This window comes from Pseudomonas sp. G34 (assembly GCF_031119625.1).
In the GTDB taxonomy this organism is placed as follows: Bacteria; Pseudomonadota; Gammaproteobacteria; order Pseudomonadales; family Pseudomonadaceae; genus Aquipseudomonas.
Genome location: NZ_JAVHZV010000018.1, coordinates 110,500 through 167,931, shown reverse-complemented (window position 1 = coordinate 167,931; position 57,432 = coordinate 110,500). Strand labels below are relative to the sequence as shown.

General features: G+C 63.8%; 48 protein-coding genes and 1 pseudogene (2 of these 49 cut by a window edge). 27 read left to right on the top strand and 22 right to left on the bottom strand.

Annotated elements, in window-relative coordinates; translation table 11 throughout:
- The 3 genes from QYS36_RS13310 to QYS36_RS13300 form a co-directional block, all read left to right on the top strand.
- Positions 1–501, top strand: the final stretch of a protein-coding gene (locus QYS36_RS13310) for an NADPH-dependent 2,4-dienoyl-CoA reductase (protein WP_308839928.1). 1,530 nt of this gene lie to the left of the window's left edge; the window shows 501 of its 2,031 coding nt (coding positions 1,531–2,031); the start codon falls outside the window, past its left edge; it ends in the stop codon at positions 499–501.
- A 412-nt stretch (positions 502–913) separates the two neighbouring features.
- Complete coding sequence (locus QYS36_RS13305; protein ID WP_308839927.1) at positions 914–2,200, top strand: chromosome partitioning protein ParA; 1,287 nt, start codon at positions 914–916, stop codon at positions 2,198–2,200.
- A 35-nt stretch (positions 2,201–2,235) separates the two neighbouring features.
- Positions 2,236–3,171, top strand: a complete 936-nt coding sequence (locus tag QYS36_RS13300) for a pyridoxal-phosphate dependent enzyme (RefSeq protein WP_308839926.1) — start codon at positions 2,236–2,238, stop codon at positions 3,169–3,171.
- Here QYS36_RS13300 and QYS36_RS13295 read toward each other — a convergent pair.
- A complete protein-coding gene (locus QYS36_RS13295) occupies positions 3,160–4,230 on the bottom strand; it encodes a DUF1853 family protein (protein WP_308839925.1) in 1,071 nt (356 codons plus the stop codon). The genes QYS36_RS13300 and QYS36_RS13295 overlap by 12 nt on opposite strands.
- Between QYS36_RS13295 and QYS36_RS13290 the strand changes: the two genes are divergently transcribed.
- From QYS36_RS13290 to QYS36_RS13235, 12 genes are all read left to right on the top strand, one after another.
- Positions 4,229–5,116 carry an NAD(+) kinase gene (locus QYS36_RS13290; protein ID WP_073268818.1) on the top strand — a complete coding sequence of 296 codons (888 nt, stop codon included), beginning with the start codon at positions 4,229–4,231 and terminating at the stop codon, positions 5,114–5,116. The genes QYS36_RS13295 and QYS36_RS13290 overlap by 2 nt on opposite strands.
- On the top strand, positions 5,116–6,090 hold the full coding sequence (locus QYS36_RS13285; RefSeq protein WP_308839924.1) for a metallophosphoesterase: 975 nt from the start codon (positions 5,116–5,118) through the stop codon (positions 6,088–6,090). Before QYS36_RS13290 ends, QYS36_RS13285 begins: the two co-directional genes overlap by 1 nt.
- Complete coding sequence (locus tag QYS36_RS13280) at positions 6,087–6,956, top strand: rhomboid family intramembrane serine protease (RefSeq protein WP_308839923.1); 870 nt, start codon at positions 6,087–6,089, stop codon at positions 6,954–6,956. Before QYS36_RS13285 ends, QYS36_RS13280 begins: the two co-directional genes overlap by 4 nt.
- 62 nt (positions 6,957–7,018) lie before the next feature.
- Positions 7,019–7,282 carry a YeaC family protein gene (locus QYS36_RS13275; RefSeq protein WP_070886441.1) on the top strand — a complete coding sequence of 88 codons (264 nt, stop codon included), beginning with the start codon at positions 7,019–7,021 and terminating at the stop codon, positions 7,280–7,282.
- Complete coding sequence (locus QYS36_RS13270) at positions 7,282–8,115, top strand: DUF2797 domain-containing protein (protein ID WP_308839922.1); 834 nt, start codon at positions 7,282–7,284, stop codon at positions 8,113–8,115. Before QYS36_RS13275 ends, QYS36_RS13270 begins: the two co-directional genes overlap by 1 nt.
- Positions 8,116–8,184: 69 nt before the next feature.
- Positions 8,185–10,848, top strand: coding sequence for an aminopeptidase N (gene pepN / locus QYS36_RS13265; protein ID WP_308839921.1), 2,664 nt, complete (start codon positions 8,185–8,187; stop codon positions 10,846–10,848).
- A gap of 514 nt (positions 10,849–11,362) precedes the next feature.
- Positions 11,363–13,327 (top strand): DUF1302 domain-containing protein, encoded by a 1,965-nt coding sequence (locus QYS36_RS13260; RefSeq protein WP_308839920.1) that lies wholly within the window; start codon positions 11,363–11,365, stop codon positions 13,325–13,327.
- Between the two features lie 15 nt (positions 13,328–13,342).
- On the top strand, positions 13,343–14,704 hold the full coding sequence (locus tag QYS36_RS13255) for a DUF1329 domain-containing protein (RefSeq protein ID WP_308839919.1): 1,362 nt from the start codon (positions 13,343–13,345) through the stop codon (positions 14,702–14,704).
- A gap of 162 nt (positions 14,705–14,866) precedes the next feature.
- Positions 14,867–15,910, top strand: coding sequence for a YCF48-related protein (locus tag QYS36_RS13250; RefSeq protein ID WP_308839918.1), 1,044 nt, complete (start codon positions 14,867–14,869; stop codon positions 15,908–15,910).
- 19 nt (positions 15,911–15,929) lie between these two features.
- Positions 15,930–18,308 carry an RND family transporter gene (locus QYS36_RS13245; protein ID WP_308839917.1) on the top strand — a complete coding sequence of 793 codons (2,379 nt, stop codon included), beginning with the start codon at positions 15,930–15,932 and terminating at the stop codon, positions 18,306–18,308.
- A gap of 285 nt (positions 18,309–18,593) precedes the next feature.
- Positions 18,594–19,550 carry a restriction endonuclease gene (locus QYS36_RS13240; RefSeq protein ID WP_308839916.1) on the top strand — a complete coding sequence of 319 codons (957 nt, stop codon included), beginning with the start codon at positions 18,594–18,596 and terminating at the stop codon, positions 19,548–19,550.
- Between the two features lie 82 nt (positions 19,551–19,632).
- Positions 19,633–19,833, top strand: coding sequence for a KTSC domain-containing protein (locus QYS36_RS13235; RefSeq protein WP_308839915.1), 201 nt, complete (start codon positions 19,633–19,635; stop codon positions 19,831–19,833).
- Between the two features lie 285 nt (positions 19,834–20,118).
- On the opposite strand, the pseudogene QYS36_RS13230 reads toward QYS36_RS13235, so the two are convergent.
- Positions 20,119–20,896, bottom strand: a pseudogene (locus tag QYS36_RS13230) (IS110 family transposase).
- A gap of 146 nt (positions 20,897–21,042) precedes the next feature.
- Between QYS36_RS13230 and QYS36_RS13225 the strand changes: the two are divergent.
- The 3 genes from QYS36_RS13225 to QYS36_RS13215 all read left to right on the top strand — a co-directional run bounded on the left by QYS36_RS13225 (position 21,043) and on the right by QYS36_RS13215 (position 23,055).
- Entirely contained in the window at positions 21,043–21,594 is a 552-nt protein-coding gene (locus tag QYS36_RS13225; RefSeq protein ID WP_308839914.1) for a hypothetical protein, read from the top strand.
- 137 nt (positions 21,595–21,731) lie between these two features.
- Positions 21,732–22,181: a hypothetical protein gene (locus QYS36_RS13220; RefSeq protein WP_308839913.1), complete on the top strand. Its 450-nt coding sequence runs from the start codon at positions 21,732–21,734 to the stop codon at positions 22,179–22,181.
- A gap of 286 nt (positions 22,182–22,467) precedes the next feature.
- Complete coding sequence (locus QYS36_RS13215; RefSeq protein ID WP_308839969.1) at positions 22,468–23,055, top strand: LysE family translocator; 588 nt, start codon at positions 22,468–22,470, stop codon at positions 23,053–23,055.
- A 478-nt stretch (positions 23,056–23,533) separates the two neighbouring features.
- Here the strand turns inward: QYS36_RS13215 and QYS36_RS13210 are convergent, their stop codons facing one another.
- From QYS36_RS13210 to QYS36_RS13175, 8 genes are all read right to left on the bottom strand, one after another.
- Positions 23,534–24,352, bottom strand: a complete 819-nt coding sequence (locus QYS36_RS13210; protein ID WP_308839912.1) for an AraC family transcriptional regulator — start codon at positions 24,350–24,352, stop codon at positions 23,534–23,536.
- 13 nt (positions 24,353–24,365) lie between these two features.
- Positions 24,366–26,009, bottom strand: a complete 1,644-nt coding sequence (locus tag QYS36_RS13205) for a BatD family protein (protein WP_308839911.1) — start codon at positions 26,007–26,009, stop codon at positions 24,366–24,368.
- Entirely contained in the window at positions 26,006–27,760 is a 1,755-nt protein-coding gene (locus tag QYS36_RS13200) for a VWA domain-containing protein (protein ID WP_308839910.1), read from the bottom strand. Before QYS36_RS13200 ends, QYS36_RS13205 begins: the two co-directional genes overlap by 4 nt.
- The gene (locus QYS36_RS13195) at positions 27,757–28,788 is read right to left on the bottom strand and encodes a VWA domain-containing protein (RefSeq protein WP_308839909.1); all 1,032 of its coding nucleotides are present in this window, start codon (positions 28,786–28,788) and stop codon (positions 27,757–27,759) included. Before QYS36_RS13195 ends, QYS36_RS13200 begins: the two co-directional genes overlap by 4 nt.
- On the bottom strand, positions 28,781–29,275 hold the full coding sequence (locus tag QYS36_RS13190) for a DUF4381 domain-containing protein (RefSeq protein ID WP_308839908.1): 495 nt from the start codon (positions 29,273–29,275) through the stop codon (positions 28,781–28,783). The genes QYS36_RS13195 and QYS36_RS13190 overlap by 8 nt, the downstream gene beginning before the upstream one ends.
- Positions 29,272–30,225, bottom strand: a complete 954-nt coding sequence (locus tag QYS36_RS13185; RefSeq protein WP_308839907.1) for a DUF58 domain-containing protein — start codon at positions 30,223–30,225, stop codon at positions 29,272–29,274. The genes QYS36_RS13190 and QYS36_RS13185 overlap by 4 nt, the downstream gene beginning before the upstream one ends.
- Positions 30,225–31,184 carry a MoxR family ATPase gene (locus QYS36_RS13180; protein WP_013790950.1) on the bottom strand — a complete coding sequence of 320 codons (960 nt, stop codon included), beginning with the start codon at positions 31,182–31,184 and terminating at the stop codon, positions 30,225–30,227. Before QYS36_RS13180 ends, QYS36_RS13185 begins: the two co-directional genes overlap by 1 nt.
- A gap of 151 nt (positions 31,185–31,335) precedes the next feature.
- Positions 31,336–33,219, bottom strand: a complete 1,884-nt coding sequence (locus QYS36_RS13175; protein ID WP_308839906.1) for a methyl-accepting chemotaxis protein — start codon at positions 33,217–33,219, stop codon at positions 31,336–31,338.
- Positions 33,220–33,498: 279 nt separating this feature from the next.
- Here QYS36_RS13175 and QYS36_RS13170 point away from each other — a divergent pair, with 279 nt between their 5' ends.
- Positions 33,499–38,367, top strand: coding sequence for an NAD-glutamate dehydrogenase (locus QYS36_RS13170; protein WP_308839905.1), 4,869 nt, complete (start codon positions 33,499–33,501; stop codon positions 38,365–38,367).
- 157 nt (positions 38,368–38,524) lie between these two features.
- Here QYS36_RS13170 and QYS36_RS13165 read toward each other — a convergent pair whose 3' ends face one another.
- The gene (locus QYS36_RS13165; RefSeq protein ID WP_308839904.1) at positions 38,525–39,532 is read right to left on the bottom strand and encodes an alpha/beta hydrolase; all 1,008 of its coding nucleotides are present in this window, start codon (positions 39,530–39,532) and stop codon (positions 38,525–38,527) included.
- Between the two features lie 85 nt (positions 39,533–39,617).
- Positions 39,618–40,481: a DUF6685 family protein gene (locus QYS36_RS13160; RefSeq protein WP_308839903.1), complete on the bottom strand. Its 864-nt coding sequence runs from the start codon at positions 40,479–40,481 to the stop codon at positions 39,618–39,620.
- Between the two features lie 155 nt (positions 40,482–40,636).
- On the opposite strand from QYS36_RS13160, the gene QYS36_RS13155 reads away from it, so the two are divergent.
- Positions 40,637–40,858: a DUF2835 domain-containing protein gene (locus QYS36_RS13155; RefSeq protein ID WP_308839902.1), complete on the top strand. Its 222-nt coding sequence runs from the start codon at positions 40,637–40,639 to the stop codon at positions 40,856–40,858.
- A 350-nt stretch (positions 40,859–41,208) separates the two neighbouring features.
- Complete coding sequence (locus QYS36_RS13150; protein ID WP_308839901.1) at positions 41,209–42,231, top strand: quinone-dependent dihydroorotate dehydrogenase; 1,023 nt, start codon at positions 41,209–41,211, stop codon at positions 42,229–42,231.
- Between the two features lie 95 nt (positions 42,232–42,326).
- Here the strand turns inward: QYS36_RS13150 and rmf are convergent, their stop codons facing one another.
- Complete coding sequence (rmf, locus tag QYS36_RS13145) at positions 42,327–42,542, bottom strand: ribosome modulation factor (RefSeq protein ID WP_073268316.1); 216 nt, start codon at positions 42,540–42,542, stop codon at positions 42,327–42,329.
- Positions 42,543–42,965: 423 nt separating this feature from the next.
- Here rmf and rlmKL point away from each other — a divergent pair, with 423 nt between their 5' ends.
- Positions 42,966–45,212 (top strand): bifunctional 23S rRNA (guanine(2069)-N(7))-methyltransferase RlmK/23S rRNA (guanine(2445)-N(2))-methyltransferase RlmL, encoded by a 2,247-nt coding sequence (gene rlmKL, locus QYS36_RS13140; RefSeq protein ID WP_308839900.1) that lies wholly within the window; start codon positions 42,966–42,968, stop codon positions 45,210–45,212.
- Positions 45,213–45,310: 98 nt separating this feature from the next.
- Here the strand turns inward: rlmKL and dacB are convergent, their stop codons facing one another.
- Positions 45,311–46,789, bottom strand: a complete 1,479-nt coding sequence (dacB, locus tag QYS36_RS13135) for a D-alanyl-D-alanine carboxypeptidase/D-alanyl-D-alanine-endopeptidase (protein WP_308839899.1) — start codon at positions 46,787–46,789, stop codon at positions 45,311–45,313.
- Between the two features lie 209 nt (positions 46,790–46,998).
- Between dacB and QYS36_RS13130 the strand changes: the two genes are divergently transcribed.
- Positions 46,999–47,343: a YggL family protein gene (locus QYS36_RS13130; RefSeq protein WP_308839898.1), complete on the top strand. Its 345-nt coding sequence runs from the start codon at positions 46,999–47,001 to the stop codon at positions 47,341–47,343.
- A 52-nt stretch (positions 47,344–47,395) separates the two neighbouring features.
- Here the strand turns inward: QYS36_RS13130 and QYS36_RS13125 are convergent, their stop codons facing one another.
- The 6 genes from QYS36_RS13125 to QYS36_RS13100 form a co-directional block, all read right to left on the bottom strand.
- The gene (locus tag QYS36_RS13125) at positions 47,396–48,508 is read right to left on the bottom strand and encodes an FUSC family protein (protein WP_308839897.1); all 1,113 of its coding nucleotides are present in this window, start codon (positions 48,506–48,508) and stop codon (positions 47,396–47,398) included.
- Positions 48,509–48,510: 2 nt separating this feature from the next.
- Positions 48,511–49,842, bottom strand: coding sequence for a deoxyguanosinetriphosphate triphosphohydrolase (locus tag QYS36_RS13120; RefSeq protein ID WP_308839896.1), 1,332 nt, complete (start codon positions 49,840–49,842; stop codon positions 48,511–48,513).
- Positions 49,843–49,959: 117 nt separating this feature from the next.
- A complete protein-coding gene (locus QYS36_RS13115) occupies positions 49,960–51,114 on the bottom strand; it encodes an EAL domain-containing protein (protein WP_308839895.1) in 1,155 nt (384 codons plus the stop codon).
- 83 nt (positions 51,115–51,197) lie between these two features.
- On the bottom strand, positions 51,198–51,527 hold the full coding sequence (locus tag QYS36_RS13110) for a hypothetical protein (RefSeq protein WP_308839894.1): 330 nt from the start codon (positions 51,525–51,527) through the stop codon (positions 51,198–51,200).
- Positions 51,524–51,910, bottom strand: coding sequence for a phage holin family protein (locus tag QYS36_RS13105; RefSeq protein WP_308839893.1), 387 nt, complete (start codon positions 51,908–51,910; stop codon positions 51,524–51,526). Before QYS36_RS13105 ends, QYS36_RS13110 begins: the two co-directional genes overlap by 4 nt.
- A 12-nt stretch (positions 51,911–51,922) precedes the next feature.
- Positions 51,923–52,252 (bottom strand): YqjD family protein, encoded by a 330-nt coding sequence (locus tag QYS36_RS13100; RefSeq protein ID WP_013790966.1) that lies wholly within the window; start codon positions 52,250–52,252, stop codon positions 51,923–51,925.
- A gap of 369 nt (positions 52,253–52,621) precedes the next feature.
- Here QYS36_RS13100 and QYS36_RS13095 point away from each other — a divergent pair, with 369 nt between their 5' ends.
- From QYS36_RS13095 to QYS36_RS13080, 4 genes are all read left to right on the top strand, one after another.
- Positions 52,622–53,830 (top strand): ammonium transporter, encoded by a 1,209-nt coding sequence (locus QYS36_RS13095; RefSeq protein WP_308839892.1) that lies wholly within the window; start codon positions 52,622–52,624, stop codon positions 53,828–53,830.
- 80 nt (positions 53,831–53,910) lie between these two features.
- Positions 53,911–55,035 carry a DUF5610 domain-containing protein gene (locus QYS36_RS13090; protein WP_308839891.1) on the top strand — a complete coding sequence of 375 codons (1,125 nt, stop codon included), beginning with the start codon at positions 53,911–53,913 and terminating at the stop codon, positions 55,033–55,035.
- A 57-nt stretch (positions 55,036–55,092) separates the two neighbouring features.
- Positions 55,093–55,329, top strand: a complete 237-nt coding sequence (locus QYS36_RS13085) for a glutaredoxin family protein (RefSeq protein ID WP_308839890.1) — start codon at positions 55,093–55,095, stop codon at positions 55,327–55,329.
- 80 nt (positions 55,330–55,409) lie between these two features.
- A complete protein-coding gene (locus QYS36_RS13080; RefSeq protein ID WP_308839889.1) occupies positions 55,410–56,297 on the top strand; it encodes a chemotaxis protein in 888 nt (295 codons plus the stop codon).
- 63 nt (positions 56,298–56,360) lie between these two features.
- On the opposite strand, the gene QYS36_RS13075 is transcribed toward QYS36_RS13080, so the two are convergent.
- Together QYS36_RS13075 and QYS36_RS13070 are read right to left on the bottom strand one after the other, a co-directional pair.
- Positions 56,361–56,855 (bottom strand): SprT family zinc-dependent metalloprotease, encoded by a 495-nt coding sequence (locus tag QYS36_RS13075; RefSeq protein WP_308839888.1) that lies wholly within the window; start codon positions 56,853–56,855, stop codon positions 56,361–56,363.
- A 70-nt stretch (positions 56,856–56,925) separates the two neighbouring features.
- On the bottom strand, positions 56,926–57,432 hold the 3' portion of the coding sequence (locus tag QYS36_RS13070; RefSeq protein WP_308839887.1) for a DNA-J related domain-containing protein. The gene runs 72 nt beyond the window's last position; 507 of the gene's 579 nt are visible here — the last part of the coding sequence; its start codon lies beyond the right edge, outside the window; its stop codon occupies positions 56,926–56,928.

The following is a 57,432-nucleotide window of genomic DNA, read 5'->3' as shown; positions in this document are numbered from 1 at the left end:
TTCGACGTCAGCGAGTTCATCACCCACGCCGGCCCGGCCACCAGCCTGGATCGTGAGGCGTTCTGGAAAGAATGGGGCATCGACCCGGCGCTGCACGCCCGTGGTGGCGTCGCCGGGGTGCGGCCGCAAATCGAGCCCGCGGCGCGCCAGGTGTTCCTGCTGCAGCGCAAGAAGAGCAAGGTCGGCGACGGCCTGGGCAAGACCACCGGCTGGATCCATCGCGCCGGCCTGAAGAACAAGCGGGTGCAGATGATCAATGCCGTGGAATACCTGCAGATCGACGACGCGGGCCTGCATATCCGCGTGGCCGACGGCGAGCCCCAGGTATTGCCGGTGGATACGGTGATTCTCTGCGCCGGTCAGGACCCGTTGCGCGAGCTGCAGGACGAACTGCTTGCCGGCGGTGCGTCGGTGCACCTGATCGGCGGCGCCGACGTGGCCGCCGAGCTGGATGCCAAGCGCGCGATCAACCAGGGCTCGCGGTTGGCGGCAGAACTCTAGGAACCTGTGCGCGACCTTTTTTAGGCATTGGAGAGGCTGTTACAAGGCAAAAGCGGACGTTCCCCGCGTAGGGTGGACAACGCTCTTTTTGTCCACCATTGCGCTCGCAGAGCGGTGGACGGATCGGGCCGCGTAGGTGAAGCGTCGTCCACCCTACGGAAGGCCGCTATCGCCACTTTGCAGTCAAAGCGCTGCAGTCGAGCGGAGAGATCGTGAACAGGCGCTGAATTTGCACTTTCGCCAAGGCTCTACCGAATCGGTCACAGTTCTGCGGCGCCGTTCGTCACGCAGCTGAATGACTGCCAACCGGGTCACACCGGCTGTAACGGATTGTCGCCTAGACTTGCCTGGCTGCCGCCTCACCGCGGCCGCATACATGGACCGAGAACCGTTATTCGCCTGGAGAACATCGATGAGCAAGCCGCAACTGATCGAGGCCGTGATGTTCTTCGCCCCGGACGGCAGCATTGGCAAGCAGATGTTCTACACCGAATTCGAGACGCTGCTCGATGGCCTGGTGAAGATGCCGGCCTTTGCCGACGAGCAGGTGCGTGCGGTGTACGTGGTGATCAGCGGCCGCCTGCAGATTCGTTCGGCGGTGTTCTTCTACCTGGATTTCGATGAAACCGGCGCGCCCGACGCTGGCTGGAATATTCCCCTGCAGCAGATGGCCGAGCGTGCCGGGCGCGGTCCCGACCTGGGCGCCGGGCCGATTCGCCTGGGCTGCCGCAGCCAGTGCCCGGTGTCCTGGCACCAGATGCACCTCTGGGATCCCAGCCTGGTGCCCGGCAACAACGACCTGGCTACCTTGCGCGACACGGTGCGGGTCAACAGTCTCGGCATCCTGCTGCAGGAAGAGGAAACCCCGGCCGTGGCGCCCGAGCGGCTGCAGGTGGCCTCGGAGGATCAGTGGTACGCCGTCGACCCAGCCCGCGACATGGCCGAAAAGCTGGCCGAGCGGCTGTCCCACGATTACCGGCAGAAGGCCGCGCAGCTGGTTCGCCAGCAGCGCGAGCGGTTATCCGCTCAGGCCCTTGAACACCAGACCGAGCTGACGCGCGTTGCCGCCCGCAGCGATGCACAGCTGGCCGAGCTGCAGGGCCAGATGCAGGCCCTGCGCCAGGCGCTGCGTCAGCAGGAAGGGTTCAACCAGAAACTGAAAGCCCAACTGGCCGAGCAACTGGCAGCCCAGCAGAGCGAACGTGAAGAGATGGCGGTGCGGGTGCGCGCTGCCGAGCGCCACGCCCGCACCGAGCGCGAGATCCTGCGCGAACAGTTCGACGAAGAGTTGCACGCGCGCCTTCTCGCCACCCAGGCGGCGGCCGAGGAGCAGGCGCGCCGTCGTGAGGGCGAAGCTGCCCAGCGCGGCGCCAGCCAGGTGCTCGAACGCCTGGCCGCGCAAGGCGTGGTGTTCGTGGTGTTCCACCCGGGCGCCGGGCACCTGACCGTGCCGCTGCAGGATGTCGACCGCTACCTGGCCAGCCCCCTGGCCTATGCCGCGAGCAAGTGCTTCGTAGCGGAAAGCCAATATCGTCAGTGGCTCGAGCACTATCAGCGGCCCCGTTGCGAAGGTTTGCAGGCGGAGGGTCAGCGCTGCGACGTCGCCCTCGAACGGGTCGAGACGCCCGGGCGTTTCGTGGCCGGTGAATCCAACTGCTGCATGCTGCACAAGGCCGCCCGCCTGCGTACCGTCGGCTAAGTTAAACTCACGGCCTTTTTCCGGGCCGTCCGTTCATGATCTCGATACCACGTGCAGCCATCGATGCCTGGCATCCCCAGGCGCCGCTGCAGCGCCTGCATTTCGACTGGTTGGCCGGGGTCGAGCTGGCGGTGCTGCGCCTGGATCTGATCGACCCGCTGATCAGCGGCAACAAGTGGTTCAAGCTCGCCCCCCATCTACGTCGCGCCGCTGAGCAGGGTGCGCGCGGCATCATCAGCCTGGGCGGCGCCCACTCCAATCACCTGCATGCGCTGGCCGCTGCCGGGCAACGCTTTTCCTTCGCCACCGTTGGCCTGTTGCGCGGCGATCCGCAGGACACGCCTACCGTTGCCGATCTGCAGCGGTTCGGCATGCAGCTGCACTGGCTGGGTTACGGCGGCTATCGCCAGCGGCATCGCGCTGCGTTCTGGACACCCTGGCTGGCGCGTTATGCGGATTTTCTGGCAGTGCCCGAGGGTGGCGGTGGGCTGCCGGGCGCCCTGGGCTGTGCGGGCTTGCCGGCGATGGTCGCCTCGCAATTGCCGGCACTCGGCTGGGACGATTACCACGGCTGGTGGCTGGCCGCCGGTACCGGCACCACCCTGGCCGGGCTGGTGATGGGCGAGGGCGGGCAACGTACCGTGCACGGCGCCCTGGCGGTGCCGCTGGACCATGGCGTGCCCGAGCAGGTGCGCGCGCTACTGGCCGAGGCGGGGCGTGGCCCCGGCGGATACCAATTGCTGGAGGCCTGCCGTGGTGGCTTCGCGCGTCAGGATGCCGAGCTGCTGGCCTTCATGGCGCAGAGCGAGGCGCAAACGGGTCTGCCGCTCGAGCCGCTGTATACCGCCAAGGCGCTGCTGGCCCTGCGTGAGGCTATCGAACGAGGCGAGGTCGAGGCGGGCACACGGCTGATCTTCGTGCATACCGGCGGCTTGCAAGGTCGCTGCGCAGCTGCCGCTTCAGCTCGTTGAGGGCGGCGCGGCACCTGGCTCGGTACCGCTGGCAGGCCAGGCGTCGGCTATCAGAAAGATCCGCTGGCGCTCGGCAAGCGAGCCGCTGCCATCGGGTTGCAGGTCGACCAATAGCTGTGCGCCGGCATCTGCCGCCAGGCCGTCCCGCCACACCTGCAGCTGCGTGCCGGACCACCCTTGCGCTGCAGGCAGTTTCGCGGGCGCCAGCCAGGCGCTCCGGGGCAGCGGTTGCCAGCGTGCATCCGGGTACTCGGCCCGTAGCGCCGGCCATTGCTGGCGGTGCAGCCAGGCGCCACGCAGGTGCGCCGGCTCAGCCTCTGCCGGCGGTGCGCAAGGCCGTTCATAGGGGTAGAACAGATAGCCGCCTAGCCACATCGAGGCCTGGACCGGCGTGCTGGCCAACGCCTGCAGTGCCTGCTGCGCCTCTGCCGAGGCCGACAGCGGCAGCTGATGGCTCGCGAGGTGTTCGAGCTTCAGATCCAGGCGGTCGCGACCGCCCGGGCCGATCCAGTGGTGCGGCGCCAGAGGCGGCTGGCCCAGATAGAGTTTGATCGCCAGCTCCACATGGTGCACGCCGCTGGCATCGCGCAGCAGCAGGTCCAGCTCGCCGAGGGTATGGCCGCCCTGGCGAATCGGCAGGTTGGCGGCCAGCACCTCGATGCCCGGCGCCGCCTGCAGGGCGAACTGCCACAGGCGCTCGTAGTAGAGACCCAGACGGCGCACCGAACTGCGCGACAGCCATTCGTGCAGTGCCTGCGGCGCCCCATCCTGGCGTTGCAGCCAATCGGCCAGCCGGCCCGGTTCTGCAGCCCAGCCCGAGTCGGCCAGTGGGTGGCGCTGCGGCCAGGGCGTATGGGCGAGCAGCGGTGGCGACAACAGCGTCCAGGCCAGATCACGCACGGCAGGTTCGCTGAGGTGGCGGGGCAGGTCGGCAAGCGTGTAGAAGGGATTCATCGCAGCAGCATAGGCTTTTGCTGGGGTTGGCGTCAGGGTTTGCTGGCGCAGGGAGCTTTCACACATAATCAATTGACTAGAGCCAGAGCCTTGCGGGAGCCCCATGGAGCAGTTTCGTAATATCGGCATCATCGGCCGCCTGGGCAGCACCCAGGTGCTCGACACCATTCGCCGCCTGAAAAAATTCCTGCTCGAGCGTCAGTTGCACGTGATTCTCGATGACACCATTGCCGAAGTGCTGCCGGGCCATGGCCTGCAGACCTCGGCGCGCAAGCATCTGGGTGAGTTTTGCGACCTGGTGATCGTGGTCGGCGGCGACGGCAGCATGCTCGGCGCCGGTCGCGCCCTGGCGCGCCACAAGGTGCCGGTGCTGGGTATCAACCGCGGCAACCTGGGCTTTCTCACCGACATCCGCCCCGATGAGCTGGAGTCCAAGGTCGCCGAGGTGCTGGAAGGCAATTACCTGACCGAGAACCGCTTTCTGCTGGAAACCGAGGTACGCCGGCATTCCGAGGCGATCGGCCAGGGCGATGCGCTCAACGACGTGGTGCTGCACCCGGGCAAGTCGAACCGGATGATCGAGTTCGAGCTGTATATCGATGGCCAGTTCGTCTGCAGCCAGAAGGCCGACGGGCTGATCGTCGCCACGCCGACCGGCTCCACGGCCTATGCGCTGTCGGCGGGCGGGCCGATCATGCATCCCAAGCTCGATGCCATCGTCGTGGTACCCATGTACCCGCACACGCTGTCCAGCCGGCCGATCGTGGTGGATGGCAACAGCGAGCTGAAGATCGTCGTTTCCAAGGACCTGCAGCTCTACCCGCAGGTATCGTGCGACGGCCAGAACCATTTCACCTGTGCACCGGGCGACACCATCACGGTGCGCAAGAAGTCCCAGAAGCTGTGCCTGATCCATCCGCTGGATCACAACTACTACGAGGTCTGCCGTACCAAGCTGGGCTGGGGTAGCCGACTCGGCGGAGGCGACTGATGCAGCTCGATCCGTCTCGCGGTTATGACCTGATCGGTGATGTGCACGGTTGCGCCAATACCCTGGTGCGCCTGCTCGAACGCATGGGTTACCGCCGCCAGAACGGTGTCTGGCGCCACCCCCAGCGCATGGCGATCTTCCTCGGCGACCTGATCGATCGCGGCCCGCGCATTCGCGAATCCGTGCACCTGGTGCACGACATGGTGCGCGCCGGCGAGGCGCTGTGCATCATGGGCAATCACGAGTTCAACGCCCTGGGCTGGATGACCCCGGCGCCACCGGGCTGCGGGCGCGCGTTCGTGCGCGAGCACACCGCGCGGCATGAGCGGCTGATCGGCGAAACCCTGCGGCAGTTCGAGGCCTACCCGCACGAGTGGCGCGACATGCTGGCGTGGTTCTTTGAGCTGCCGCTGTTTCTCGATGCCGGCCATTTCCGCGTGGTGCACGCCTGCTGGGACGAGGACATGATCGCCTCGCTGCGCCAGCAGTTCCCGGATGGCTGCATCGACGAACATTTCCTGCAGGCTTCGGCCGTGCCCGGCAGCTACGCCTGCACGGTGCTCGACCGGTTGCTGCGCGGCACCGACATGCGCCTGCCCGGTGGGCTGACCATGACCAGCAGCGACGGCTTCACCCGCTCGTTCTTCCGCACCAAGTTCTGGGAAGGCAACCCGCTGACCTACGGCGACGTGCAGTTCCAGCCCGACCCGTTGCCCGAGCAGGTGGCCTGCCTGCCGCTCAGCGCAGAGGACAAGGCCCGGCTGCTGACCTACGGCGCCGAGCAGCCGCCGTTGTTCGTCGGCCACTACTGGCGCAGCGGCACGCCGGCGCCGATCTGCCCGAATATCGCCTGCCTGGATTACAGCGCGGTGATGTACGGCAAGCTGGTGGCCTACCGGCTGGATCAGGAAACCCGTCTGGACCCGGCCAAGTTCGTCTGGGTCGAAGTGGAAAAGCCGGAGGCTGGCCAATGAGCCCGGTGATCGCCCTGCGCGCGCCGCTGGAGCAGGATCTGGCGGCGTTCATCAGCCTGCTGGCCAGGCTGGGTGTGCCGCACCGGGTGGCCGAGCAGGGCAACGAGCAGGTGCTCTGGGTAGCGGACGAACAGATCGCTGCCCAGGTACGCGAGCTCTATGCACGGGCGCCCGAGGGCGATCCGAATCTGCAGCCACTGCGCCCGCCGGTTGCCAGCACGCGGCCGGGCATCGCTGCCCAGGCCAGGCGCAGCCCGCTGACCCTGATCGTCCTGGCGCTGACCCTGCTGGTCGCGCTGCTGACCTGGGGCGGCGAAGACTACGACGTGGTGCGCTGGCTGAGCTTCGTCGACTTCCAGATCGAAGGGCAGTACATCTACTTCGGCACCTTTGCCCAGGTCGTCGACAGCGGCCAGTGGTGGCGCCTGCTGACCCCCATGTTGCTGCACTTCGGCATCCTCCACCTGGCGATGAACAGCCTGTGGTACTGGGAGCTGGGGCGGCGCATCGAGACGCGCCAGGGCGCGCTGATGCTGTTGCTGCTCACCCTGTGGTTCGGCCTGGCCGCCAACGTGGCGCAATACCTCTACGCCGGGCCCGCGCTGTTCGGCGGCCTGTCCGGCGTGCTCTACGGGTTGCTCGGCCACTGCTGGCTGTTCCAGTGGCTGGCGCCGAACGCGGCGTACAGGCTGCCGCGCGGTGTGCTGGTGAGCATGCTGGTGTGGCTGTTGATCTGCATGACCGGGGTGTTCGAGCTGTTGCAGTTCGGCGCCATCGCCAATGCCGCCCACGTCGGCGGGCTGGTCGCCGGTTGCTTGACCGGGCTGGTCGGAGGCTTCCTGGCCCGCCAGCTGGCGAGGCGCTGAGCGCCTCGGCTTGACCGGCCAGATAGGGTAGAATCGGGGCTTTTCCAGCCCCGGAGTCAGCCATGTCCTCCTTCGTCGAATTGATCCGCAACATCACCCCGGACGTGTATGAAAGCCTCAAGCTGGCCGTGGAGATCGGCAAGTGGCCCGATGGCCGCAAGCTGACCCAGGAGCAGAAGGAACTGAGCCTGCAGGCGATGATCGCCTGGGAAATCGAGAACCTGCCCGAGGATCAGCGCACCGGTTACATGGGCGCGTCCGAATGTGCCTCGAAGTCCGAGCCCGTCCCGAACATCCTGTTCAAGTCCTCGGAAACCCTGCACTGATGTTCGAAGTAGCCCGCGGCGCCCTGAGCAAGATGGCCACCCAGCTCGATGCGCCAGTGCAGTATGCATTTCGCCTCGGTGACGAGCAGATCGCCGTCAACCCGATGATCGGCAAGACCGTGCGCCTGGAGTTTCTCGGCGCGATTCATTGCAGCCATTGCGGCCGCAAGACCAAGACCAGCTTCAGCCAGGGCTACTGCTACCCGTGCATGCAGAAGCTCGCCCAGTGCGACCTGTGCATCATGAGCCCCGAGCGCTGCCACTATGACGCCGGCACCTGCCGTGATCCCGCTTGGGGCGAGCAGTTCTGCATGACCGATCACGTGGTGTACCTGGCCAACTCGTCGGGCATCAAGGTCGGTATCACCCGCGCCACGCAGATTCCCACCCGCTGGATCGACCAGGGCGCCACCCAGGCGCTGCCGATCATGCGGGTGGCCACGCGTCAGCAGTCCGGCTTCGTCGAAGACCTGCTGCGCAGCCAGGTGGCGGACAAGACCAACTGGCGCGCGCTGCTCAAGGGCGATGCGGCGCCGGTCGACCTGCTGCACGTGCGCGAGCAGATTTTCGACGCCTGCGCAGGCGGCATCACCAGCCTGCAAGAGCGCTTCGGCCTGCAGGCCGTGCAGCCGCTCAATGCGCAGAGCGTGGTGGAGATCCGTTACCCGATCGAGGGCTATCCTGCCAAGATCACCAGCTTCAACCTGGACAAGAATCCCGTCGCCGAAGGCACGTTGCTGGGCATCAAGGGCCAGTACCTGATGTTCGATACCGGCGTGATCAATATTCGCAAGTACACCGCTTACCAGATCGCTGCCAGCTGCGCCGCCTGACCGGCAGGCGCGGCTGACGCCATTCACCTGTCTGCCACGCCAGCTGGCGCGGCATCGAAGAGGTTTCCCATGCGCACCGAACAATCCAAGACCATCTACCTGAAGGACTATCAGGCGCCGGATTACCTGATCGACGAAACCCACCTGACCTTCGAGCTGTTCGAGGATCACACCCTGGTGCACGCCCAGCTGGTGATGCGCCGCAACCCGGCGTTGTCGGCCGAACTGCCGGCCCTGGTGCTGGACGGTCAGCAGCTGGAGCTGTTGCACCTCAAGCTCGATGACCGCGAACTGGCTGCCGGCGACTATCAGCTGACCGACAGCACGCTCAGCGTGCAGCCCACCCAGGCCAGCTTCGTGATCGACAGCACGGTGCGCATCCACCCGGAAAGCAACACCGCGCTGGAAGGGCTGTACAAGTCCAGCGGCATGTTCTGCACCCAGTGCGAGGCCGAGGGTTTCCGCAAGATCACCTACTACCTCGACCGCCCGGACGTGATGAGCAGCTTCACCACCACGCTCAGCGGCGACAAGCAGAAGTACCCGATCCTGCTCTCCAACGGCAACCCGATTGCCAGCGGCGAGGAGGGCGATGGTCGCCACTGGGCGACCTGGGAAGACCCGTTCAAGAAGCCGGCCTACCTGTTCGCCCTGGTGGCCGGTGACCTGTGGTGCGTGGAAGACAAGTTCACCACCATGAGCGCCCGTGAAGTGACGCTGCGCATCTACGTCGAGCCGGAAAACATCGACAAGGTGCAGCACGCCATGGACAGCCTGAAGAAGTCCATGAAGTGGGACGAAGAGGTGTATGGCCGCGAGTACGACCTGGACATCTTCATGATCGTCGCGGTCAATGACTTCAACATGGGCGCCATGGAGAACAAGGGCCTCAACATCTTCAACTCCAGCGCCGTGCTGGCCCGTGCCGAAACCGCTACCGACGCCGCCCACCAGCGCGTCGAGGCGATCGTCGCCCACGAGTACTTCCACAACTGGTCCGGCAACCGGGTGACCTGCCGCGACTGGTTCCAGCTGTCGCTCAAGGAAGGCTTCACGGTGTTCCGTGATGCCGCCTTCTCGGCGGACATGAACTCGGCCACGGTCAAGCGCATCCAGGACGTCGCCTACCTGCGCACCCACCAGTTCGCCGAAGACGCCGGCCCTATGGCCCACCCGGTGCGCCCGGATGCGTACATGGAAATCTCCAACTTCTACACCCTGACCATCTACGAGAAGGGTGCCGAAGTGCTGCGCATGATCCACACCCTGCTCGGCGCCGAGGCGTTCCGCAAGGGCTCGGACCTGTACTTCGAGCGCCACGACGGCCAGGCCGTGACCTGCGACGATTTCGTCAAGGCCATGGAGGATGCCAGCGGCCAGGACCTGACCCAGTTCAAGCGCTGGTACACCCAGGCCGGCACGCCGCGCCTGGCCGTCAGCGAAAGCTACGATGCTGCCGCGCAAACCTACACCCTGAGCTTCACCCAGAGCTGCCCGGCCACGCCGGGGCAGAGCGCGAGCAGCAAGCTGCCGTTCGTGATTCCGGTGGAGCTGGGCTTGCTGGACGGGCAGGGCAATGACCTGCCGCTGCGCCTGCAGGGCGAGGTCGCTGCCGTGGGGAGCAACCGCGTGCTGTCGGTCACCGAGGCGCAGCAGTCGTTCACCTTCGTCGACATGGCCGAGAAGCCGCTGCCGTCGCTGCTGCGCGGCTTCAGTGCACCGGTGAAGCTGCACTTCGCCTACGACCGTGACCAGCTGATGTTCCTCATGCAGCACGACAGCGACGGCTTCAACCGCTGGGAGGCCGGCCAGCAGCTCAGCGTGCAGGTGCTGCAGGAGCTGATCGGCCAATACCAGCGCGGCGAAGCGCTGGTGCTCGATGGGCGCCTGGTCAGCGCACTGCGCACCTTGCTGCAGGACGATTCGCTGGATCAGGCCATGGTTGCCGAGATGCTCTCGCTGCCCGGTGAGGCCTACCTCACCGAGATCAGCGACGTGGCCGACGTCGACGCCATTCATGGCGCCCGCGAGTTCGCCCGCCAGCAGTTGGCCGAGGCGCTGTTCGAGCCGCTGTGGCAGCGTTACCAGGCCAACCGCGAGATTTCGCGCAACACGCCTTACGTCGCCGAAGCCGAGCATTTCGCCCGCCGCGCGCTGCAGAACATCGCGCTGTCCTACCTGATGCTCGGTGACCAGCCCCAGGTGCTGGCCGCGGCCCTCGATCAGTTCGAGAGCAGCGACAACATGACCGAGCGCCTGACTGCCCTGGCGGTGCTGGTCAACTCGCCGTTCGAGGCCGAGCGCAGCAAGGCGCTCGAAGCCTTCGCCGAGCAATTCAAGGACAACGCCTTGGTCATGGACCAGTGGTTCAGCGTGCAGGCCGCCAGCACCTTGCCGGGTGGCCTGGCCCGCGTGCAGGCGCTGATGGAGCACCCGGCGTTCACCTTGAAGAACCCCAACAAGGTGCGCGCGCTGATCAGCGCCTTCGCCGGGCAGAACCTGGTGAACTTCCATGCCATCGACGGCAGCGGCTACCGCTTCCTGGCCGACCAGGTGATCGTGCTCAATGCGCTGAACCCGCAGATCGCCTCGCGCCTGCTGGCGCCACTGACCCGCTGGCGCAAATACGGCCCTGCGCGCCAGGCGCTGATGAAGGCCGAGCTGGAGCGCATTCTCGCTTCCGGTGAGCTGTCGCCCGACGTTTACGAAGTGGTCAGCAAGAGCCTCGCCTGAGGCTCTGCCCGAGGCGGCGTCGGCCGCTTCGGGCAGCAGGTGCAGCCTGCCCCTCCGGTGTCCGTTCTGGACGCCACCAGCCCCACCCTGATGCCCCTTGCGTTGTTACCAGCGGCTTGCGTGGTAACAACTTTCTGTTACCTCAGGGAATGAAAAGCTATCCCTGCGCCCGGCCACACACTTAATATCGCGCCCGCTTTCCTGATGCTGGCATATGGCCGGTTTTTTTTACCGCCTGTGCGGCGTTTCGACAGCGTGCTGAAAGGTCTTTTGAGCGATTCTGGGTGGATATCGGGGTGCAGCTGGTCAGTGGCCGACCAGTCACAAAGCGACGCTACGGAGCTGCTCTAGAAAAGCACTTTCAGCTAATACGATCGTTTGAATTGGCACCAAGGTTGCACTGCACTAGGCAGTGACGCCAGCCAGTCCAAGGTCATCAACGGGTATCTCGCCAGGCCCATCGGAAAATGGGCCGCAACGAACAATGACTGACTGTCTGCGGAGTAGCGATTCAATGCGTATCAAGTCCCTTGAGCAGCCCCAGCGGGCAAAGGCCGGTTTTGCCCTGGCCAGCATGCTGCCGTTGCTGGCTGCCGCGCCCGTGCAGGCGGTGGAGTTCAGCTTTGCCGATAACGAGGTCAGCGGTTCGCTGGACACCACGTTGTCCTACGGGCAGCTGTGGCGTGTGCAGGGGCAGAGCCGGGGCAACGACGACGTCAACGTCAACGACGGCAACCGCAACTTCGACACCGGCCTGGCCTCGGAAGTGTTCAAGATCACCTCGGATCTGGAGATGAACTACCAGAACTACGGGCTGTTCGTGCGCGGCACGGCGTTCTATGACACGCAGATCATGGACAAGCGCAACGACTACTACAGCGGCAACCGCAGCGCTCAGCCCAGCCAGAACAGCCCCAACAATGATCGTTTTACCCGCGACACGCGGCACGCCGCCGGTCGCGACGCGCAGATTCTCGATGCCTACCTCTACGGCAACTGGGACCTCGCCGAGCACCTGGTCAGCGCGCGCCTGGGCCGCCAGGTGTTCAACTGGGGCGAAGGGCTGTTCTACCGCGGTGGGGTGAACACCAGCAACCCGGTGGACGGCGCCCGTTTCCGCCTGCCGGGCGCTGAACTCAAGGAAGTGCTGATCCCCGTCGAGGCGGTCAGCTTCAATATCGGCCTGACCGACAACCTGTCGATGGAAACCTTCTACCAGTTCAAGTGGAAGGAAACCGCCATCGATCCGGTGGGCAGCTATTTTGCCGAGACCGATCTGTTCGCCGAAGGCGGCAGCACCGCCTACACCCGCAACGCCGCCCTGGGCAGCGCCGCCTTCCGAGGCAACTACGCCGGCCTGAGTGCCCTTGGCGTCGGCGGGCTGCAGGGCAGCGAGTACCTCGACAGCAATGGCTACTTCAAGGTCGCCAGCATCGGCTCGGATATCGAGGCCAAGGATGACGGTCAGTTCGGCGTCGCCTTTCGCTATATCGCCGAGCAACTCAATTCCACCGAATTCGGTTTCTATTTCGTCAACTACCACGCCAAGGAGCCAACGCTGCATGCCGACCTGGATGGCTTCTCCGGTCTGAATCTGGATGCCATTACCAGCGCCGCCAGTGGCGGCGGCTTTCCCAGCTATGGGGCGTTGCTCGCCGCCGCGGGCGCTGGCAGCGTGCCGGCGCAGAACCTGCTGGGGTTGGTCAACGGCGCCGCCACCGTGGATGCCGCCAACCAGGTCAATGCTCGCCGCGAGTATGTGGAGAACATCCGCATGTATGGCTTCAGCTTCAACACCACCCTGGGCGATGCCTCGGTGTTCGGTGAACTGGCCTACCGGCCGAACCTGCCAATCGGCGTGGCTGCCACCAACGACCTGCTCGGCGATCTGCTGCGCCAGGCGCCGCGCCTGGTGCAGGGCCAGCAGGGCAACATCGGTGGCCAGACCCTACAGCTGGGTGATGAAATCCACAACTACGAGCGCGTCGAGGCCTTCAACGCCTCGCTGGGCAGCATCTACAACTTCGGCCCGTCGCTGGGCTTCGATGCGCTGACCGGGGTCGCCGAACTGGCCTCCGAACACCTGCGCGGCAGCGACCTGAAATACACCGCTTTCGATGGCTCGACCCGCTATTACTCGGGGCGCGGCGATTCGTCCTACGTGTTCGGCTACGGGCGCAGCTACCAGGTCAACAAGAATGCCTACGGCTACACCCTGGCGCTGTCGGGCACCTGGAACGACGTGTTTGCAGGGGTGAACCTGTCGCCCTTCGTCGTCTATCGTGATGATTTCGAGGGCAACTCCTACCAGACCGGGCGTTTCATCGAGGGCCGCAAGGCCTACACCCTCGGCGTCAAGGCGGCCTACATGAACAGCCTGGAAGCCGAACTGCAGTACACCGAGTTCTCCGGCGGTGGTAATAACAACGGCGTGCGCGACCGCGACAACGTCGGCTTCAACGTCAAATACTCTTTCTGACCACGGGGAAACAGCATGCTGAACATCAAGGGTGTCGCCGTCGCGCTGGTGCTGCTGGCCGGCAACAGCATGGCGGCCGTGTCGCCGCAGGAGGCTGCCAAGCTCGGCAGCAGCCTGACGCCGCTGGGCGCTGAAAAAGCTGGCAACGCCGCCGGCAGCATTCCCCCGTGGAGCGGCGGCATCACCCAGGCGCCGGCCGGCTACAAGGGCTCGGGCACCCACCATATCGACCCGTTCGCCGCTGACAAGCCGCTGTTCACCATCACCCGCGCCAACCTGGCCCAGTACCGCGATCAGCTGACGCCGGGGCAGGTGGCGTTGTTCGAGACCTATCCGGATAGCTTCCAGATGCCGGTCTACCCCAGCCGCCGCTCCGGCTCGGCGCCGCAGTGGGTGTACGACAACACCGCGAAGAACGCGGTCAGCGCCAAACTGCTCGACGGCGGTAACGGCTTTGCCGATGCCTTCGGCGGCATCCCGTTCCCGATTCCACAGAATGGCGTCGAGGCCCTGTGGAATCACATCGCCCGCTACCGTGGCACCTACGTGGTGCGCCGCGCTTCGGAAGTGGCGGTGCAGCGCAACGGCTCCTATTCGCTGGTCACCTCGCAGCAGGAAGCGCTGTTCAAGTTCTACGACCCGAAAGGCAGCTACGCCAGCCTCAACAACATCCTGTTCTACTACCTGTCGGCAACCCGCAGCCCGGCGCGGCTGGCCGGTGGCGCGGTGCTGGTGCACGAGACCCTGGACCAGGTCAAGCAGCCGCGGCAGGCCTGGGGCTACAACGCCGGCCAGCGCCGTGTGCGCCGCGCGCCAAACCTGGCTTATGACACGCCGATCTCCGCTGCCGACGGCCTGCGTACCGCCGATGACACCGACATGTTCAACGGCGCCCCGGATCGCTACGACTGGAAGCTGCTCGGCAAGCGGGAAATCTACATTCCCTACAACAGCTACAAGCTCACCAGCGCGCAGGTGAAGTACAAGGATCTGCTGCAGGTCGGCCATCTCAACCCGGCCTACACGCGCTACGAGCTGCACCGTGTGTGGGTGGTGGAGGGCACGCTCAAGAGCGGCGCCCGGCATATCTATTCCAAGCGTACCCTGTACCTGGACGAAGACAGCTGGCAGGCCGCCGTGGTCGATCAGTACGATGGCCGTGGCGAGCTGTGGCGCGTATCGATGGCCTACCTGAAGAACTATTACGAGCTGCCGACTACCTGGTCTGCACTGGACGTGTTCCATGACCTGCAGGCGCGCCGCTACCACGTGCAGAATCTGGACAACGAGGAAGCCAACACCATCGACTTCAGCCAGCCGACTGCCGATGATGGCTACTTCACGCCGGCCCAGCTGCGCCGCCGTGGCACCCGCTGAGGCCGAGGTGGCGCGGGCCGTGCGGCAGGCATTCGCGCGGTCGATAACACGGGCTTTTTCTTACAAAACAGCAGATCGTGGTGGCTACCATGTTCCGCAAACGCCGATAGCATAGGCGGCGCCGAGCAGGCGCTAAATAACAAGAACAAAGGGGAGTTGTGTATGAGTGAGCCCATCGTGCGGCGCACCCGAAGCGGTAAGATCGCCCGGCCCGTGCTGCAGGCATTGGCGCTGTGTTCGCTGCTGCTGGGCGCCACGCCGCTCGTCCAGGCCGCTGACGCCGACGCGGCAAGCTTCTCGGTGCCCTCGGCCCGCGCCGTTTCGAGCCTGCTGCTCGATGTCGCCCATGCCGGCAAGCGCCTGGTGGCGGTCGGCGAGCGCGGCCACGTGCTGTACTCCGACGATGACGGCGCCAACTGGACCCAGGCCAAGGTGCCGACCCGGCAGATGCTCACCGCGGTGTTCTTCGTCGATGACCAGCATGGCTGGACGGTCGGCCACGACGCGCTGATCCTGGCGAGCAGCGACGGCGGCGCGACCTGGAGCAAGCAGTTCGAAGACCTGCAACGCGAGGCCCCATTGCTCGACGTCTGGTTCAAGGATGCCCAGCACGGTTTCGCCATCGGCGCCTACGGTGCGCTACTGGCAACCACTGATGGCGGCAGCACCTGGGACGACGTCAGCGATCGCCTCGACAACCAAGACACCTATCACCTCAACGCCATCGCCGACGTGCCGGGCGCCGGCCTGTTTATCGTCGGCGAGATGGGTAGCCTGTTTCGCTCCACCGATGGCGGCGCAACCTGGGAAACCCTGGAAGGTCCCTACCAGGGCTCGCTGTTCGGCGTGATCGCCAGCGGCGAGCCCAGTGGCCTGCTGGTGTTCGGCCTGCGCGGGCATCTGTTCCATTCCACGGACGCGGGCGAGACCTGGCAGCAGGTGGCACTGGCCACCGCCAGCGGCGCCGACCTGGAGTTCGGCCTGGCCAGTGCGGCCACGCTGGGCGACGGCAGCATCGTGGTGGTCGGCCATGGTGGCAGCGTGTTGCGCAGTACCGATCACGGCAACAGCTTCAGCGTGTTCAACCGCCCGGATCGAGTATCCCTGGCGGGCGTCACCGCGGGTGCAGACGGCAAATTGGTGCTGGTCGGGCAGGGCGGTGTACGCCTGACCACCGAGACCGGTGCCAATCCAGGCCAACAATAACAAGCTGGGGTAGTGTTCGATGAGTAACCTTGATCAAGACAAGGCCAGCCTGCTGGAGCGCCTGATCTTCAACAACCGACCCGCAGTGATCCTGATCTGCCTGCTGGTCAGTGTCTTCCTGTTCTACCAGGCCACCCAGGTGCGCCCGTCGACCAGCTTCGAGAAGATGATTCCGCTCAGTCATCCGTTCATCCAGAACATGATGGAGCACCGCAACGACCTGGCGAACCTCGGCAATACCGTGCGGATTGCCGTGGAGGCCAAGGACGGCGATATCTTCAGCCAGTCGTACATGGAAACCCTGCGGCAGATCCACGACGAGGTGTTCTACATCCCGGGCGTCGACCGCTCCGGCCTGAAGTCGCTGTGGAGCCCCAGCGTGCGCTGGACCGAAGTGACCGAGGAAGGCTTCGCCGGAGGCGAGGTGATTCCGCAGACCTACGACGGCAGCGCGCAAAGCCTCGAAGAGCTGCGCGGCAACGTGCTCAAGTCCGGGCAGATCGGCCGCCTGGTGGCCAACAACTTCAAGTCCAGCATCATCGACGTGCCGCTGCTCGAGTCCTACCCGGACCCTGAAGACCAGGGCCGCCTGATCAAGCTCGATTACCAGCAGTTCTCCCACCAGCTCGAAGAAAAGATCCGCAGCAAGTACCAGGCGCAGAACCCGGACGTGCAGATCCATATCATCGGTTTCGCCAAGAAGGTCGGTGACCTGATCGATGGCCTGATGATGGTCGCGCTGTTCTTTGGCGTCGCCCTGCTGATCACCTTCGTGCTGCTGTACTGGTTCACCTGGTGCATCCGCAGCACCATCGCCGTGGTGATCACCACATTGGTGGCGGTGGGGTGGCAGTTGGGCCTGATGCACACGGTGGGCTTCGGCATCGACCCCTATTCGATGCTGGTGCCGTTTTTGATCTTCGCCATCGGCATTTCCCACGGCGTGCAGAAGATCAACGGCATCGCCCTGCAATCCAGCGCGGCGGACACGCCACTGATGGCTGCGCGGCTGACCTTCCGCCAGCTGTTCCTGCCGGGGATGATCGCCATCCTCGCCGATGCCGTGGGCTTCATCACCCTGCTGCTGATCGATATCGGGGTGATCCGCGAGCTGGCCATCGGCGCCTCGATCGGTGTGGCAGTGATCGTGTTCACCAACCTGATCCTGCTGCCGGTGGCGATTTCCTACATCGGTATCAGCAAGAAGGCCGTGGAGCGCAGCAAGCGCGATGCGGTCAGCGAACACCCGTTCTGGCGGCGGCTGTCCAACTTCGCCAGTGCCAAGGTAGCGCCGATCTCCGTGAGCCTGGCACTGGTCGCTGCCGTGGGCGGGTTCTGGTACCAGTACCAGTATCTGCAGGTCGGCGACCTCGACCAGGGCGCGCCGGAGCTGCGCCCGGACTCGCGCTACAACCTGGATAACGACTTCGTGATCCGCAACTACTCGACCAGCTCCGACGTGCTGGTGGTCATGGTCAAGACCGCGCCCGAAGGCTGCTCGACCTACGAGGCCATGGCCGCCATGGACGAGCTGATGTGGACCATGGACAACACGCCCGGCGTGCAGTCGGCGATCTCCATGGTCAGCGTGTCGCGCCAGGTGATCAAGGGCATGAACGAGGGCAACCTGAAATGGGAAACCCTGTCGCGCAACCCCGACGTGCTCAACAACTCCATCGCCCGCGCGGACGGCCTGTACAACGCCGACTGCTCGGTGGCGCCGGTGCTGGTGTTCCTCGAAGACCACAAGGCCGAGACGCTCAAGCGTGCGGTGGCGGCGGTCGAGGGCTTCGTCGCCGAGCACGAGTCCGACAACGTGGAGTTCCTGCTGGCCGCCGGTAACGCCGGTATCGAGGCGGCAACCAACGAAGTGATCAGCACCTCCGAGTTGCTGATTCTGGTGCTGGTGTACCTGTGCGTCGGCATCATGTGCCTGATCACCTTCCGCTCCTTCGCCGCCACCGTGTGTATCGTGCTGCCGCTGATCCTCACCTCGATCCTCGGCAACGCCCTGATGGCCTTCCTGGGCATCGGCGTGAAGGTCGCGACCCTGCCGGTGATCGCCCTGGGCGTGGGCATCGGTGTGGACTACGGCATCTATATCTACAGCCGCCTGGAAACCTTCCTGCGCGCCGGCCTGCCATTGCAGGAGGCCTACTACCAGACCCTGCGCTCCACCGGTAAGGCGGTGCTGTTCACCGGCCTGTGCCTGGCCATCGGCGTGGCGACCTGGATGTTCTCGGCGATCAAGTTCCAGGCCGACATGGGCCTGATGCTGACCTTCATGTTTATCGTCAACATGTTCGGCGCCCTGTGGCTGCTGCCGGCCCTGGCGCACTTCCTGATCAAGCCGGAGAAGCTGGCGGGCAAGAAGGGTGGGTCGCTGCTGGCGCATTGAACGGCTGGTTCTGTAAAAGGCGCGACCTCTCGGTATTTGCATGCTGTAGAGGTCGTTTTGCTATCGCAAGATCGGGCTGGTTTTTATAGGGAAGTGCTGGACGTGAAAAAGCGGAATTCAGGCGAATGCAAGTGGTGCCGCGCTTTAATTCGGTAAACTACTGATTGATATGGATTTTGATTTTTGCGAATACGGGTAGGGCGCAATTATACATAACGCTTTTATTGCGTTAACGCAGAATTCTGTCTATTCACTGTTAGCCTCAAAAGTGAACGGAGAACTGAATTGGCAGTATTGGATTTTAAAGAGATACGAGAAGCGCACAAAGCCAGCGGAATGCAGGACACATTCGAACTGTTTGCACGCGACTTTCTCTCATTCATGGGCTACAAAATCATCACCGATCCAGACAGAGGTGCTGACGGTGGGGTTGATCTAATCGTTGAAGAAAAGCGTACTGGTGTTGGTGGCGAAACCATTATCAGATGGCTTGTAAGCTGTAAACATAAAGCGTTTAGTGGTAATTCTGTTTCACCAACTGATGATGCCAATATTAGGGATAGAGTAGAGGCTAATGATTGCCAAGGTTTTATCGGCTTCTACTCAACCCTTGCGAGCACAGGATTATCGACAAATCTTGAGGGCATGAAGGGGAAGATCGAGTATCAAGTCTTTGATCGCGAAAAAATTGAAGGCCAATTACTCCACTCTGCCAAGGGTCTTGAAATTGCCGAAAGGTATTTTCCTGTATCACTCTCAGAATGGAAAACGGAAAACCCTCAGCCAGCAAAAATATTTGTAGAAAAACCGAGCTTAAAATGCAAAGTCTGTGAAAAGGAGCTTTTCGATCAAGAAGACAATGGTGTAATCACGCTTTGGTCTAGAAGAACTGACTACGAAAATGAGAAAGAGCATTTCGATCACATTTTCTGGACATGTAGGGGGCATTGCGACTCGGCATTATCCGCATACATCAGGAAGCGAAATGTTAATTTAATAGATGGCTGGGAAGATATCTCTGATGTAATGATGCCCACAATCTTCATTAAATGGGTTATGAGCATCATGAATGAACAACGCTCAGGCGTGGTCTATTCCGATGAAGCATTTGAAAGTCTAAAAGAGTTTCTTCTTCAGGTGTTCCCATACGTGTGTCGTCATCTCACAAGCAAAGAAGTAAAAAGAGTCAAATCCCTAGGTATGATTCCATCGTATATGGGAGGTTTAGGCTATGAAGGCTAACAAGGCCGTCAACTCGGACGCATTTTTCGTTCGCTGCGCTAACTACAAATGCGCCGGTTACGGCTGGCGTTAGGTGAATGCCATGGAAATGACACGTGTACGCTCAACAGCCATCACTGCAATTGGCTACGACCCTGCAAGCCGAAGAATGAAAATCACATTTCAGCAGGGCCACACGTACGACTTCTGCCGCGTTCCAGCACATATATACGAAGGCTTCATGCGGTCAGCATCAAAAGGCAGCTATTACAACGCTCACATAAAAGACCGCTATCAGTGCTAAGCAAATACCTAACAATACGTATATGGACTCTCCCCACAAGTAGTGAGCAAAGCTTTGCTTTTGCACCTGTCGTCAGCACGGTTGCATTCGTATATCCGGCCTTTTTTGAGCGCTTACGCCCTGGCCATTCTGTAGTTCGCGCAGCGGGGACCAAGCGTTCAATCGATCACGGGGATCATCATTGTTATCGGCCTTGTTCCGCTGCAGGACTCGCCTGTTTCGACAGTGCTGCTACTCACCACAACCACAAGAAAATCATCACACCTTTATTGATTACTCCCGCCGTCAGGCGGGCTTTACGCTCTGCCAATTGCCATTGATACGCCGCTCGTGGCACCACACCGCCCAGCAGATCCGCACCAGTTTTTTGGCCAGGGCCACCGCCGCCTTGTTGTGACCGATCCGCTCTGCTGTCTGCACGGCCCAGCGCTGTAGTTGGGTCAGCTTTTCCGGTGTGCGGGCTTGGCAGCGCTTGAGTTGTTGTTCGCATTCGCCCATGCACTGCTCGTACAAGTTGATCTCGGCCAGCACGATATGCAGCAGACGGCTCAAGGGAGCAAGTTCAGGCTGGTCAACCGATTCATTGGCCGTTCGGATAAAGGCAGCGGTCGAGGCCGGCGCTTCGATACCCGCCTCACGCAGTATGCCGCGCAGCAGGTTGATTCGCTGGGTGCGGCTCTTCTTCCAAGTTTCACGTAGCCCGTGCAATTGCTGAAGCTGTTGCTGATCGTGGCTCTTTACCGGCACGGGGTGAATGTCGGCGCAGCGTGCGGCTTCCAGCATGGCATCGCAGTCGTTGCGGTCGGTTTTGTTACGCCGTCGATAGGGTCGCACGTAGCGCGGATGAATCAGCATCCCGATGCCCCAGCGATTGCGCCAATCGTCCCCAGTAATGCGCAGTGCCACAGGCTTCCATCACCCACTCGACCTGTTCGACCTGCTCCTGTATATATCGCCGGAACGCCTCTCGGTTCAGCCGCTTGCGCTGGACCACCTGGCCGAAACGGACACTCTCGGCAACTTGGTAAATGGACTTGGCCAGATCAACAGCGATGCGCTTCATAACTCCCGCTCAAAAATCCTCGATACCTTGGTATAGAACTGTGGTGTGTGGAGAGTCCATTACAGCATTCAAGAACGTTTGTTTTGCTCACTGGGACTGACGTGCCGTCAGCCCCTTAATTTCGCGCTACATGCAATGAGGAAGCCATGAGAAAATTGATAGGATCATATAGTATTTTTGAATTGATAATATCGCTGTTGATGTTCGGGGTATTTTTAAAATTCAACTCTCTCTATTTTGTCGAATTTTTTTCTGGGCCAACCCCGGATAGAAAGACATTATTTTTGGTTGTTTTTGTAAATCTGATTCTCATCACGGTTATTAGTTTGCCTGCGCTAGGTAAGCTTGCTTCAAATATATCCAATGAGTCTATTGAAAAATTTCTTGCTTTTCCTAAGGAAGGTGAGCGCTTTACATTTCCTGTCTTAACCGAGTTTTTGGGGAATCAAGCACTTGCTTCGTTTTTGGCTACTGTCTTGATATTTACCGGTAAAGAGGCATTCTCAGCAGTTGGTGGAGACGTACTCGCTCTATACATATATGTCCTGTACGTTATTGCTATTGCTATAGCTGTTTTATCGCTTGTTCGTATTATTCAGTACTTCAATCATTCTTGGTGGCAATACTTGCTTGTATCCGTTTGCAGCTCGGCGGTTATGTTTTCTTTTATCGGGGTCGGCATCAGGATGGGTGCATAAATGCATAAATGCATAAATGTATAAATGCATAAATGCATAAATGTATAAATGCATAAATTCATTTAGCAAGTTGCAGAATATTGCACCTACGGCACGCTCGTATCTCGCGCCGCTGTGCAGAACGTAAGAGACTAATCATGAGTCCACAGCTAGTTGCTCTACATAAACATTGGTGCACGGCAGATGCAGTGAAGCAGTTTGTGTCTGCAGAGCTTCCCAATATCGATAATTTTGATGCTGAAAAGTGGATTAAAGAGATTGGAAGCATGGCGTCAACTCTCCACAGAATGTCAGTGTGGTATTCATTAATTTACGTCGTAGTTGAAGGCTATAAAGAGCTGAAGTGCTCGAATGAAGCGGTAGACGAACTATTAGGCAATGAAGAGTACGTCGATTTCCTCCGGTTATTTCGGAATGCGACGTTCCACTACCAAAAAGATCCATTAACAGAAAAGGCTCAGAAATTCTTGATAGCTAAGGATAGTGAAATATGGATTCGAGAACTTAATAGCGCATTCGAAAAGCTCTTTCTAGATAACTTGCCTATAAGAGAGTTTATAAATGCGGTCAAGGTTGAAGATGCCTAACAATTTAATTAACTTTTTAGGGTGGAAGGGTGCAGGTTTATTTATGGTGCATCGCCACTGGTATAAAAATAAATCCGCCTCTTATTCCCATTCAATTACATGATCAGCCCGAGAGCAGGCAGGCAAGAAGAGCGGCTCCACGCCCGCCTATTAAGATGACCAGCAAATGAAAAACCGCGGCCTGTCCGCGATTTTTCCGTATCAGAGCATGCGAATTTTCTTCAATACGCCCATTTGGTCACTGCGTAACGTGCCTCACTCGATCAGTAGTGAGGTAGGCGTGATGATGAGTTTGTATCTGTCCATGGCGGCGTTCGCGCTGGCTGCTTCCATTTCGCCCGGGCCGGTCAATCTGGTGTCGCTGAGCGCTGGAGCCCGGCATGGCCTGCGAGTGGCCATGGGGCATGTCGCCGGGGCTACGTTGGGCTTCACGCTGCTGTTGGTGTTGATCGGCTTGGGGCTGCATCAGTTGCTGGTGCTGCTGCCCTGGCTGACGGCGGCGATTCAGTGGGCTGGTGTGGCCTTTCTGCTGTATCTGGCCTGGCGCTTGGCGGTCGATAACGGCGTGTTGCACAGCGCTGAAGGTGGGGCGGTGGCGTCCTTTGCTGGCGGGGCGCTGATGCAATGGCTCAATCCCAAGGCGTGGTTGGCGGCGATTGCCGGTACGGGTGCCTTTGCGGCCGATGGCGATGCGGGGCGGGTGTGGCTGTTCGCGGCGATCTATTGTGTGGTCTGTTATTTGTCGCTGGCCTGCTGGGCCTATGCCGGTACTTGCTTGCAGCCTTACTTGCAGGCGCCGCAGCGGGTGCGGGTGTTCAATCGGGTGTTGGCGGGATTGCTGGTGGCCAGTGCGGGGTATCTGGTGTTGGTATAAGCCCGTTGGAGCCTGTTCAGGATCTTTATGCGCATGAAGCGGCGACTACAAGGCAGGAGAAGCCATTCGTAGGGTGGATGGTGCTTCACCTACGCGGCCCGATCCATTCAACGTTTTGTACTCGCAATGGTGGACAAAAAGAGCGTTGTCCACCCTACATCTCTGAGTGTGTAAACAACACGGTAATGCTGGCGGACTCATTATGGGAGCGGGCGAGGACGCCCAGTTCATGCCCGTGATTTTTCGCGGGCATGCCCCGCTCCCACAGTTTGAGAGCGCGCGGCCGCTTACGCCACTTGGCTGCCAAAATCGACGAACCTGGACTGAAAGATTATTAGCCGGTTTTTGGAGCGCCACAGAACCGTAGCCCGTGGTTGAGCGTAGCGATACCCGGGGCACATTCGCGCGAGTGATTCCCGGGTATCGCTACGCTCAACGCCAGGCTACCGGCTTGGGTCAGGCTGCGGGCTGGTTGTCGCTAGCCGCGGTATTGGCCTGGCGTGGCGGCGAGCAATTGCTTGAAGGTGCGTTGGAAGTGCGCCTGGTCGGCGAAGCCGGCTTCCTGGGCGACTTCGGCCAGGGCCGCGCCGCTTTTCAGGCGGGCGTGGGCGAACTGGATGCGGCGGTTGAGCAGGTAGGCGTGGGGCGTCATGCCGTAGCGTTGCTTGAAGCCGCGAATCAGTTGGGAGGGCGACAGCTGCGCGGCCGCGCACAGGGTGTCGAGGCGCAGCGGCTCGCCGCAGTGCTGCTGGATCAGCTCGGCGGCCAGTTCCAGGCGCGGATTCAGGCTGTCGTCACGCTCGCCTTCGAGCACCAGCCGCTGCAGCGCCAGGCCGAAGAATGCCTCGGCTTGGGCACGCTTGTCGGCGGTGCTTACCAAGGGATCGAGCAGGCTGCGCCGCAATGCCAGCAGGCCCTGATACAGCTCGGCATCGTCACTGGCGATATCGGCGAAGCGCTGGAACGCGGGCGCGTCGGTGAAGCCTTGGGCGTGCTGCAGCTCGCCCAGCCACTGCGGGTCCACATAGCACATGAGATACGACCAGGGCTGCCCGTCGATGGGGTTGCAGGCGTGTACGTCGCCGGGGTTCATCAGCACCACGGTGCCCTGGCTCACCTGGCAGTCCACATCACGGTTGCTGTAGGTGCTTTGCCCTGCGGTGATCGCGCCGATGGAAAAGAATGCGTGGCTGTGGCGCCCGTAGCAGACCTGGCGACCATCCTCGATGGAGCGCAGCTCGATAAAGGGCAGGGCGGGGTCACGCCAGAAGCTGGGGGAGGCGGGACGAGCGTCCATGGTTGCTCCTGTTTTAGCGCGGATACAGCGGTGGTAGCTGGCTGGCTTCCCCGCTATTTTCCTGGGTTTTCTCGGCCGGTGGCAGTTCGCCGATGGCCTGCCACAACTGCTTGCCTTGCCAGTGTTGGCCGGCTTCGCTGTACAGCGCGCCATTGAGCCCGTCCAAAGCCTCGGACAATGGCGCAAAACGGGCAGCCATATCGGCCAGGGTTTCCGGCTGCTGACGTGCCCAGGCGTCGAGGGCCTGGCGGGTGGCCTGGCTGTCGTTGGCCAGGCAGGCGCGCTTGAGGTCGTCGAGCAGGGTGCGCGGGCTGGGGCCGACCTGGGCGCTGCGCTGCACGGCCGGCTGGCTGCGCGCGTGCCACCAGAGGCCGAAGCCGAGCAGGGTGGTCACTGCCAACAGCACGCTGCTCAGCTGCCAGGGCCACAACAGCACGTCGTCGGCGGCGGCGCTGTCGCGCGGGCGGGTTTCCACCGGCTGATCGACGCTCAGTGCAGGGTCAGCGGCCACATTCAGGGTGCGCGCCGGCAGGCTGGTGTGCTCCAGGCGATCCTCATGGGTGTTCCACCACACCACATCCACGGCGGGCAATTCCAGGGTGCCGGCCTTGCCAGCCACCAGCGCCTCACGTTCTTCGCGGCTGCCGATCACCCCGCGCTCGCTGTTTTCGTTGTTCAGTTGCGGTTGATCCGGGTAGCGGCGCAGGCCTTCCACCTGGGTGGCCGGTAGCGGCGGCAGCTGGGCGCTGGACAGGCCGTCGGCCTTGACCATCAGGCTGCGGGTCAGCGAATCGCCGACCTTCACCTGGCCCGGCTCCGGGCTCCAGGCTTCAGCGAGGCTCAGGGCACGGGCTGGCAGCCAGGGCGCGTCGGCCGGGTAGTCGGCTGGCTTGGCCTTGACCGTCAGGGGGATTTGCGGCGAGCGCACCCGGGTGACCTTGCCCGGGCGCGGCCCGAACGGCATGTATTCATTGCGGTTGGGGCGCTCGGCCAGGGTTGCGCTGAACACCTGGCTGGGAATGGTCAGCTGGCCACTCTTCTGCGGAAAAATGGCGTAGCGCAGCTCGATCACACCGTGGCGCACGCCGCCGATGTCCTGCTCGTAGGTGCGCGGCTCGCCCAGGGACTCGACCCGCGCGTCGGGGATGTCCAGCGGTGTGAGGCTGCTGTCGTCGTACAGCGAAACCGAATGGTAGATACGCAGGGTCAGCACGCTCTGCGCCTGCACGTAGACGCTTTCATGATCCAGGCTGGCGTCGATGAACACCGGGGCCATCTGTTCGTCGGCGTTCTGGCCGGTGGACTCCGTCACGTGCAGGCTGACCGGCTGGCTTTGCGAGTCGCCCAGGCGTAGCGGTGGCACGACCACGAAGCCGCTATGGCGCGGCTTGATGGTGACGATCCAGCGGGTGCTGGCGCGCGCCTGGCCATCCAGGGTGGTCAGGCGGTTGACCTGGCGCGTGCCCAGTACGTCGAACAGTTCGTCGAGCGGTGTCAGGTCGGGTTTGCCGAACTCGGTGGCATCCGTCGATTCGAGGATCAGGTCGAGGCTTTCGCCCAGGGTCAGCCGGCTGCGGTCGACGCTGGCGGTGAAGTCCTGCGCACTGGCCGGCAATGCCAGCAGGCAGAAAAGCAGGGTGCAGAGCAGGCGGGTCATCGGGGTTGTTCCTGACGCTGTTGCTGTTCATACCAGAATTTGCGGCGCAGCAATTCGCCCGGGTCATCGGGAATCTGCCGCAGCCATTGTTCCAGAGCCTGGCGCCGCTCGCCATCGAGGGGCGTGTCGGCTTCCTGCGCCTCGTTGTCATTCGGGACTGTTTGCGCCGCTTCGCCCTTGTCGGCGGGCTCACCGTCGCCCTCGCCGGCCGGGTTCGGTTGCGGTTGATCCTGCTCAGGAGGCTGCTGCTCCTGGGCAGTTGACGGCTGGCCCTGGCCGCTCTGCTGGTCTTCGCTGGGGGCCGAGGATTGGCCGGGTGGCTGCTGCCCATCAGGCTTGTCTTCGGGCTGCTGATCTTGGTCGGCATCCGGCTGTTCGGCCTGCTGTTGGCGCTGGCGCAGCAGTTCCTCGACCAGTGCCTTGTTCTTCGCTGCCTGTTGCAACTGCGGGTCGATTTCCAGGGCTCGTTCGTAGGCGTCTATGGCGGCTTCCAGTTCGTTGCTGCGGGCCAGGGCGTTGCCACGGTTGTACAGCGAAGGGGCGCTGTCATCCTTGGCGAACTGCTCGGCCGCCGCCGCGTAGTCGCCAGCTTCATAGAGCGCCAGGCCGCGCCAGTGGGGATTCTCGAAGCGCTCGGCGGCCTCCTTGGGGCGCCCGGCGTCGAGCAGGCGTTGGCCCTGCTGGTCGGCGCGCAGCCAGAGGTCGTCGAAGCTCATGGCCATGCTGGTTTGCGGGGTACCGAGCAACAGCAGCGGCAGGCACAGCAGCCAGCCGCGGCGCCCGGCGCAGGCGGCCAGCAGCAACAGCGGCAGCAGCAGCCAGTAGCCCTGGTCGGCCCAACTGCGCAGTTGTGTCTTGTGGCCGCTGTCGCGTAGCTGCGACGGGCCGTCGAGCAGGCCAAGGCTGCGCAGGTCGCGCTCATCGAGGCTGATGTTGCGGTACTGGCCCTTGATGCTCGCCGCGAACTGCCGCAAGCCGCTGACATCCAGGCGCGGCATGAGGATGGCGCCTTGCTCGTCCTTCATGAGAGTGCCGTCTTCCTGCACGATCGGCGCACCTTCGCTGCTGCCCACGCCGAGGATGCGCAGGCGCTCGCCGCGGCTGCCGAGCAGCCTGGCGATGGCGCTGCGTTCGTCGTCGTCCAGGCTGCTGGTGATCAGCAGCAGGCGGCCCTGGCCCTGGGCACCGCCCTTGAGCAGCTCGAGGGCCTTGGCCACCGCCAGGTCGGCGCGCTTGCCGGGCTCGGGCATGATCGACGGCTTGAGCGCTTCGAGCAGGTTGCGGCTGGTGCCCAAATCATCGGACAGCGGCACCAGGGTGTGGGCGCTGCCGGCGTACACCACGATGGCGGTCTGCGCATCGCCCCGGGCCTGCAGCAGGTCGAGCAGCTTGCGTCGGGCCTGGGCCAGGCGGTTCGGCGAGGCGTCGCTGGCCAGCATCTGCGGGGTCAGTTCGAGCATCACCACCAGCGGGTCTGCGGGCTTGACGTCGTTCTGCTCGATGCGCTGCCAGCTGGGGCCGAGCAACGCCAGGCTGGCCAGCAGCCAGGCCAGCGCGAGGATGACCAGCGGCAGGCGGCTGCGGCGGCCGCCCCCACCACGCAGCAGCACGGCGTGAAAGGCCGGCGGCAGCAAGGTCTGCCAGCGGCCGCTGCGGGTTTCCCGGTGTGCCAGCAACCACAGCAGCCAGGCCAGCACCGGCAATGCCAGCAGCCACCAGGGGCGCAGCAGGTGGGGCAGGAATTCGCTCATGGCCTGCGGCGCCCCCGACGTTGGCTGACGCTCAGCAGCTGATGGCGCAATTGTGGCCACAGGTTGCGGATCACCAGCGCCAGGCTCAGCAGCAGGGCGGCGGCCAGCGGCCAGGCATACAGCGCCTGGGCCGGGCGTGCCAGGGTCGGTTGCTGGGCCACCGGCTCCAGGCGGTCGAGGGTCGCTTCGATGCTCTGCAGCTCACCCTGGTCGCGGGCGCGGAAGTATTCGCCGCCGGTGAGCTCGGCGATGGCGCGCAGGCTCGGCTCATCCAAATCCAGGCTCGGGTTGAGGCCGAAGGCGGCGAAATTGCCGGCCTGCTGCGGGTCGGCACCAATGCCGATGGGGTAGATGGTCACGCCTTCTTCGGCGGCCAGGCGAGCGGCGGTCATCGGCTCGATCTGCCCACCATTGTTGGCCCCATCGGTGATCAGCACCAGCACGCGGCTGTCGGCCGGGCGCTGGCGCAGGCGCTTGACCGCCAGGCCGATGGCGTCGCCGATGGCGGTGTTCTGCCCGGCGATGCCGATCACCGCCTCGTCGAGCCAGGTGCGCACCGTCTGCCGGTCGAAGGTCAGTGGCGCCTGCAGGTAGGCCTGGCTGCCGAACAGGATCAGCCCGACCCGGTCACCCGTGCGGCCGTCGATGAACTCGCCGATCAGTTGCTTGACCAGGGTCAGGCGGCTGACGTCCTCGTCGTCCAGGCGCATGTCGGCGTAATCCATCGAGCCCGACACATCCACGGCGATCAGCAGGTCGCGCCCGCTGGCCGGCAGCGGCAAAGGCTCGCCGACCCATTCGGGGCGCGCGGCGGCGACCAGCAGCAGCAACCAGAGCAGGGCGAAATGCACCTGCTGCTTCCAGGGCGGCAGCTGCAGGCGCGCCCGGCGCCCGGAGAGGTTTTCCAGCTCGCCGAGAAAGCTCACCTGCAGCGCCGCTTCGCCGCTGTCGGCGGCCGGCAGCCACAGGCGCAGCAGCCAGGGCAGCGGTGCGAGCAGGAACAGCCAGGGCCAGGCGAACTCAAACATGCTTGCGAATCCAGGTGGCGACCGCCTGATGCAGGCCTTCGATGGCCTTGTCATCCAGGGTGCACTGCGGCTTGTAGGCGCCTTCGACGAGGATCATCCAGCGCGTCAGCCCGGCGGCCGGGCAGCGGTTGTCGAGAAACGCCAGCCAGGCGCGGCTGCTCAGGGTGTGGCTGTGGCTGTCCGGGTAGCGCTCGCGGCACAGGCGCTTGAGCAGGCCGTTGAGCTGTTGCAGCCAGGGGCCGGCGGCGGCGCCGTCATAGGGTTTGCTGAGACGCTGCAGCTCCTGCAGGGCTGCCTGGCGCAGCGGATCGAGGGGCTGCTCGACCGCCTGTTTGCGGCGTGGCCGGGGCAGCCGCGGTGCCAGGCGCCAGGCGGCCCACAGCAGCACGGGCAGCAGCAGCGCAAGCAGCCACCAGCCAGGCGCCGGCGGCCACCAGCCAATGGCCGCGGGGGCGATCAGCGGTTCGAGCTGATCCAGCGGGTTCATGGGGATTTACCCGGGCGCAGGTTGTCCAGGTGTTCGTGCAACTGCTCGATCAGCTCCTGCCCGGTCGACAGCGACAGCAGCGGCACACCGAGCTTGTTCGCCAGGCGCTGCCAGCGTGCCTGACGCGCCTGGGCCTGGGCGGCGTAGCTGCGCTGCAGTTCGGCGTCCTCGGTGTCGACGTCGAGCTGGGCATCGCCATCGGCGAAGCGCAACAGGCCGGACGTGGGCAGGGCATGGTCGAGGGGATCGGAGACCGGCAGCAGGAGCAGGTCGGTGTGCCGGGCCAGCAGTATCAGTTGCTGCTCGCTGCTATCACCAAGGGTACGCTCGTCGCAGAGGATCACCACCAGGCTGCCGGGGCGCAGCACTTCCCGGGCGCGGCGCAGGGCCTGGCCAAAGCTGTCGCGCAGCAGCGGCGTATCGGCGGACAGTGCCTGGTTGGCGCGGCTCAGCCGGCTGAGCAGTTGCAGGAGGCTCTGCTTGCTGCGCCGCGGCTTGATCTCATGGTTGTCCTGGCCGCCGAATACCAGGCCGCCGATGCGGTCGTTGTGGCCCAGGGCGGCCCAGCCGATCAGCCCGGCGGCGCGGGCGGCGAGCACCGACTTGAACATCAGGCCCGAGCCGAAGAACAGCTGGCGGCTCTGCTCCACCAGCAGGTAGATGGGCCGTTCGCGTTCTTCATGGAACAGCTTGGTGTGCGGCTCCTGGGTGCGTGCGGTGACGCGCCAGTCGATGGTGCGCACGTCGTCGCCGGGCTGGTAGACCCGCACCTGGTCGAAGTCGACCCCGCGCCCGCGCAGTTTCGAGTGGTGCAGGCCGATCAGCGGGCTGCGCCGGCCGGGCGTGGAAAACAGCTGCACCTCGCGCACCCGGTGGCGCATGTCGATCAGTTGCTTGAGATCGGTACGGATGCCCGCCTGCAGCTCAGGGTTATCCGTGTGCGCAAGCATCAGGCCACCGCGACCACGTCGAGGATGCGCTGCACCACACGGTCCTGGTCGATGCCCGACGCCTCGGCCTCGAACGACAGGATGATGCGGTGGCGCAGCACGTCGAACAGCACCGCCTGGATGTCTTCGGGGCTGACGAAATCGCGGCCGGCCAGCCAGGCGTGGGCACGTGCGCAGCGGTCCAGGGCGATGGAACCGCGCGGGCTGGAGCCATGGGCGATCCACTCGGCCAGCTCGGCGTCGAACTTGCCGGGGGTGCGCGAGGCCATCACCAGCTGCACCAGGTACTCCTCCACCGCATCGGCCATATAAAGGCCGAGGATTTCCTTGCGCGCCGAGAAGATCGCCTGCTGGCTGAGGCGATGATCCGGCTTGGTTTCGCCGTGCAGTGCTTCGCCGCGGGCCTGGGCGAGGATCTTGCGCTCCACGCTGGCGTCGGGGAAGCCGATCTTCACGTGCATCAGGAAGCGGTCGAGCTGCGCTTCGGGCAGCGGGTAGGTGCCTTCCTGCTCGATCGGGTTCTGGGTGGCCATGACCAGGAACAGCGGCGACAGGTCGTAGGTGCTGCGGCCCACCGACACCTGGCGCTCGGCCATGGCCTCGAGCAGCGCCGACTGCACCTTGGCCGGCGCGCGGTTGATCTCGTCGGCGAGCACCAGGTTGTGGAAGATCGGCCCCTGCTGGAACACGAAACTGCCGGTTTCCGGGCGATAGATCTCGGTGCCGGTGATGTCGGCCGGCAGCAGGTCGGGGGTGAACTGGATGCGATGGAACTCGGCCTCGATGCCTTCGGCCAGTTCCTTGATCGCCTTGGTCTTGGCCAGGCCGGGAGCGCCCTCGACCAGCATGTGGCCGTCGGCGAGAAGGGCGATCAGCAGGCGATCGATGAGTTTTTCCTGACCGAGGATCTGGCTGGCGAGAAAGTGGCGAAGAGCGAGCAGCGCGTCTCTGTGTTCCATGGGGCTGTCCAGATACGAATCGCGAGCGACGAACCCCGCTCGTCAGGGCCGCCCATGATAATCGAAGGCAGGGGCGATAAGCCATGCGAGCCTGCTCGGGTCTGTGACCGGGTTGCCAGCCGCGCCGGCCTGATGCGCGGCTGGCACCGGCTCAGGCGATGCGGAACTGGTTGGCGCTGTGGTTGAGCGCCTCGACCTGGCGGGACAGGCCCTGGGTGTGTTCGTCCAGGCTCAGGCGCAGCTGCTTGGTCTGGCCGGTATGCAGGTTGATGTCCTCGACCTTGCTGGCGATTTCCTCGGTGCTGCCGGAAACCTGCTCGATGGCGACCACCACCTGGCTCATCTGCGCGTTGAGCTGCTCCATGGAACTGGTGATGCCCTCGATGGCGCTGGCCACCTCACCGGAACTGCGCTGGCCGGCCTCGGCCAGGCTCAGGCCGCTGGTCATCAACTGGTCCATCTGTTGGGTCTGCTGCCTGAGTTCGTTGACGATGGCGGCGATGTCGGTGGTCGCCGCCATGGTCTTTTGCGCCAGCGAACGGACTTCGTCCGCGACCACCGAGAAGCCACGGCCCGCCTCGCCGGCTCGCGCCGCTTCGATGGCGGCGTTGAGGGCCAGCAGGTTGGTCTGATCGGCCAGGCCGTTGATCACGCCAATGATGCTGGTGACCTTGCCGCTGGACTGGGTCAGGGCGCTGACCTGGGCGTGGGTATTCTGGATCAACTGGGCCAGCTGGTTCATGCTTGCGGCGCTGGCGCTGATCACGTTGCCGCCGTTGCGCGCGGCGTCGTAGGCGCAGTGGGTGGCATTGCCGACGTCGGCGGTGCGCTGCGCCATGTCGTTGAGCGTGGCGCTGATCTGCTGCGAAGCCGCGGCGGCCTGCTCGGTCTGCATTTCCACCTGGGTGCTGTTGTCGCCAAGCTGGCGCATGGAATCGTCCAGGTGGGCGTGCAGGCGGTTGAGCTCGCCGTTGGCCTGTACCACCTGGGCGACGATGCGCCCGATGTCACGGATCATGCTGTTGGCGGCGCTGGCCAGCTGGTTGAATTCGTCCCGGGTGTTGGTGCCGACCGGCAGCGTGCAGGTGAGGTCGCCGGAGGCCACCTGGCTGAGCAGCCGGGTGACATTCTCCAGGCGCCTGACCAGCGTGCCGGACGCCTGCAGCAGGGTCAGGCAGAGCAGGGCGGCAACGCCAGCGAAGCTCAGCCCCATCAGCCAGAGCGAGGAAACCCGGGCCTGCGTGGCATCCTGGGCGCGCTGCAGCAGCAAGCCGTTGTGCAGATCATCGGCCTGCGCCGTGACGCGAGCCTGCAATTCTTCGCCGAGCTGGCTCAGTTGCGCATTGGTCGCGGCGAGCTGCTCGATGGTTTTCTGGGTGTCGGTGAAGGCCTGGCTGAACGCCTGCACGGTCTTGCCGACCGGGGTATCGGCCCATTCCAGGTCGTCGATCTGCGCCTGCAGTTTGTTGATTGCCGTGTGGGTCATCGCCGCGAACACCGGATCGGCGCTGGCCAGGTAATCGCGCTGGCTGCTCAGGGCGCTACCGACCGCCGCCTTGATCATGTCGAAGCTGATCGCCTCCAGTGCCTTGCTCTTTTCGCTCATGGTCTTGCGCTGGCCTTCGAAGGGCGTCAGGCCGAGGGCCTGATGGAGGCTCAACAGCTGGCGTTGCTGGGCCACTTCCTGCTGCAGCACGGCCTGGATCTGCCGGGCGTATTCCAGCGTATGGGCATCACCGAGCGCTTGGGCCTGGGCGGGCAGCTTGTCGGCCAGCGCCTGCAGCTCGTCCAGGCCGGCGGCGAAGGCCGCCTGGTTGTCCGGCGTCAACTGCTGGCGCAGCGCGCTGCTGCGCCACCATTGATTCATTACCGTGGTGCTGGCGTTGACGTAGGCGGCCGCTTCTTCGCGCGCCTGCAGCGAGGCGTTGAGCCGCTGGCTGGCCCAGAACGAGGCGGCCATCAGCAGGGCCAGGCTGGCCAGGGTGACGAGGATCAGCAGACGAAACTTCTGCTTCCAGGAGAGCAATAGGCGCATGGGACAGTCCGTTGGCATTGTTTTTATTGACGCCAGACTTTAGGCGTTGTGCCACTACGGTGCAAGCAGTTGTATGACATCTGTTGAGATGCAGGCTCGGTGAACGAAAATGTCGCCGCACCGCAAGCGTGCGTTGCGCTCGCCTCGTTAAGCTCGTCGGGCGCCTGTGACCGGCGCGTCATTTACGCATCGGGTAGCGTTTGCAGGTAGCCGGTCTAAGGTTGAACTACGTACGGAAACAACAATCGCACTAACCAAGCCTACAGACGGAGTACAAGCATGGCGTTCTTCACCGCGGCCAGCAAAGCCGACTTCCAGCATCAACTGCAAGCGGCCCTGGCGCAGCACGTCAGCGAGCAGGACCTGCCACAGGTCTCCCTGTTCGCTGAACAGTTCTTCGGCATCATCGCACTCGAAGAGCTGACCCAGCGGCGACTTTCCGACCTGGTTGGCTGTACTCTTTCTGCCTGGCGCCTGCTGGCCCAGTTCGACCCGGCCCAGCCGCAGGTTCGCGTGTTCAACCCCGACTACGAGAAGCATGGCTGGCAGAGCACCCACACCGGCATCGAGGTGCTGCACCCGGACATCCCGTTCCTGGTCGACTCGGTGCGCATCGAGCTGAAACGCCGCGGTCACAGCATTCATACCTTGCAGAACAGCGTGCTCAGCGTGCGCCGTGATGCCCAGGGCGCGCTGCTCGAGTTGCTGCCCAAGGGCAGCACCGGCGCGGATGTCAGCCTCGAATCGCTGATGTTCCTGGAAATCAACCGCTGCGCCAGCAACGTCGAGATCAAGTCGCTGCAGAAGACCCTGCTCGACGTGCTCGAGGAAGTGCGCCTGAGCGTGGCCGACTTCCAGCCGATGAAGGCCAAGGCCCAGGAGTTGCTCAGCAAGCTCGGTGACGGCAGCTTCGGCCATGGTGTGACCGATCCGGCCGAGTTGGAAGAAATCAAGGTGTTCCTCGCCTGGCTGCAGGACAACCATTTCACCTTCCTCGGCTACGAGGAGTTCACCGTGCATGACGCCGCCAATGGCGGCCATCTGCAGTACGACGAGAGCTCGCTGCTCGGCCTGTCCCGGCGCCTGCGCAGCGGCCTGAGCCAGGATGACCTGCACATCGAGCCCTATGCGCTGGCCTACCTGCGCGAGCCGACCCTGCTGTCGTTCGCCAAGGCCGCGCAACCGAGCCGCGTGCACCGCCCGGCATACCCGGACTTCGTCTCCATCCGCGAAATCGACGCCTCCGGCAAGGTGGTCAAGGAATGCCGTTTCCTCGGCATCTACACCTCGACCGCCTACAGCGAGAGCGTGCGCGAGATTCCCTACATCCGCCGCAAGGTTGCCGATGTCGAGAAACGCTCCGGTTTCATTTCCCAGGGGCACCTGAGCAAGGAACTGGTCAAGGTGCTCGAAGTGCTGCCGCGCGACGACCTGTTCCAGACGCCGGTCGACGAGCTGGCCAGTACCGCGCTGTCGATCGTGCAGATCCAGGAGCGCAACAAGGTACGCCTGTTCCTGCGCTTCGACCCGTACGGCCGTTTCGTCTACGCGCTGGCCTATGTGCCGCGCGACATCTATTCCACCGAGACCCGCCTGCGCATCCAGCAGGTGCTGGTCGACCGCCTGCGGGCCAGCGACTGCGAGTTCTGGACCTACTTCTCCGAGTCGGTGCTGGCGCGGGTGCAGTTCATTCTGCGCGTGGACCCGAAGACCAAGCTGGACATCGACCCGCAACAGCTCGAGCGCGAAGTGGTGCAGGCCTGCCGTTCCTGGACCGACGAGTACGCTGCACTGGTGGTGGAGAACTTTGGCGAGGCCAAGGGCACGCGCATCCTCACCGACTTCCCCAAACACTTCCCGGCCGGCTACCGCGAGCGTTTCCCGGCCCATTCGGCGGTGGTCGACATGCAGCACCTGCGCAGCCTCTCCGAGGAGCGCCCGCTGGTCATGAGCTTCTACCAGCCGTTGGTGCCCGGCGAGCGTCAGCTGCACTGCAAGCTCTACCAGGCCGACAACCCGCTGGCGCTGTCCGACGTGATGCCGGTGCTGGAGAACTTCGGCCTGCGTGTGCTGGGTGAGTTCCCCTACCGCCTGCAGCATCAGAACGGCCGTGAGTACTGGATTCACGACTTCGCCTTTACCTACAGCGAAGGGCTGCAGCTGGATATCCAGCAGCTCAACGACACCCTGCAGGATGCCTTCGTGCATATCGTGCACGGCGACGCCGAGAACGACGCCTTCAACCGCCTGGTGCTGACCGCCGGCCTGGCCTGGCGTGACGTGGCGCTGCTGCGCGCCTATGCCCGCTATCTCAAGCAGATCCGCCTGGGCTTCGACCTGGGTTACATCGCCAACACGCTGCTCAACCACCCGGACATCGCCCGCGAGCTGGTGCGCCTGTTCAAGACCCGCTTCTACCTGGCGCGCAAGCTCAGTGCCGATGACCTGCACGACAAGCAGCACAAGCTCGAGCAGGCGATTCTCGGTGCCCTGGACAACGTCGCGGTGCTCAACGAAGACCGCATCCTGCGGCGCTACCTGGACCTGATCAAGGCCACGCTGCGCACCAACTTCTATCAGCCGGATGCCTCGGGCGAGAACAAGGGCTACTTCAGCTTCAAGTTCGACCCCAGCGCGATCACCGACCTGCCGCGCCCGGTGCCCAAGTTCGAGATCTTCGTCTATTCGCCGCGGGTCGAGGGCGTGCACCTGCGCTTCGGCAACGTGGCGCGCGGCGGCCTGCGCTGGTCCGACCGCGAAGAGGACTTCCGTACCGAAGTGCTTGGCCTGGTCAAGGCCCAGCAGGTCAAGAACGCGGTGATCGTACCGGTCGGCGCCAAGGGCGGCTTTGTGCCGCGGCGCCTGCCGCTGGGCGGCGGCCGTGACGAGATCCAGGCCGAGGCCATCGCCTGCTACCGCATCTTCATCAGCGGCCTGCTGGACATCACCGACAACCTGAAAGAAGGCGAGGTGGCGCCACCGGCCAACGTGGTGCGCCACGATGGCGACGATCCGTACCTGGTGGTTGCCGCCGACAAGGGCACCGCGACCTTCTCCGACATCGCCAACGGCATCGCCAACGAATATGGCTTCTGGCTCGGCGACGCCTTCGCTTCGGGCGGCTCGGCCGGGTACGACCACAAGGGCATGGGCATTACCGCCAAGGGCGCCTGGGTCTCGGTGCAGCGTCACTTCCGTGAACGCGGCATCGACGTGCAGAAGGATCTGACCACCGTGATCGGCATCGGCGACATGGCCGGTGACGTGTTCGGCAATGGCCTGCTGCTGTCCGAGTCGCTGCAGCTGGTCGCTGCCTTCAACCACCTGCATATCTTCATCGACCCCAACCCGGATGCCGCGCGCAGCTTCGTCGAGCGCAAGCGCCTGTTCGACCTGCCGCGTTCGAGCTGGGCCGACTACGACGCGTCGCTGATCTCCCAGGGCGGCGGCATCTTCCTGCGCAGCGCCAAGAGCATTGCCATCAGCCCGGAGATGAAGGCGCGTTTCGACATCCAGGCCGACAAGCTGGCGCCGACCGAGCTGCTCAACGCGCTGCTCAAGGCGCCGGTCGACCTGATCTGGAACGGCGGTATCGGCACCTACGTCAAGTCCAGCCGCGAGAGCCATGCCGACGTTGGCGACAAGGCCAACGACGTGCTGCGCGTCGACGGCCGCGAACTGCGTGCCAAGGTGGTGGGCGAGGGCGGCAACCTGGGCATGACCCAGCTCGGCCGCGTCGAGTACGGCCTCAATGGCGGGGCCAGCAACACCGACTTCATCGACAACGCCGGTGGGGTGGACTGTTCCGACCACGAGGTGAACATCAAGATCCTGCTCAACGAGATCGTCACCGCCGGCGACATGACCGGCAAGCAGCGCAACACGCTGCTCGCCGAGATGACCGAGGACGTGGGCAATCTGGTTCTGGGCAACAACTACAAGCAGACCCAGGCGCTATCGCTGGCCGAGCGCCGTGCCCGCGAACGCCAGGGTGAATACAAGCGCCTGATGGCCGCGCTGGAAGCCACCGGCAAGCTGGACCGCGCCCTGGAGTTCCTGCCCAGCGAGGAAGAACTCAACGAGCGCGCCACCAAGGGCCAGGGCCTCACCCGCCCCGAGTTGTCGGTGTTGATTTCCTACAGCAAGATCGAGCTGCAGGAAGCCCTGATCAAGTCCGATATCACCGATGACGACTACCTGACGCGGGAGATGGAAACCGCCTTCCCGGCGCGCCTGGCCCAGGAGTACGGCGAGGCCATGCGCCGTCACCGCCTCAAGCGCGAGATCGTCAGCACGCAGATCGCCAACGATCTGGTCAACCACATGGGCATCACCTTCGTGCAGCGCCTGAAGGAGTCCACTGGCGTGGGCTCGGCGCAGGTTGCCGCGGCTTATGTGGTGGTGCGTGACGTCTTCCACCTGCCGTTCTGGTGGCGGCAGATCGAGGCCCTGGACAACCAGGTGCCCGCCGACCTGCAGCTGACCATGATGGACGAGCTGATGCGCCTGGGCCGTCGCGCCACGCGCTGGTACCTGCGCAGCCGCCGCAACGACCTGGACGCCGCCCGCGATGTCGCCCACCTCGGGCCACGTGTGAAAGCCCTGGCCATGCGCCTGGACGAGCTGCTCGAAGGCCCGGCCCGTGACGAGTGGATGGCGCGCTACCAGACCTACGTCGAGGCTGGCGTGCCGGAGCTGCTGTCGCGCGTGGTGGCCGGCACCGGTCATCTGTACACGCTGCTGCCGATCATCGAGTCGGCGGACCTCACCGGTCGCGAGCCGACCGAGGTGGCGTCTGCCTACTTCGCGGTGTCCGATGCACTGGACCTGTCGTGGTACCTGCAGCAGATCAGCGGCCTGAGCGTGGAAAGCAACTGGCAGGCCCTGGCCCGCGAGGCGTTCCGGGACGACCTGGACGCGCAGCAGCGCGCCATCACCGTCTCCGTTCTGCAATTGGCCAACGGCCCCGAGTCGATCGAGGCGCGTGTCGAGGCCTGGCTCGAGCAGAATCGTCGCCTGGTCGACCGCTGGAAGGCCATGCTCGCCGAGCTGCGTTCGGCCTCGGGCAGCGATTACGCCATGTACGCCGTGGCCAATCGTGAACTGAGCGACCTGGCGCAAAGCCAGCTGCCGGTGCTGCCAAGCTGAACTGAGTAAGCGCTGCACCTGAAAAAAACGCCCCGACTGGTTCGGGGCGTTTTTTTGTGTGGCCTTGCACCGACTTTCAAGCAGGGCATGGCTTTGCGGCGTGCGCGGCGACAGCCGGGACTACCGGCCCTGCTTATCGCTGCACGCAGCGACGACTTCAACTGCCTGCGGGTTTCTTCTGCAGGCCGTCGAGCAGTGCCTTGTGAAAGCGCTCAGGCTCCTGGATCTGCGGCGAATGGCCAAGGTCGGGGAAGGTCACCAGGGTCGCGTCGGGGATACGTTTGGCGGTGGCCGGGCCCAGTGCCTTGTAGTTGCCCAGTTTGCCGCGCACGGCCTCGGGGGCGGCGTCCTTGCCGATGGCGGTGTTGTCCTGCTCGCCGATCAGCAACAGCGTGGGCATCTGCAGTTCGGAAAATTCGTAGACCACCGGCTGGGTGTAGACCATGTCGTAGGTCAGCGCCGAGTTCCAGGCGACGATCTCCTTGCCGTCACCGTTGAACATGCCTGCCTGCATGTCGACCCAACGATCGAACTCGGGCCGCCACTGGCCGGCGTAGTAGGTGTTCTTCTGGTAGTTGCGGCTGGCCTCGGCGGTGGTTTTCAGTTCGCGCTGGTACCACTGATCGACGCTCAGGTAAGGCACGCCGAGGGTTTTCCAGTCCTCCAGGCCGATCGGGTTGACCATCACCAGTTGCTCGACCTGATCGGGGTAGAGCAGGGCGTAGCGGGTGGCGAGCATGCCGCCCATGGAGTGGCCCATGACGGTCACCTTGTCGACACCGATCTGTTCGAGCAGTGCATGGGTGTTGCTGGCCAGTTGCTGGAAGCTGTATTGGTAATGCGCCGGCTTGCTGGATTTGCAGAAACCGATCTGGTCCGCCGCTATCACGCGGTAACCCGCGGCGCTGAGCGCCGCAATGCTGCCTTCCCAGGTTGCCGCACAGAAGTTCTTGCCATGCATCAGCAGCACGGTGCGGCCGTTGGCCTGCTCGGGCTGGATGTCCATGTAGGCCATCTGCACCGCGTTGCCCTGGGATTCGAAGTTGAAGCGTTTGACTGCATGGGGGTAGTCGAAACCTTGCAGCTCGGCGCCATAGCGCGGCGTTTCGGCAGCAAGGGCAGGCAGGCTGGCTGCGATCAGCAAAGAGGCGAGGGTAGTGCGCACGGCGATGCTCCAGACGAAGAGGGGAGCAAAGAGTGACCCGCCATTGCCGCGCGCATTTCGCCCAAGTGGTTACAAAACCTGTCGGTCAGCCGAGTTCCCGCACGTAACGCAGCATGTCCGGTGCGCCGGCCTGCAGCAGCCCTTCGCCCAGCGCGCAGGCCTGGGGCGAATGCTTGGGCAGCAACAGGAACTCCGGCGAGCCCGGCGTGCGCAGCAAGCTCAGGCGCGCATAGGGCACCTCGTGCTCCATCAACAGCTGCATGAAGCAGGCATCGCTCCAGGCCGCGCAGGGCATCGCCAGGGCGTGGTAACGCTGTTCCAGGTCGCGCAGGCCGGCGGGGCTGATGCGGTAGTAGGTAATGTGCGCCGGCAGGGTGATTTCCAGGCCGCGCAGCCGCGCATAGGCCACTGCGCTGGCGAACGCTTCGGGATTCGCCTCGCCAGCCCAGAACAGCCGCTCGCCGCGCCACTGGGCGTGAAACAGCTCGAGATCCTGCTGCGGATAGTCGGGCAGCGCCTTGCTCAGGTGCTTGAGGAAGTCGCGATAGCTGATGATGCGAATCTGCCGGCAGGCTTCACTGGCCGCGTAGTCCTCGAGGCTGCCGTAGCTGCCGTCGCAATGCACCAGGCTGTCGACCAGGCGCAGGTCGAACTGCGGCAGATGGCGATGCTCGACCTCGATGAGCTGGATCAGCGCGGCGTGGGCTTCGGCCTTGTCTTCCTGCACCGGACCGGACAGGGCGCTGCGCGGCAGATCCTTGAGGCGCTGCAGCGGCGGGCCGCCGAGCCAGCAGATGTTGTCGGCAAAGGTGGGGATGGCGGAGAACGGCAGCTGCAACTGGCTGGCGCGTTCGAAGATCGGCTTGCAGCCGCGGCCAAGCAGACCGACGCGCTGGGCCAGGGCGGCCAGGCGTGAGGCAAGAAGGCTGGGCTGTTCAGGCAGGCTCATGGCAGCTCACGTACGTCGGTTTGCCTGGCGCAGTGTGGCAGAGCTGGCGGCCAGTTGCACGACCCCGGTGCAGAATGTCGGCGATGTTGCGGCGTGGCGCGTGCAGCGCCTGGGAGTGTGGCAGAATCCGTCGATTGATTTGCAAGGGAGCCTCCATGGCCAGCCTGGTTCTGGATATCGCATTACCCGCAGACCGCGTGCAGGCGATCTATCAGGGGCGGGCCAACCGCATTCAGGCGCTCAGCCGTGACGGGCGCCGGGTCAGCATTCCGGCCCACCATTTCCGCGCGTTTCTGACCCACGCCGGTATTCATGGTTCCTTCGAGCTCGAGTTCAACGATGCCGGTGAGCTGCTCAGCCTGCGGCGCTTGCCCTGAGAACCTGTTCATAATCTTCAGGCCAGGTTCGTCGATTTTGGCAGCTAAGCGGCGAAAGCGGCCATTTGCAGTGGTGGGCTAAAGCCCACCCTACAGATCTGAATAGTGGCGTAAGGGGCCTTTCGTAGGGTGGACGACGCTTCATCCGTCCACCGCTCTGCGATCGAAATGGTGGACAAAAAGAGCGTTGTCCACCCTACGGTGGGAACGGCCGCTTCTGCCTTGTAGTTGCCGCTTCTTGCGTATCTAGCTCGCGAGAGCGTGAACGGGCTCTAATCCTCGCTACGCGAAGGCTTGGCCGGCTATAATTCGCGACTTTCGATTTCGCCACTGCCGAGCTAAGCCTGCCCATGTACAACCTGGCCCGCGAGCTGCTATTCAAACTGTCCCCGGAAACTTCCCACGAGCTGTCCATCGACCTGATCGGCGCCGCTGGCCGCCTGGGGCTGGCCGGGCGCCTGTGCAAGGCGCCGAGCAGCCTGCCGGTAACGGTCATGGGGCTGCAGTTCGCCAACCCGGTAGGGTTGGCCGCGGGCCTGGACAAGAACGGCGATGCCATCGACGGTTTCGCCGGGCTGGGCTTCGGTTTCGTGGAGATCGGCACCGTCACCCCACGGCCGCAGCCGGGCAACCCCAAGCCGCGCCTGTTCCGCCTGCCGGAGGCCGAGGCGATCATCAACCGCATGGGCTTCAACAACCATGGCGTCGACCACCTGCTGGCCCGCGTGCAGGCAGCCAAATACCGTGGCGTGCTGGGCATCAACATCGGCAAGAACGTCGATACCCCGGTCGAGCGTGCGGTGGACGATTACCTGATCTGCCTGGACAAGGTCTACGCCCACGCCAGCTACATCACCGTCAACGTCAGCTCGCCGAACACGCCGGGCCTGCGCAGCCTGCAGTTCGGCGATTCGCTCAAGCAACTGCTCGATGCCCTGCACAAGCGCCAGAACCAACTGACCCTCAGCCATGGCCGGCGTGTGCCGCTGGCGATCAAGATCGCCCCGGACATGAGCGACGAGGAAACCGTGCAGGTCGCCACCGCGCTACTGGAAAGCGGCATGGATGCGGTGATCGCCACCAACACCACGCTGAGCCGCGAGGGCGTCGAGAACCTGGCGTTCGCCAATGAGGCCGGTGGGCTTTCCGGTGCGCCGGTGCGTGACAAGAGCACCCACACGGTCAGCGTGTTGGCGAGCGAACTGGGGGGGAGGTTGCCGATCATCGCCGCCGGTGGCATCACCGAAGGCCGGCATGCCGCCGAAAAGATCGCCGCAGGGGCGAGCCTGGTGCAGATCTATTCGGGCTTCATCTACAAGGGGCCGGCGTTGATTCGCGAAGCGGTAGACGCCATTGCCGCGGCGCGGCGCTGAATCACGGGCAATAAAAAGGGCTCCCTAAGGGAGCCCTGGGCTCTCGCCCGCCGCTCGGATGGAGCGTGCTTGGTGAAGTCGGTAGGTCCTTGGCTTTAGCCGACAGCGCGAAGTTCGTTGAGTCGATGGATACCGGCAGTGCCGGTCAAACCGTCCCAGTTGTCACCGCGGCCTTCACGCCAGCCATTGAGCCAGGCTTGACGCACGGACGGAAGAGTGAAAGGACACAGCTCGCGGGATTTACCACTGATACCGTACTGATAGCCGCGCAAAAATGCTTTTTCTAACGGATCACGCTTAAGTCTTCTCATAGGGTGTTGCCCTCACTTGTTGACTGTATGTCCCGTAGACCTTTGGAAGGTCAGGCAGAAGGTCTGCCGTTGGAGTCCGCTGCCGGCGTCGCGAGCCTCCATGTGCCGACGTCATTGCGACGACGGCCTGGGTAGATTTCTATCGAATGTGCGATGCGCTGTGAATGATCGATTTGTCATAAGGACGTAACGCTTTCGAGGGTGAGGCCATAAGCTTTTCAGCTGCTAGCCGCGTTGCTGGCTGAAACCCGCGCTACCAGCGGCTTGTGTGAACGTTGCTGGTGTTTTGCCATCGTGAATGGCTATCGATTGCAGCTGCAATTTATTCAGACGAAGGGTCGCATTGCGACTTCTTGTCACTTATTTTTGGTTGCGCCCACCACTGGGCCAAACCCATTACCGCCTTCGGGCACTGGATTTCTGATGTCGGACGATAACGAACTCTTCCTCACGTGCCCCAAGGGGCTCGAAGGCCTGTTGCTCGAGGAAGCCAAGGCGCTGGGCCTCAACGAGGCCCGCGAGCACACCTCGGCAATTCGCGGCCTGGCCAGCATGGAGACGGCGTATCGCCTGTGCCTGTGGTCACGACTGGCCAACCGGGTGCTGCTGGTGCTGGCGCGCTTCCCGGTGCGCGATGCCGAGAGCCTTTATGAGGGCGTGCTCGGTGTCGACTGGTTCGAGCACCTGGAGCCCAGTGGCAGCCTGGCCGTGGAGTTCAGTGGTAATGGCTCGGGGATCGACAACACCCACTTCGGCGCCTTGAAGGTCAAGGACGCCATCGTCGACAAGCTGCGCCAGGCCGACGGCACTCGCCCCTCGGTGGACAAGCTCAACCCGGATCTGCGCGTGCACCTGCGCCTGGATCGTGGCGAAGCGATCCTCTCCCTGGATCTCTCCGGCCACAGCCTGCACCAGCGCGGCTACCGCCTGCAGCAGGGTGCGGCGCCGTTGAAAGAGAACCTGGCCGCTGCCGTGCTGATCCGCGCCGGCTGGCCGCGGATCGCCGCCGAGGGTGGCGCGTTGGCCGACCCGATGTGCGGCGTGGGCACCTTCCTGGTCGAGGCGGCGATGATCGCCGCCGATATCGCGCCGAATCTGACGCGCGAGCAGTGGGGCTTCAGCAACTGGCTGGGTCATGTGCCGGCCACCTGGAGCCGCCTGCGTGCCGAAGCCGAGGAGCGCGCTGCAGCCGGTATGGCCAAGCCGCCGCTATGGATTCGTGGCTACGAAGCCGACCCGCGACTCATCCAGCCGGCGCGCAACAACATCGACCGCGCCGGGTTGAGCGACTGGATCAAGGTCTACCAGGGCGAGGTGGCGACCTTCGAGCCGCGCCCGGACCAGAACCAGAAGGGGCTGGTGATCAGCAACCCGCCCTACGGCGAGCGCCTGGGCGACGAGGCCAGCCTGCTGTACCTCTACCAGAACCTCGGCGAGCGCCTGCGCCAGGCCTGCATGGGCTGGGAGGCAGCGGTGTTCACCGGTGCGCCCGATCTGGGCAAGCGGATGGGCATCCGCAGCCACAAGCAGTATTCGTTCTGGAACGGCGCCTTGCCGTGCAAACTGCTGCTGATCAAGGTGCAGCCCGAGCAGTTCGTCACCGGCGAGCGGCGCACGCCGGAGCAGCGCGAACGTGAACGCGAGCAGAATGAGTTGCAGGCCGAGGCGCCCAAGCTCAACCGCAACGGCAACCCGATCAAGCCGGCCCCAGCGCCGGTCGAGCAGGCGCGCCTGAGCGAGGGCGGGCAGATGTTCGCCAACCGCCTGCAGAAGAACCTCAAGCAGCTCGGCAAATGGGCGCGCCGCGAAGGCGTCGACTGCTACCGCCTCTACGATGCCGACATGCCCGAGTACGCCCTGGCCATCGACCTGTACCACGACTGGGTGCATGTGCAGGAATACGCGGCGCCGCGTTCGATCGACCCGGAAAAGGCCCAGGCGCGGCTGTTCGATGCCCTGGCGGCGATTCCCCAGGCGCTCGGCATCGACAAGAGCAAGGTGGTGATCAAGCGCCGCGAGCGGCAGAGCGGCAGCAAGCAGTACGAGCGCCAGGCGGTCCAGGGGCAGTTCATGGAGGTGAAGGAGGGCGGCATCAAGCTGCTGGTCAACCTCACCGATTACCTGGATACCGGGCTGTTCCTCGACCACCGCCCGCTGCGCCTGCGCATCCAGAAGGAGGCCGCCGGCAAGCGCTTCCTCAACCTGTTCTGCTACACCGCCACGGCATCCGTGCATGCGGCCAAGGGTGGCGCGCGCAGCACCACCAGCGTCGACCTGTCGAAAACCTACCTGGACTGGGCGCGCCGCAATCTGTCGCTCAATGGTTTCTCGGACAAGAACCGCCTGGAGCAGGGCGACGTGATGAGCTGGCTGGCCGACGACCGTGGCGAGTACGAGCTGATCTTCATCGACCCGCCGACCTTCTCCAATTCCAAGCGCATGGAAGGCGTGTTCGACGTGCAGCGCGACCACGTGCAGTTGCTGGACATGGCCATGGCGCGCCTGGCGCCGGGCGGCGTGCTGTATTTCTCCAACAACTTCCGCAAGTTCGCCCTCGACGAGCAGTTGCCGGCGCGTTATCAGGTCGAGGAAATTACCGCCCAGACCATCGATCCGGACTTCGCGCGCAACGCCAAGATCCACCGCGCCTGGAAGGTGATGGCCAAGTAACGCCGCAACGATAGAAAACCGTAGCCTGGGTTGAGCGTAGCGATACCCAGGGCGATCCCCCGGGTGTCGCTAGGCTCGACCCGGGGTACCTCATACCATTATCTGGCGGCGCTCTTCGGCTGCTTATAGAGGTCGAGCAGCACCTGATCGAGAATCACCGAGGCGCCCCAGGGTTTCGGGTCGTTGAGGATGGCCACCACGGCCCAGCTGTTGCCGTTGCTGTCGCGGCTGAAGCCGGCGATGGCGCGCACGTTGTTCAGGGTGCCGGTCTTGATGTGCGCCTGGCCGGCCATCGGCGTGTTGCGCAGGCGTTTGCGCATGGTGCCGTCCAGCGCGACGATCGGCATCGAGCTGATGAACTCGGCGGCATAGGGGCTCTTCCATGCCGCCTCGAGGATGCGGCCCATTTCCCGAGCGCTGATGCGTTCGGCGCGGGACAGCCCGGAGCCGTTTTCCATCACCAGTTGCGGTGCGGTGATGCCCTTGCGGGCCAGCCAGGCGCGAATCACCCGTTGTGCGGCGTGGGCATCGTCGACATCCGCCTCGTTGCGGTTCTGCGCGCCGATGCTGAGGAACAGCTGGCGGGCCATGGTGTTGTTACTGTACTTGTTGATGTCGCGGATGATCTCCACCAGGTCTGGCGAGAAGGCGCGGGCCAGCAGGGTGGCGCTCTTCGGCACGTCGGCCTGGCGGTCCTTGCCCATGATGCTGCCGCCCAGCTCGCCGAAGATCGCCCGTACCGCACCGGCGGCATAAGCCGGGTGATCGAGCAGTGACAGGTAGGTCTGGGCGCTGCAGCCGTCGGTCAGCTGGCCAGTGACGATCACCCGGGTGCCGTCGAATTCCTTGACCGGGTTGTAGCGCACATCCGGCCAGGCCGGGCATTTGCCGGCCTTGAGCACCTTGACCTGGTTGTCCAGGGTCAACCCGGCCAGGGGCGGCTCGGCGGCTACCGTGACCTTGCCATTCTCGGCACGGGCGATGAAGCGCAGCGCCTTGAGGTTGACCAGCAGCGAATCGGGGGTGACCAGATAGGGCTTGTTGGCATCGCCACCATCATCATTGAAGGCCGGCAGATCCGGTTGCACGAAGTGGCTGCGGTCGAGCACGAGGTCGCCGGTCACCTGGCGCACGCCGTTGGCACGCAGGTCACGCAGCATCAACCAGAGCTTTTCCATGTTCAGCTTGGGATCGCCGCCACCCTTGAGGTACAGGTTGCCGTTGAGCACGCCGTCCTTGAGCTGGCCGTCGGTGTAGAACTCGGTCTTCCACTGGAAGGTCGGGCCAAGTATCTCCAGGGCTGCGAAGGTGGTGATCAGCTTCATGGTCGAGGCCGGGTTCACCGACACATCGGCATTGAAAATGGTGCCATTGCCCGGGCCGTTGAGCGGCAGGGTCACCACCGACAGCGACTGCTGGCCGATCTTGTTGGCCTTCAGGCTCTTGGTCACGCTTTCCGGAAGGTTGGCGCTGATGGCTGCATGGGCAGGCAGGGCCGTGGGCAGGACGAGGCAGGCGAAAGCCAGAGGGCGGAGGATGCGTAGCCTCCGAACAGCGGGTACAACGGAAAATCGCATTACGAGCTCCCACAGCGGTTTGGGACGATGCCGCGCATTATGCCCCATGAGATGGCCGCCAAGGGGCCGTGATTGGGGGATTTTATGGCCGCCGATCCAATGCCGGCCGTCGCCGCAGCAGCACGGGGGATTTTTCGTCGGTCGGCGGGCATCGCCGCCACGAAACTGGTAGAGTGCCGCGCGTTATCACTCTGCAAGGATCTATACCCATGGCTACCAATCGTTCCCGTCGTCTGCGCAAGAAACTCTGTGTGGACGAGTTTCAGGAGCTGGGTTTCGAGCTGAACCTGACTTTCAAGGAAGACCTGAGCGATGAAGCGGTCGACGCCTTCCTCGATGCCTTCCTGAGCGACGCGATGAACGCCAACGGCCTGGGCTATGTTGGCGGTGACGACTACGGCCTGGTGTGTCTGGCCAAGCGTGGTTCGGTCAGCGAAGAACAACGTGCCGCCGTGGAAGCCTGGCTCAAGGGCCGTTCCGAGCTGGTCGATTTCAGCGTCAGCCCGCTGCTGGACGTGTGGTACCCGGAAAAAGAGATCAACTCGGCTTCCTGATCCACCGAGGGCCTCATTCGAGGCCCTTTTCTTTTGTACCGCGCTACGCGGCTCACTCGTCACTCGCTACCTTCGTTTCCGATTGCTGCGCCGGCGCTCGTTCGCTGATCGCCGTGGCGCGTTGCCTGGCGGCTTCGCGGTTATCCAGCCACTGGCGCAGGCCGTGCATCAGCAGGGCGATGAACAGGGTCAGCAGGATACCCAGGGTGACGTTGAACAGGCGTACCTGCGGCAGGTGCCAATCCTTGGCCAGGCTCTCGGCCAGGAGCACGAAACAGACCGTCGTCTGCAGCACGAACAGGCCGTAGTGGTTGGCCTGCAGGGCGCGGCTGAGCATGATCAGCGGCAGCATGATGGCTACCATCAGCGGCGGGCTCTGCAGGCTATGGCCGAACAGGATCAGCAGGCCGGCGGCGGTCAGGCTGGCCATGCTCGCCTGCAGCGCCCGCACCAGGCTGCCGCGGAATTCCAGCTGCAAGGTGGTCACCACCGCCAGGGTCAGCCAGTAGCCGCGCTGCAGGTGCGCCAGGTTGACGATCAAGCCGGCCATGGACACCGCCAGCGTGCAGCCCAGCGCGTACAGGCCCCATTGCTGGCGGGACTGGCGCCCGGCGTGGCGGCGCAGCACCTTGAGCAGGCTGATCAGGCGCGGCATGTGTGGCCACATGCGCAAGCCATGCAGGCCACGCAGGCCGAATGCCAGGAGCATCACCCAGAGCCCGCCGAGCATGAACAGCATGGCGATGGCGTTGGGGTTGTTGAGCATGCTGCTGCCGTATTGGCCTTGGCCCAGGCACAGGCACACCGTCAGGCCGATACCCAGCTTGCCGGCTTCGGTGCCAAAGCGCTGCAGCCAGGCCAGCAGCAGGCCGAAGCCGGCGAACAGCGACAGGCTGATCAGTGGATGGGTGGCCGACCAGAAACCCAGGCCGGCACTGCACGCCCCCAGGCCGGTGAGCAGCAGCATGCGCAACATGCCGAAGCGGTGCAGCGGATTGGCCTGGGCGGCCTGGAAGGCGCCAACCGAGGCCCACAGGAACCCCGGGTGGGCGCTGAACAAACCGAGCAGCAGCGGCAGTGCACAACCCAGCCCGGCGACCACCGCCGAGCCCCAGGCGGGTGGCCCGGCATGCCAGCTGAACAGCTGCCTGAATACCTGGCCCATGCTCAGACCGGACTCGAGCGACCGGTCATTTCCCGCGCCATTTCGGTGGCGTAGCTGTCGGTCATGCCGGCGATGAAGTCGATCATGCGCAGGAACGAGCGGTACAGCGGCCAGTGCGGGTCGGGCGCGTTATGGCCCAGCAGGTCGAGGATGCGACGGTTCTTGAATGACGGCGTGCGCCCGCCGTGTTGTTCCAGCGCCGCACCGCAGAAGGCATTGAGGAGAATTTCCAAGGTGGTGTAGGCGCCGATCTCGTGCAGCGTCTTGCGCTTGTCCTGGAAGATCTTCTCGCGGGCCATGGCCTTGGCCGCTTGTACGCAGTGCTTGGCCGGGCCGTGCATGTGCTCGACCAGGTCGCCTTCCAGGCGGCCTGCCAGCAGGCTGGGCTGCTGCTCGACGAAGGCCTGGGCGGCCGAGTTGGTCAGGTGTTCGATGGCCTTGCCACGCAGGATCGCCAGCTTGCGCCGACGCGAGTCCCGGGGGCCGAGCTGGCGGTAGGTTTCCGGCAGGTCGTCGCCGACCAGATCGAGCAGCAGCGACTCCACTTCGGCGTAGTCGAGCAGCTCCATTTCCAGGCCGTCTTCCAGGTCGATCAGGCCGTAGCAGATATCGTCAGCGGCCTCCATCAGGTAAACCAGGGGATGGCGCGCCCAGCGCTGCTCCTCGAGCAGCGGCAGGCCCAGCTTGCTGGCGATCTGTTCGAGCAGCGGCAGTTCGCTCTGGTAGCAGCCGAACTTGTGCTTCTTGTAGCCCAGTGCCTCGGCATGCCGCGAGGTCCAGGGGTACTTCAGGTAGGCGCCAAGGGTGGCGTAGGTGAGCCGCGTGCCGCCATCGAACTGGTGGTACTCCAGCTGGGTGAGCACGCGAAAACCCTGGGCGTTGCCTTCGAAGCTGAGAAAGTCGCCGCGCTCGGCGTCGCTCATGGCGTCCAGCCAGCCACGCCCGGCGGCCTGCTGGAACCAGTGGCGGATGGCGTCTTCGCCGGAGTGGCCGAACGGCGGGTTGCCGATGTCGTGGGCCAGGCAGGACGATTGCACCACCATGCCCAGGTCGCTGGGCTCGCACCAGGCCGGCAGCTCGCTGCGCAGCATTTCGCCAACCCGCATGCCCAGCGAGCGGCCCACGCAACTGACTTCCAGCGAGTGGGTCAGGCGGGTGTGGATGTGGTCGTTGCTGGATACCGGATGCACCTGGGTCTTGCGGCCCAGGCGGCGAAAGGCGCCGGAGAAGATGATCCGGTCGTGATCCTTGTGGAAAGGGCTGCGTCCCAGTTCATCGGCGCTGGCCGACGGTTTGCCGAGACGTTCACGGGTGAGCAGTGTTTGCCAGTCCAAGCGTGCTTCCTTTACCGGGTACCGCGGGTCAAAGATGTGCGCTCTTGCCAGCGGAGCCGCACAGGCGAATGCCCGCTAGCTTCCCTGTTCATTCGGGCAACTGCAAGGCCGTATCCACTAAAGTCCACTGGCGTCGATATCGACCAGCAGCAGGCGCGCGCCATCCTCGATGAACTGCCCGGCGGTCAGGCAATACTGGTTGGTCGTGGCGTCGCGGTAGGTGTTGGACAGGATCAGGCGGCGCTCGTCCCAGCCTTCGGCCAGCAACTGATAGAAGTAGGGGCGCCAGGACCAGTTGTGGCCCAGGTAGCGATCATCGGCTTGCCACCTGCCATCGCGCCATTCCAGGTTCGGGGTGATCTGGGTGCCATGCCTGTCGCATTGGTAAAGGCGCAGCAGCCATGGGTAGGTGGCTGGCGTGACTGCGGGCGCGAGCGACTGGGTGTCGCTTTTCAGCTGCGTGAACAGCTCGGCGAGCTGCCTGCGCAACGCCATGAGGCGCAGGCGCTCGGCGAGCTTGTTCTGTACATAGGCGTCGCGCAACCTGGCGAAGTGCTCGACGAACGCGTCGCTATCGAAGAACTCCAGCTCCGGTTTCGCGAACAGGTAGCCCTGTACAAAACGGGCGCCGCACTCCAGCGCGAAATGCAGTTCGGCCTCGGTCTCCACACCTTCAGCGATGATCCAGCAGCCGGTCTTTTCCGCCATCAGCGCCAGCGCCTTGACCACCTCTCCACTGGGCCCGCCGCGGGCCGCCTCCTGAAACAGGCGCATGTCGAGTTTGAGAATATCGGGGCGCAGCGCCAGCACACGGTCGAGTTGCGAATAGCCTGCACCGAAATCATCGATGGCAATGCGCACTCCGGCCTCGCGGTAGCGAGCGGCCACGGCGGCAAGCCGTGCACTGGCACCACCCAGCTCGGTTATCTCGAACACCACACGCTGTGCAGCGATGCCGCTGCTTGCCAGTTGCTTGAGGCTTGGCAGCGCCTGTGCGGGGCGCAAGCGGCCGATCCAGCGAGGGGAGATATTCACGCTCAGGAACCAGTGGGCGGGGGCCGCATGAAAGCGCGCGAAGGCCTGCTCGCGAATGGCCCGGTCAAGCCTGCGCAGGGCCGCGGCAGGTGTTTTCGGGTCGGCGAACAAGGGGCCGGCGGAATGCAGGCGCCCCTGCGCATCGCGCAAACGGGCCAGCGCCTCGACGCCGGCGATTTGCCCGTTGGCGGTATCGATGAAAGGTTGGAAGACGGCGACAGGTTGACCGTCGAGCACCGGGCACATCCTTAGTGAGAGCGGGCAGGGAGCCAGGCGTTAGCTGGCGTTGAGCGCCCTATCAAGCAATAAGGTGGCCAGTTTTAAGCGTGGTCGGGTTTTTCTGCTGGCTTTTCGCCGGTATCCCGCGGAGCGCGTTTGCGCAGGTCGGGAAAGGCGCCAAGTGCCATGCGTAGCCAGCGGCGCCATTGGCCCCCGCGCATGCCCAGCACCGTCAAGGCGAACACACCGCCGGTGATCCAGATTGGTGCATTGCTTGCCTTTAATTCCTGGCGCCAGTGGCTACCCAGGTCCTTGGCTTTCTGCAGTGGCTGCAGAATGACCAGGGTTTCATGGCGGATTTCCTGGCGATGCATTTCCAGGCGCAGGCGCAGCATGGTCTTGCGCAGTTGCTGAGTGTTCTTGTCGCTCATGGCAGCAGTTGCTCCCGATCACGCGCCAGTTCTTCGAGGCTGGCACTAAACGGGGCAGGCGCATTGCGCATACGTTGAACGAGATTCCAGCCGCAGCCAAGCAGCCCCAGCGCGTAGAACAGGCAGAGGAGGCTGATGACCAGAATACGCTGGGTGTCCCAGAAGAGAATCAGCAGGGCGGCCGACACGCCGATGATCAGCATGAGGCCGAACAGCACGCAGAGGCCCGTCAGGATCAGCAGGGTGACGGTGCGCGCCTGCTGTTCCTTGAGCTCTTCGCTGAACAGTGCGACATGCCCATGAACCAGCCCGAGCAGCGCACCGGCCAGGCGCCGCGGCGAGGGGCCGCGGCTGGGAGGTGCTGCTGTCTGGCTGTCATCCATGGGCTGTCCTGATCAACGTCGGCTAATGAGCATGCCGATCAGTATACCAATGCCGGCGGCAATGCCGATGGTCTGCCACGGATGGGTCTGCACGTAGTCTTCGGTCGCGCCGGCCACTGCGCGGCCACGCTGGACCACGGTTTCCTCGGTGTTCTTCAGGGTGGTGCGTGCACGGCCCAGGCTGTCGCGGATCTGCGCGCGCAGCTCTTCGGCCTGGTCGCCGACCAGGCTGGCCGAGTGCTGCAGCAGGGTTTCGGTGTCACGAACCAGTGCCTGGAATTCTTCCAGCAGCTCTTCCTTGTTGGCGGGAGCTGCGGGGCGCGGGGGGAGGGGGCGTGCCATTGATCAATCTCCTGTAGGTATGAGGCGGTGTAAGGGGTTCGAGTGGCGCACCCCGGGCAGGTTCACTCTATCTGCGTACTGGCTGGGAGGGGGGAATAAAGAAGGGCACAGGCATTGCATTGACGAGCCGCGACGTTGGTCGCGATGCATGCTTATGGTGCTGGCCGGCCTTCGAGGCATCTCTCTGGTGCTTAACTAACTAATTGATAATCAAAGAATAAGTTCAGAAAAGAGCGGGCGATGGAGCGCCGAGAGCCTGGTGCGCTCGGAATGGGTGCGTGACGTGACAAGGTGGTGTGCCTGTAAATGGTGCTTCTTGTTGGGCCTGTGTTCTTTTTTGGTGCTTTTCGCTGCGGAGTCTGTGCTTCGATGGAAAACCTCGACAGTGCCGTGCAAACCCTGATTCACGGTTCGAACACGCTGTTCATTCTGCTTGGCGCGATCATGGTGTTGGCCATGCACGCCGGCTTCGCCTTTCTGGAAGTCGGCACCGTCCGGCAGAAGAACCAGGTCAATGCGCTGTCGAAGATCCTCTCGGATTTCGCCATTTCAGCCGTCGCCTATTTCTTCGTCGGTTACTGGATCGCCTACGGGGTCAGCTTCCTGCATCCGGCCAGCGTGCTGGTCGCCGGCAATGGCTATGCGCTGGTGAAGTTCTTCTTCCTGCTGACCTTCGCGGCGGCAATTCCGGCAATCATTTCCGGGGGCATTGCCGAGCGCGCACGGTTCGGCCCGCAGCTGTGCGCCACTGCGCTGATCGTCGCCTTCGTCTACCCGTTTTTCGAAGGCATGATCTGGAACGGCAACTTCGGCTTGCAGGCCTGGCTGCAGGAACGCTTCGGTGCGCCGTTCCACGATTTCGCCGGCTCGGTGGTGGTGCACGGGGTCGGTGGCTGGCTGGCGTTTGCCGCGGTAGTGCTGCTGGGGCGCCGTGATGGACGCTATCGGGACGGCCGTCTGGTGGCCATGGCGCCGTCGAGCATTCCGTTTCTGGCGCTGGGCTCCTGGGTGCTGATCATCGGCTGGTTCGGCTTCAACGTGATGAGCGCCCAGACCCTGGGCAGCATCAGCGGGCTGGTGGCGGTCAACACGCTGATGGCGATGGTCGGCGGCACCCTGGCGGCGCTGATCGTCGGGCGCAACGACCCGGGCTTCCTGCACAACGGCCCGCTGGCCGGGCTGGTTGCCATCTGCGCCGGCTCCGATCTGATGCATCCGGTGGGCGCGCTGGTCACTGGCGCCATCGCCGGTGCGCTGTTCGTCTGGGCGTTCACCGCGACGCAGGTCAAATGGAAAATCGATGATGTGCTGGGCGTCTGGCCCCTGCATGGCCTGTGCGGCGTCTGGGGCGGCATCGCCTGCGGCATCTTTGGCCAACCGCTATGGGGCGGCCTGGGCGGCGTGAGCCTGGCCAGCCAGCTGGCCGGTAGCCTGGCCGGCGTGGCCGTGGCACTGCTCGGCGGGTTTGCGGTGTATGGCCTGCTCAAGGTACTGGTGGGCATTCGCCTGAGCCAGGAGCAGGAGTACTACGGCGCCGATCTGTCGATCCACAAGATCGGCGCGGTAAGCCAGGACTGAGCAGTTAACCGTCCCCAGCCCTAAACTTTTGTCGAGGCCTGCCGTCAACCTTGGACATGCTCCCGTTTCGGTGACTTGCCATGGCTATTTCCATCCCGCTGTCGACTTCCACGACAGGCCGCTCGCCGCAACTCGGCGGCCAGCCTACCATTCGCAACGCGGCCGATGCCCAGGCCGCGCTGTCCAACCGCCTGGCCGAACGCCTTGGCCTGCCGCCAGGCTCGTTGAATGCCAAGCAGGACGACTTCTCCCCGGAGAAAGTCGCTGATCGCGTGCTGGGTTTCATCGAGCAGCGCCTCAAGAGTGAAGCCGCTTCCGGCGCTGATCCGGAGAAATTGCAGCAGCTTCTCGATCAGGCTCGTTCTGGTGTCCAGAAAGGCTTTGACGAGGCGCGCAAGATGCTCGACGGCATGGGCTTGCTCAAGGACAAGGTCGCCACGGACATCGACGATACCTTCAAGCGCATCGAGCAGGGTTTCGCCGGCCTCGACAAGCTCTACGGTGCCGTGCCGGCCAACGGTGAAAGCAAGGGCGTCACGCCGACCTCCAGCGACCGTTTCGCCGCCGTGGCGGAAAGCTTCGAGCTCAACATCACCACCCGTGACGGCGACCGCTTGCGCGTATCGGTGGCCCAGGCCTCGGCTGCGTGGTCACGTAGCGAAGGCGCGGGCAGCCAGTCCGGCAGCCTGCAGATCGGCGGCTGGCAGGTGGAGGTCGAGGGCGAGCTGGATGATGAGGAAAAGGCCGCCCTGGGGAAGCTCTTCAATCAGGTGCAGGATCTGTCCAATTCCTTCTATTCGGGTGACATGGCCGGGGCTTTCGATCGTGCCATGGCGCTGGACATGGACAGCTCGCAACTGGCCTCCATGTCCCTGCGCCTGACCCAGACCAGCGTGCGCCAGGCCACCGACACCTATGGGGCGGTCTCCAACCAGGGCGGGCAGTCAGCCAGCGCGACCAATGGTGCGCTTACCGATTACGCCCAGGGCCTGCTCGATGCCCTGCGAACGGCCGATGCCTGGGTCAGCGATGGTAAGGGTTTGTTGCAGGATCTGCTCAAGGGCGGCTTCTCGCTGGACGAGCGCTTCGATGCGGGGCGCCTGGAAAAGGCCGAGCAGATCAATGGGCGCCTGCTCGACGGCTTGCAGGGGGTGCTCGACTCGACGCTGGCACCGCAAGGCAAGCAGGCTGGCGAGAAGACCTGAGCAACCGGACGGAGGTGATAGACTGCGCGCTCTGTCACCTTGCAGGCTGCGTCGACCATGCTTCCTGAATGCCAGCTGTTGGGCACCCTCGGTTGTCACCTGTGTGACTACGCGGAGGCCGTGCTGATGCCGTTCGTGGAGAACGGCCTGCTGGTCGAGCTGCTGGATATCGCCGAGCAGCCCGGGCTGCTGGAACGCTATGCGCTGGTCATTCCGGTGTTGCGGCGCACCGACACCGGCGCCGAGTTGCACTGGCCGTTCGACGCGCCGCAGGTAGCCGCTTTTCTGGGCTGACTCACTGCCACTAGAGCAACGAGCCGGGCGCTATGCAGTCAGGCCACTTTTTTCGTTTTGATGGATGGGGAGATGCGGGTATGAATATGGTGCTCGGCGACGCGCTGTCGCTGCTGCTGTTTCGGTTGCATAACGGGCGCCTGTTGGGCATCAACCTGCTCAAGGTCAACGAGATCATTCCCTGTCCCGCGCTGACCAAGATGCCCAGCCGGCATCCCCATGTGCGCGGCGTGGCGACTTTGCGTGGCTCGGCGCTGACGGTCATCGATCTGGCCCGTGCGATTGGCGAACGTGGCGGCAACGACAGTGGCGAAGGCTGCCTGATCGTCACCGAGCTGAGCCGTTCGCGGCAGGGCCTGCATGTGCACAGTGTCGAACGCATCGTGCAGTGTTCGACCCGGGATGTTCGCCCGCCACCCTCGGGCGCCGGTTCGCGTGCGTTCATCACCGGCGTGACGCAGATCGACGGCAACATCGTGCAGATCCTCGACATCGAGAAGGTGCTGCATGAAATCGCCCCGGCGCCGCTTGAGGAGGTCAGCGAGCAACTGCTGAGCCCGGCCGAGCGGCAGCTCCTGCAGGGCCGCCGGGTGCTGGTGGTCGACGACTCCCAGGTCGCCTTGCAGCAGACGCTGATCACCCTGCGCAAGCTCGACCTCGATTGCCAGGCCGTGCGCAGCGCCGCCAGTGCCCTTGAGGTATTGCAAACGGCGCGGGAGGAGGGGCGGCCCGTCGAAGTGCTGGTCTCGGATATCGAAATGCCGGAAATGGATGGTTATGCCCTGGTTCAGCAGATCCGCAAGGACGCCGAACTCGGCGACACCTATGTGCTGCTGCACACCTCGCTGGACAGCACCATGAACACCGAGAAGGCCCGCGCAGTCGGCGCCAACGACGTGCTCACCAAGTTCTCCAGCGTCGACCTCAGCCACGCGCTGCTGCGTGCCTTTCAGCGCCTGAACGACTAGGGTCGGTCGGTTGACGTTTCTCGCCGCACAGCGCGTGCGCCGAAGCGTCCCCGCAGCTCGATCCTATTCGACGCGCTGCTCGCCGGTGAACTGCAGGGTGATCTTGCAGCGCCGGCAGAAGTAGCGGCGCCCCTTTGCCACCAGCGCATGGCGCTGCGCGGAAAACGGAAACTCACCCTGTGGGCACTGGCAGCGGTAGATGAAGCGGCTGACCTGGCGCCGCTTCACGTCGTAGCTATGGCAGCGGTGTGGTGGCAGTTCGTAGACACCACGCATGATCAACTGCCATTCCTCGCCGTGGGGCTGAATGCTCAGGCCGTACAACTGGTGGGCGATCAGGTGGGCCACTTCGTGGGCGACCGTCTGGCGCAGGAAGTCTTCCTGGTTCTCGCGGTAAAGCTGGGGGTTGAAGCGCAGCTTGTTTTCGGTGAGGTGCGCCACGCCAGCTTTCTGCCCGCGCAGCTTGAAGCTCACCTGGGGGCGGGTGAAAGGGCGTTTGAAAAAACTTTCTGCCTGCTGATAGCAGGCTTCGACGCGGGCGTGAATCTGCTCGGACATGGTCGCTACGAAGGCTGGTAACTGGCCGCAATTATGCCGCAGATCGATCTTTTCTGCAGGGTGAAGCGCCTCAGCGGTAGTAGCGCTGCAAGGTTTCCATGGCGCTGTTGATGCGTTGCAGCTGCTGCGTACACCCGCCGCGATCCGGGTGGTGCAGGCTGACCAACTGGCGATAGCGCTGGCGGATGGCTGCCAGATCCAGCACGCCCTGCTGCTCGTCCAGCTCCAGGGTGGCCAGTGCCTGCTGCTTGTCTTCGCCGCCCTGCATGCGCATCCAGAACGCGCCGAGCATCCGTTCGACATCCTCCGCGCCGGTGTCGCGCAGGTGGCTGAGATCCAGATAATAGTCGCGCAGCGGCTCGCGCTCGCTCAGCGCACTTTCGGCGCCCTGGTAAGGCAGCAGGCGAATGCACAGCGGGCTGATCTGCAAGGAGGCGCGGCGCTCGGCATGCAGCTGATCGCGCAGCCGGTACAGCGTATGGAACAGCAGGAAGTGGCTGCGAAACAGCTCCAGGGTGTCGCTGGGTAGGCGCTCGTCACGGCCTTGCCAGCGGCTCAGGCGCAACAGCAGTTCGTA

Coding starts and splice junctions, on each gene's coding strand:
- QYS36_RS13305 (WP_308839927.1), top strand. CDS start 914: ATGAGCAAGCCGCAACTGATCGAGGCCGTGATGTTCTTCGCCCCGGAC.
- QYS36_RS13300 (WP_308839926.1), top strand. CDS start 2,236: ATGATCTCGATACCACGTGCAGCCATCGATGCCTGGCATCCCCAGGCG.
- QYS36_RS13290 (WP_073268818.1), top strand. CDS start 4,229: ATGGAGCAGTTTCGTAATATCGGCATCATCGGCCGCCTGGGCAGCACC.
- QYS36_RS13295 (WP_308839925.1), bottom strand. CDS start 4,230: ATGGGGCTCCCGCAAGGCTCTGGCTCTAGTCAATTGATTATGTGTGAA.
- QYS36_RS13285 (WP_308839924.1), top strand. CDS start 5,116: ATGCAGCTCGATCCGTCTCGCGGTTATGACCTGATCGGTGATGTGCAC.
- QYS36_RS13280 (WP_308839923.1), top strand. CDS start 6,087: ATGAGCCCGGTGATCGCCCTGCGCGCGCCGCTGGAGCAGGATCTGGCG.
- QYS36_RS13275 (WP_070886441.1), top strand. CDS start 7,019: ATGTCCTCCTTCGTCGAATTGATCCGCAACATCACCCCGGACGTGTAT.
- QYS36_RS13270 (WP_308839922.1), top strand. CDS start 7,282: ATGTTCGAAGTAGCCCGCGGCGCCCTGAGCAAGATGGCCACCCAGCTC.
- pepN (WP_308839921.1), top strand. CDS start 8,185: ATGCGCACCGAACAATCCAAGACCATCTACCTGAAGGACTATCAGGCG.
- QYS36_RS13260 (WP_308839920.1), top strand. CDS start 11,363: ATGCGTATCAAGTCCCTTGAGCAGCCCCAGCGGGCAAAGGCCGGTTTT.
- QYS36_RS13255 (WP_308839919.1), top strand. CDS start 13,343: ATGCTGAACATCAAGGGTGTCGCCGTCGCGCTGGTGCTGCTGGCCGGC.
- QYS36_RS13250 (WP_308839918.1), top strand. CDS start 14,867: ATGAGTGAGCCCATCGTGCGGCGCACCCGAAGCGGTAAGATCGCCCGG.
- QYS36_RS13245 (WP_308839917.1), top strand. CDS start 15,930: ATGAGTAACCTTGATCAAGACAAGGCCAGCCTGCTGGAGCGCCTGATC.
- QYS36_RS13235 (WP_308839915.1), top strand. CDS start 19,633: ATGGAAATGACACGTGTACGCTCAACAGCCATCACTGCAATTGGCTAC.
- QYS36_RS13225 (WP_308839914.1), top strand. CDS start 21,043: ATGAGAAAATTGATAGGATCATATAGTATTTTTGAATTGATAATATCG.
- QYS36_RS13220 (WP_308839913.1), top strand. CDS start 21,732: ATGAGTCCACAGCTAGTTGCTCTACATAAACATTGGTGCACGGCAGAT.
- QYS36_RS13215 (WP_308839969.1), top strand. CDS start 22,468: ATGAGTTTGTATCTGTCCATGGCGGCGTTCGCGCTGGCTGCTTCCATT.
- QYS36_RS13210 (WP_308839912.1), bottom strand. CDS start 24,352: ATGGACGCTCGTCCCGCCTCCCCCAGCTTCTGGCGTGACCCCGCCCTG.
- QYS36_RS13205 (WP_308839911.1), bottom strand. CDS start 26,009: ATGACCCGCCTGCTCTGCACCCTGCTTTTCTGCCTGCTGGCATTGCCG.
- QYS36_RS13200 (WP_308839910.1), bottom strand. CDS start 27,760: ATGAGCGAATTCCTGCCCCACCTGCTGCGCCCCTGGTGGCTGCTGGCA.
- QYS36_RS13195 (WP_308839909.1), bottom strand. CDS start 28,788: ATGTTTGAGTTCGCCTGGCCCTGGCTGTTCCTGCTCGCACCGCTGCCC.
- QYS36_RS13190 (WP_308839908.1), bottom strand. CDS start 29,275: ATGAACCCGCTGGATCAGCTCGAACCGCTGATCGCCCCCGCGGCCATT.
- QYS36_RS13185 (WP_308839907.1), bottom strand. CDS start 30,225: ATGCTTGCGCACACGGATAACCCTGAGCTGCAGGCGGGCATCCGTACC.
- QYS36_RS13180 (WP_013790950.1), bottom strand. CDS start 31,184: ATGGAACACAGAGACGCGCTGCTCGCTCTTCGCCACTTTCTCGCCAGC.
- QYS36_RS13175 (WP_308839906.1), bottom strand. CDS start 33,219: ATGCGCCTATTGCTCTCCTGGAAGCAGAAGTTTCGTCTGCTGATCCTC.
- QYS36_RS13170 (WP_308839905.1), top strand. CDS start 33,499: ATGGCGTTCTTCACCGCGGCCAGCAAAGCCGACTTCCAGCATCAACTG.
- QYS36_RS13160 (WP_308839903.1), bottom strand. CDS start 40,481: ATGAGCCTGCCTGAACAGCCCAGCCTTCTTGCCTCACGCCTGGCCGCC.
- QYS36_RS13155 (WP_308839902.1), top strand. CDS start 40,637: ATGGCCAGCCTGGTTCTGGATATCGCATTACCCGCAGACCGCGTGCAG.
- QYS36_RS13150 (WP_308839901.1), top strand. CDS start 41,209: ATGTACAACCTGGCCCGCGAGCTGCTATTCAAACTGTCCCCGGAAACT.
- rmf (WP_073268316.1), bottom strand. CDS start 42,542: ATGAGAAGACTTAAGCGTGATCCGTTAGAAAAAGCATTTTTGCGCGGC.
- rlmKL (WP_308839900.1), top strand. CDS start 42,966: ATGTCGGACGATAACGAACTCTTCCTCACGTGCCCCAAGGGGCTCGAA.
- dacB (WP_308839899.1), bottom strand. CDS start 46,789: ATGCGATTTTCCGTTGTACCCGCTGTTCGGAGGCTACGCATCCTCCGC.
- QYS36_RS13130 (WP_308839898.1), top strand. CDS start 46,999: ATGGCTACCAATCGTTCCCGTCGTCTGCGCAAGAAACTCTGTGTGGAC.
- QYS36_RS13125 (WP_308839897.1), bottom strand. CDS start 48,508: ATGGGCCAGGTATTCAGGCAGCTGTTCAGCTGGCATGCCGGGCCACCC.
- QYS36_RS13110 (WP_308839894.1), bottom strand. CDS start 51,527: ATGAGCGACAAGAACACTCAGCAACTGCGCAAGACCATGCTGCGCCTG.
- QYS36_RS13105 (WP_308839893.1), bottom strand. CDS start 51,910: ATGGATGACAGCCAGACAGCAGCACCTCCCAGCCGCGGCCCCTCGCCG.
- QYS36_RS13100 (WP_013790966.1), bottom strand. CDS start 52,252: ATGGCACGCCCCCTCCCCCCGCGCCCCGCAGCTCCCGCCAACAAGGAA.
- QYS36_RS13095 (WP_308839892.1), top strand. CDS start 52,622: ATGGAAAACCTCGACAGTGCCGTGCAAACCCTGATTCACGGTTCGAAC.
- QYS36_RS13090 (WP_308839891.1), top strand. CDS start 53,911: ATGGCTATTTCCATCCCGCTGTCGACTTCCACGACAGGCCGCTCGCCG.
- QYS36_RS13085 (WP_308839890.1), top strand. CDS start 55,093: ATGCTTCCTGAATGCCAGCTGTTGGGCACCCTCGGTTGTCACCTGTGT.
- QYS36_RS13080 (WP_308839889.1), top strand. CDS start 55,410: ATGAATATGGTGCTCGGCGACGCGCTGTCGCTGCTGCTGTTTCGGTTG.
- QYS36_RS13075 (WP_308839888.1), bottom strand. CDS start 56,855: ATGTCCGAGCAGATTCACGCCCGCGTCGAAGCCTGCTATCAGCAGGCA.